Source organism: Streptomyces sp. CB02414, assembly GCF_001905385.1.
Classification (GTDB): domain Bacteria; phylum Actinomycetota; class Actinomycetes; order Streptomycetales; family Streptomycetaceae; genus Streptomyces.
In genome coordinates this window covers 1-57671 of the sequence record NZ_LIPF01000009.1, presented here as the reverse complement: position 1 = coordinate 57671, position 57671 = coordinate 1, and the positions used below count along the sequence as shown (strand labels likewise).

Here is a 57671-nt window from a genome sequence, read left to right as displayed (position 1 = left end):
CTACACCGCCGACTTCCCGGCCGAGCGCTACATGCGCGAGGCCAAGGTGCTGCAGATCGTCGAGGGCACCAACCAGATCCAGCGGATGGTCATCGCCCGTCATCTCGCGGGTCCCGAGGGACGCTGAAGTCACCGGTGACCCGGAAGTCACCGGTGGTGAAGAAGTCCCCGAGCCCGCGCGGGGGCGCCGCGAGCCTCACCCACTCGGGGTCGTCGCGCCCCGGCAGGGTGCGGCCCCGGTCGGCCCAGGTGCGCATCAGCTCACGGTAGATCGGCGGGTCCGGGAGCTGCGGAGCCGGCGGGACCGGACCGGCGGGCACCGGGACGAACACGCGGCGCCGAGGCCCGGTCGCCGAGTACGTGGGGGTCATACCAGGGCAACGCGGCACTGTGCGGACAGGTCACCGGCCCGCGGAATCGAGAGTGAGTTCGCGGGCGTCCGGCACCAATCCGTCCTTGCCGCACCCTGCCGACCTGGGCCGACGCGCCGCCCCCCATGGTTCGGGGGCGGCGCGCCGAACCGCGTCCTAGGCCGCCTCGCGCCGCATCGTCGGCACCCGCATCGGGCGCGAGCCCGGGCCGCCGACGTGGGAGAAGGGCTGGGTCCGCCAGTCGAGGCCGCGCGGGAGCGTCAGCAGCAGCGCGGTGTCCTGCTCGTGGGGCCGGAAGGACTCGTCGGCCGGGCGGGCCTCGGAGGCCCGACGGCCGGTGCCGGCGCAGACCGTGAGCCCGAACGGGTTCCACGGCGAGGCGCACAGCGCGTGCTCCGGCAGCACCCCCTCGTCCGCCAGCAGCGCGATGGGCTGCGCGCAGTCCGGGCAGATCACCCGGTACATCTCGAAGGTGTCGTAGGCCTCGAGTTCCTCGTCGTCGAGGGCGTCGGGTTCGACGCCCTCCGGTACGGGCTCGACGACCGGCTGCTGCCGCTTGGGCGCGGTACGACCAGGGCGCTTAAGACTCTGCATGGGATTCTCCCCCTCGGGCTGGGCCGTGACGGCACTGCGGCCTCGACCACAGCAAGCACTTCCCGTCCCCAATACGGGGTAATCACGAGAACATCACGGAGACCGTACGGAAGGTGTGGCCTTCGTCACATGCCGCTCGCAGGTGCCCGGCACCGGCTCGCTCGTCCGGCCGCAGGCCCACCCCCGCCACATCACGAACCGGGCATGACCCGGACCGCTCGGTATCCGAGGAGATCAACCGCACTGTAGGTTCTTGCGCCATGGAGGAGCTGGATCGACAGATCGTGCAGCTGCTCGTCAAGGACGGGCGGATGAGCTACACGGACCTGGGCAAGGCCACGGGCCTGTCCACGTCAGCCGTGCACCAGCGGGTGCGGCGGCTGGAGCAGCGCGGCGTCATCCGCGGCTATGCCGCGGTCGTCGACCCGGAGGCCGTCGGGCTGCCGATGACCGCGTTCATCTCCGTGAAACCGTTCGACCCCAGCGCACCCGACGACATCGCGGACCGCCTGGCCGGCGTCCCGGAGATCGAGGCCTGCCACAGCGTGGCGGGCGACGAGAACTACATCCTCAAGGTGCGTGTGTCGACCCCGCACGAGCTGGAGGAACTCCTCGCCCGGGTGCGCTCCCTGGCCGGCGTCTCGACCCGGACCACCGTCGTGCTCTCCACGCCGTACGAGGCCCGGCCGCCCCGGGTCTGACGGCGACCGGGTCCGACGGGTGGCGTGCGGGGCGACCTGCGTGCGGTGCGTACCCCGGGAGGGGCGAGACTGGTGTCCATGAGTGAGCCCACCGCCTCGTCCACCACCGCGTCCACGACCGTCCTGCTGCGCCGCGGCGAGGTCCACAGTCCCGCCGACCCCTTCGCGACGGCGATGGTCGTCGAACGCGGCCAGGTCGCCTGGGTCGGCTCCGAGGGCGCCGCAGACGCCTTCGCCGACGGTGTGGACGAGGTGATCGACCTGGACGGCGCCCTGGTCACCCCGGCGTTCACCGACGCACACGTGCACACGACGTCCACCGGCCTCGCCCTCACCGGCCTGGACCTCTCCGGTGCCCCCACCCGCGAGGCCGCCCTCGCCCTCGTACGGGACTTCGCCGCGGCCCGCCCGGCCGACCGGGTGCTCCTCGGCCACGGCTGGGACGCCTCCCGGTGGCCCGACGGGCAGCCCCCGGCCCGCGCCGAGCTGGACGCTGCCACCGGCGGGCGGCCCCTCTACCTCAGCCGCATCGACATCCACTCGGCCGTCGTCACCACCGCCCTGCTCGACCTCGTCCCCGGCGACGTCCCCCGCGCGGACGGCCCGCTCACCGCCGACGCCCACCACGCCGTGCGCGCCGCCGCCCTCGGGGCCCTCGCCCCCGCCCAGCGCACCGGGGCCCAGCGCGCCGCCCTCGCGCACGCCGCCTCCCTCGGCATCGGGACCGTTCACGAGTGCGCGGGCCCGGAGATCTCCTCCGAGGACGACCTCACCGGCCTGCTGCGGCTGGCGGCCGAGGAGGCAGGCCCGCGCGTGATCGGCTACTGGGCCGAACAGGACGTCGACAAGGCATGGGAACTGGGCGCGGTCGGCGCCGCCGGCGACCTCTTCGTCGACGGTGCCCTCGGCTCGCACACCGCCTGCCTGCACCAGCCGTACGCCGACGCCGGCCACACCGGCACCGCCTACCTGGACGCCGGCGCCGTCGCCGCCCACGTCGTCGCCTGCACCGAGGCCGGGCTCCAGGCGGGCTTCCACGCCATCGGCGACGCCGCCGTCGGCGCCGTGGTCCAGGGCGTGCGCGCGGCCGCCGAGAAGCTCGGCCTCGCCCGCGTCCGCGCCGCCCGCCACCGCGTCGAACACGCCGAGATGCTCACCCCCGAGGACATCGCGGCCTTCGCCGAGCTGGGCCTGACCGCGTCCGTCCAGCCCGCCTTCGACGCCCTGTGGGGCGGCGAGGACGGCATGTACGCGCGGCGGCTGGGCGCCGAGCGGGCCCGTGCCCTCAACCCCTACGCGGCCCTGCTGCGCGCCGGCGTGCCGCTCGCCTTCGGCTCCGACAGCCCGGTCACGCCCCTCGACCCGTGGGGCACCGTCCGGGCCGCCGCCTTCCACCGCACGCCCGAGCACCGCGTCTCCGTCCGCGCGGCCTTCACCGCGCACACGCGCGGCGGCTGGCGGGCGATCGGACGCGACGACGCGGGCGCCCTGGTGCCGGGCGCGCCCGCCGACTACGCCGTGTGGCGCACCGGCGAACTCGTCGTCCAGGCCCCCGACGACCGCGTGGCCCGCTGGTCGACCGACCCCCGCTCGGGAACTCCGGGGCTGCCCGACCTGTCCCCGGGCGGTGACCTGCCCGTCTGCCTGCGCACCGTGGTGGGCGGCCGGACGGTGTTCGTACGGCCGGGCGAGTGATCCACACGGCCGACGGGGCGATGATCTTCTCCCGTCCGCGACCTGCGCGTCCTCCGCGCTGACCTGGGGGTTGGCGGGGAAGCCGCAGGTCGAGCGACTGTTGACAGGCGACGGCGGGGGGCCGGTAGGTTCGGCGGAGTCCACCACCGGACGCCCGACCGGGGAATCCTCCGCGCGCGCGTCGCGGCGCCGCTGGGTCAGGGACGGTGTGCCGCACCGGGGCACCGTCACTGGGAGCCAGGCTCAGCGCTCGCGCCGTGACGACGGAACGTTCCGGCCGGTCGGGAGGTGTGACCCGGGTGGGGCCCGGGCGCTCAGTAGACAACGGCCCAGGTCGATCCGCAGCCGGCGGGTCCCGGGTCGGCCCGAAGGGCGCCGGGCCCCCATCCGCCGCGCAAACGGTCCCGAATCGCCTATCCCTACCCCGGTCCCGGGAAAACGACACCCTTTGCGGACGTCCTGTCACGTCCCCGCAGGCCGCGGCCATTATGGTGGTCCTCTGCGTACGGAGATGAAGGGACAGCGGTGAACGACGGCGACGGGACGCCCGCAGCGGCGGGACAGGGGAGGCGGTTCGGTCCCCTGGGCACGGCTTTGGTGATCATTCCGACCTACAACGAGGCGGAGAACATCAAGGCGATCGTCGCGCGCGTGCGTGAAGCGGTCCCCGAGGCGCACGTGCTCGTGGCCGACGACAACAGTCCCGACGGCACCGGCAAGCTCGCCGACGAGCTGGCCGCCGGGGACGACCACGTCCAGGTCCTGCACCGCAAGGGCAAGGAAGGCCTGGGCGCCGCCTACCTCGCGGGCTTCCACTGGGGTCTGGAGCACGGCTACGGCGTGCTGATCGAGATGGACGCCGACGGCTCCCACCAGCCCGAGGAACTGCCCCGTCTGCTCACCGCGCTCAAGGGCGCGGACCTGGTGCTCGGCTCCCGCTGGGTCCCCGGCGGCCGGGTGGTGAACTGGCCCAGGTCCCGCGAGTTCATCTCCCGCGGCGGCAGCATGTACTCGCGCCTCGCACTCGACCTGCCGCTGCGCGACATCACCGGCGGCTACCGCGCCTTCCGCCGCGAGACGCTGGAGGGGCTCGGCCTGGACGAGGTGGCCTCCCAGGGCTACTGCTTCCAGGTCGATCTCGCCCGTCGGGCGATCAAGGCCGGCTACCACGTCGTCGAGGTGCCGATCACGTTCGTCGAGCGCGAACACGGCGACTCCAAGATGAGCCGCGACATCCTCGTCGAGGCGCTCTGGCGGGTCACCACGTGGGGCGTGGGGGAGCGGGTCGGCAAGGTCCTGGGCCGCGACCGGCAGTCCGACCGGGCGGTGGACGCGCCGGCGGGCGACAAGCCGGCACAGGCGACGGACAAGAACGCCTGATCGCCCCCTTATGCCGCGCTGAGCCGGGGCCAGGCACACTGGGAGTATGACGACTGGCGCTCAGACCCCCAGTTCACCCGCCCGGCCCCCGCGCTCCAGGCTGCGCACCTTCCTGCCGCTGGGCATCGCCGCGTGGCTCGTCCTGGAGATCTGGCTGCTGACCGTGGTCGCGGGTGCCTCCAGCGGGTTCGTGGTCTTCCTGCTGCTGGTGGCGGGCGTCGTCCTCGGTTCCGTGGTGATCAAGGCGGCGGGCCGCCGGGCCTTCCGCGATCTCCAGGAGACCGTGCAACAGCAGCAGTCCGGCATCGCGCCCGGGGCCCGCCCGAACAGCGAGGGCAACGGCCTGATGATGCTGGGCGGACTGCTCATCGTCATCCCGGGCCTGGTCTCGGACGCGCTGGGCCTCCTGATGCTGCTGCCCCCGGTCCAGAAGGCCGTGAGCCGCTACGCGGAGCGGACGGTGGAGCGCAAGCTCCGCGAGGCGGGCCCGGGCACCCTGGGCGACGCCTTCCGCCAGGCCCGCATGCACCAGCCGGACGGCAAGGTCGTCCAGGGCGAGGTCATACGGGACGAGCCGGGTGACGCCCCGCAGGACCCCCGCCCCCCGCTGACCCACTGAGCGCTCCGCGCGCCGGCCGCCACGCCGCCGCGGACACACCGAAACCGCGGGTGCCGTACATGAGATCCATGTACGGCACCCGCGGTGTTCGATATGTGTCCCCTACGGTTTCCCGTCAGGAACGGTTGTCACGCACTCTTGCGGCTGTCTCGCGGGTGCACCGCGATGTTCATCGCGCCGGAGCGCAGAACGGCCAGCCGCTCCTCGAGGACCTCTTCGAGTTCCTCGCGGGTGCGCCGCTCCATCAGCATGTCCCAGTGCGTACGCGCGGGCTTGGCCTTCTTCTCCTCAGGGCCGTCGCCGTCCACCAGGAGTGCCTGGGCCCCGCAGACCTTGCACTCCCACTCCGGCGGGATCTCCGCCTCGACCGAGAAGGGCATCTCGAATCGATGCCCCTTCTCGCATGCGTACTCCACGGCCTGGCGCGGGGCCAGGTCGATGCCGCGGTCCGTCTCGTAGCTGGTCACCACGAGGCGCGTGCCGCGAAGAGCTCGCTCACTCATGAATCGTGCCTCCCGGGCTTGTCGCCCACAGGACAGGTGTCGCTGTCGTCGTCATCCGGTCAACGTCCGGGCGGCGGTAAAGATTCCCGTTCCGACTCCCGATCCGGGCCCTGCGTCGCCGTCGCAGCCGCAGCCTTGCAACCAGTGCAGTACCCGCCGACGTCCGGTTTGTCACCTCTGCTGGCAGATGTGACATAGCGATTCGGCACCTTTGACGCGCAGTAACGGTACGCCTGGCAGGCCAAACGCGTACACTACAGCCCTTTCGCGCCGAGTGCTAAATCCTTTCGGGTACCGGATTGCCCGCGTCGCCGATCGCCCGCCGCACCGGCACCCGCGCGAGGAGCACGAAACCGATCACGAAGAACGCCACCAGGGAGATGATCGCGTCGCGATAGCTCCCGGTCAGCTGGTAGGTGAGCCCGAACAGCAGCGGCCCCAGCCAGCTCATCCCGCGGTCGCTCAGCTCGTACGCCGCGAAGTACTCGGCCTCCTTGCCGGGCGGGACCAGGTGGGAGAACAGGGAGCGGGACAGCGCCTGACTGCCGCCCAGGACCAGCCCGATGCCGGCGGCCAGCACAAAGAACCAGGCCGGTGCCCCGGCCGGCAGGAAGTACCCGGCCGCCAGCGTGACCGTCCAGGCGACCAGCGACCCCAGGATCGTCCGCTTGGCCCCGTACCTCCGCGCCAGCCGCCCCAGCGCCAGCGCGCCCGCCACCGCGAGCACCTGGACCAGCAGCACCGCCACGATGAGCGTGGACTGGCCGAGGCCCAGTTCCTCGGAGCCGTACACGGACGCCTGGGAGATCACCGTCTGGATGCCGTCGTTGTAGACCAGGTACGCCAGCAGGAAGGCCAGCGTCAGCGGGTGGCGCCGCATGTCGCGGACGGTCGCGGCGAGCTGCCGGAACCCGGGCAGGGCGGAGCCCTCCCGCGCGGGAGCACGGCGGTCGCGCAGCCGCCGCAGCGGAATGAGCGCGAACGCGCCCCACCACAGCCCGGCGGAGGCCAGACAGATACGGACCGCCTCGCTCTCGGTCAGCCCGAAGGAGTCGTGGCCGGTGTAGAGGACCAGGTTGGCGACCAGGACCAGGGCCCCGGCCGCGTAGCCGAAGGCCCACCCCCGCGAGGAGACCGCGTCGCGCTCCTCGGGCGGGGCGATCTGGGGCAGGTAGGAGTTGTAGAGCATCATCGCCACGGACTGCGCGGCGTTGGCGACGACCAGGAGCAGGCCGCCCAGCAGGTAGCGGTCGCCGTCGAGGAAGAACATCGCGGTCGTGGCCGCCGCGCCGGTGTACGCGGCGCCGGCCAGCAGCGGCTTCTTGCGGCCCGAGCGGTCGGCGGCGGCGCCCACCAGGGGCATCACCAGCACCGCCACGATCACCGACAGGGACACCGAGTAGGCGAAGAACGACCCGGCGCGCACGGGTATGCCCAGCGGGTGCACGTAACCGTCCGCGTCCGCCGCCGCCTCCGCCACCGAGGTCAGATACGGCCCCAGGAACACGGTGACCACGCTCGTCGAGTAGACCGAGCACGCCCAGTCGTAGAAGTACCAGCCGCGCTGTTCGCGCCGCCGGCCGTCGGCGCCGTCGGCCGCGTCCGTCCGCAGGGTGTCGGTGCCCACCCGTGCCCTCGCTTCCCCGTGCCCGCGCCGCCCCCCGGGCCGGGCGGGGTCCTCAGACCCAGACGCCGCGGTCCTCCATGACCTCGCGCAGTGTGTCGATGTGATCGGTCATGATGCCATCCACTCCCAGGTCCAGGAGCCGGTGCATGCGGTCGGGTTCGTTCACCGTCCAGACGTGCACCTGGAGTCCGCGGGCGTGGGCGGCGCGCACGAAGCGGTGGTCCACCACCTGGATGCCCGACTGGACCTCGGGCACCTGAGCGGCCACCGCCGAACTCCGCAGCGCCGCCGGGACGCCCCAGGAGCGCAGCCGCAGGTTGAGGACGCCCCTGGTGCCGTACGAGGTGGCCAGGCGCGGCCCGGCCAGGCGCTGGGCGCGCACCACGCGCGCCTCGGAGAAGGAGCCGACGCAGATCCGGTCCCAGGCGCCCGTCCGCTCGATCAGCTCCAGCAGGGGCAGCAGTGCGGGCTCCGCCTTCACGTCGATGTTCCAGCGCACGTCGGGGAAGGCCTCCAGGAGTTCCTCGAACAGCGGCACCGGCTCCTCGCCCGCCACGCGCGCGTGGCGCACCCTCTCCCACGGCAGGTCGGCGATCCGCCCGGCCCCGTCCGTCACCCGGTCCAGGGTCGCGTCGTGGAAGGCGACGAGCTTTCCGTCCCGCGTGGCGTGGACGTCGGTCTCGATGTACCGGTAGCCCGCCTCGACCGCGCGCCGGAACTGGCGCAGCGTGTTCTCCAGGCCGTCCGCCGCCCCGCCCCGGTGGGCGAAGGCGATCGGACCGGGGTGGTCCAGGTAGGGGTGGCGCGGACGGCGTATCGGGGTGGTCACCGACGCAGTATCGCGCGCCGGGGTTGACCGGCGGCAACCACCGTGCTGCCGTCGGATGCCGCCGGGACGGCGAACACGCGCAGGAACACCTGGGCGAGCGGGCCGATCGACACGGCGTACAGGAGGGTGCCGACGCCGACCGTGCCGCCGAGGGCGAAGCCCGTCACCACCACGGTGATCTCGACGGCCGTGCGCACCAGGCGCACCGACAGCCCCGTACGCCGGTTCAGCCCGGTCATCAGTCCGTCGCGCGGGCCCGGACCGAAGCGCGCGGCGATGTACAGCCCGGTGGCCGCGCCGTTCAGGACGATCCCGGCCACCATCGCGGCGATCCGCAGCGTCCAGCCGTGGGCGTCGGGCACGACGGCCAGCGTCGCGTCCATCGCGGCGCCGATCACCAGCACGTTCGAGACCGTGCCGAGGCCCGGCCGCTGGCGCAGCGGAATCCACAGCAGCAGCACCAACGCGCCCACGATGGTCAGCACGACGCCCATCGACAGGCCCGTGCGCTCGGCGAGGCCCTGGTGCAGCACGTTCCACGGCTCCAGTCCGAGCCCGGACCTGACGAGCAGCGCCGAACTGGCGCCGTACAGCACCAGGCCGCCGTAGAGCTGAGTCAGTCGCCGTGCGAGATGCCGCTGCCCGGATCGCTGCCTGGACAAGAGGTGCCCCCTGTGTGGTGGTAGTGGCCTGCTGCATGACACCCTGTGGCTTGAGAGGCAGGGCCAACCATGGCCAATTCGGGGAAGGTGGACTGATTTCCATGGCGCAGTGGACTTCGGCCGTGGGGGCGGGGCAGCTCGCCCGGCTGCTCGGCTCCCAACAGGACCGCCCCGCCGGGCCCGGCACCCGCCGACCGCCCGCCTACCGGGCGCTCGCCGACGGCATCCGCCTGCTGGTGCTCGAAGGACGCGTACCGGTCGCCGCCCGGCTGCCCGCCGAGCGCGAGCTGGCCCTGGCCCTGACCGTCAGCCGCACCACCGTCGCCGCCGCCTACGAGGCCCTGCGCGCGGAGGGCTTCCTCGAGTCCCGCCGCGGTGCCGGCAGCTGGACGGCGGTACCGGCCGGGAACCCTCTGCCCGCGCGCGGCCTGGAGCCGCTGCCGCCCGAGGCCCTCGGCTCGATGATCGACCTGGGCTGCGCGGCGCTCCCGGCGCCCGAGCCCTGGCTCACCCGCGCGGTGCAGGGAGCCCTGGAGGAACTTCCCCCTTACGCGCACACTCACGGCGACTATCCCGCCGGGCTGCCCGCCCTGCGCGCGATGGTCGCCGAGCGCTACACGGCGCGCGGCATCCCGACCATGCCCGAGCAGATCATGGTGACCACCGGGGCGATGGGCGCGATCGACGCCATCTGCCACCTGTTCGGCGGACGGGGCGAGCGCATCGCCGTCGAGTCGCCCTCGTACGCCAACATCCTCCAGCTGATGCGCGAGGCCGGGGCCCGGCTGGTGCCCGTCGCGATGGCCGAGGGGCTCACCGGCTGGGACGTGGACCGCTGGCGCCAGGTGCTGCGCGACGCCGCGCCCCGCATCGCCTACGTCGTCGCCGACTTCCACAACCCCACCGGCGCGCTCGCCGACGACGACCAGCGGCGCCGGCTGGTGGACGCGGCCCGCTCGGCGGGGACGGTACTCGTGGCCGACGAGACGATGAGCGAGCTGTGGCTGGACGACGACGTCGAGATGCCGCGCCCGGTGTGCGCCTTCGACCCGGCCGGTTCCACGGTCGTCACCGTCGGCTCCGCCAGCAAGGCCTTCTGGGCCGGCATGCGCATCGGCTGGGTCCGCGCCGCGCCCGACGTCATCCGCAGTCTGGTCGCCGCGCGGGCGTACGCCGACCTGGGCACGCCCGTGCTGGAGCAGCTGGGCGTGAACTGGCTCTTCAGCACCGGCGGCTGGGAGCAGGCCGTCCGGGTACGGCGCGAGCAGGCCCGGCAGAACCGGGACGAGCTGGTGGCCGCCGTACGCCGCGAGCTGCCCGACTGGGAATTCGAGGTACCGCGCGGGGGCCTCACCCTGTGGGTGCGGACCGGCGGTCTGTCGGGTTCGCGTCTCGCCGAGGCGGGGGAGCGGGTCGGGGTGCGGGTCCCTTCCGGGCCGCGGTTCGGCGTCGACGGGGCCTTCGAGGGGTACGTCCGGCTGCCGTTCACCGTCGGCGGCGCGGTGGCCGAAGAGGCGGCGGTACGGCTGGCCGCCGCGGCCCGGCTGGTGGAGAACGGGGGTGTCGGGGGCGGCGAGCCGCCGCGGACGTTCGTGGCGTAGCGCATGCAGCACGCGGGGGCCGGGCGAGAGGGCGGGCGGGCGACGGGGAGGCGAGTCCTCCGGTCAGCTCCCGCGCGGCTGTTCCGCACGGGAGGCCGACGCTCCTCGCCGGTGGAGTGTCAGGTGGTCTCCGCCGCGACCGCCTTGGCGGCGACCGTTTCCTTGGGGGCCGGTTCCGCCGCCGCGGCCATCTCCTGCGGCGCCGCCTCCCCGGCCACCGTTGCCGGCTCGGCCTCCACCTCGCGTGACTCCGGCTCCGGCTCGTCCTTCTTCTCGGTGGAGATCTTCCTCTCCAGCTCCAGCTCCAGCTCCGCCTCCGCCTCCACCGGCACCGGGGCCCGTTCCCCGTCCGCCGGTGTCGTGCGCGGCGGAAGCAGGTCCAGTACCGCCCGGCGGTGGGCTTCGCTGGTCGCGTCGTCGTACGGGTCCGGGGTGGCCGGGACCTGGAGGCGGTGCACCGGGCCCATGCCCAGGCGGGCGTACCCACGGCCCGGGGGGACCTGCTCGACGGGGGTGGTGTGCGGGGGAGCCCCGAGCACGGCCGTCAGCTCGTCGGCCGTGGCCGGGCCGAGGACGACACGCGCGCGCGTGTGCTGCCGTACGGCGTCGCTGAGGCCGTCCAGGGCGTCCAGCTGGTCGGCGACGACCACCGTCACGTTCGCGGCACGGCCGTGCCGCAGCGGAACCTGGAGCAGGGACTGCGGGTCCCTGCGGCCTTCCGCGGCGGCCAGGTGGGAGAAGGCGCCGGGCCGGTCCAGGAAGACCCACAGGGGCCGCCTGGTGTCGTCGGGCGGGACTTCGCCCTCCTGCCGGGCCCGGTTGACGGCGATCAGCCGCCGCTCCGTCTCGGCGGCGGCCCACTCCAGACTGGTCAGTGCCCCGGTGAGCCCGCACTCGACGGCCAGCACGCCGTCCCGGCCGACCAGGCAGGCGTACTCGCCGGTGCCGCCGCCGTCGACGATCAGCAGGTCGCCGTGGTGCAGGGCCTGCAGGGCGACCGAGCGCAGCAGCGTGGACGTGCCGGTGCCCGGCTGCCCGAGGACCAGCAGGTGCGGCTCGGTGGAGCGGATGCCGGTGCGCCAGACGACCGGCGGCACGTCCCGCCGCTCCTCGCCGTGGGTGAGCGGGAGGGTGCGCTGGACCCGGGTCGGGTCGGTGAAGCCGAGGACGGTCTCACCGGGCGCCGTCACGAAGCGCTGGGCGGCGAGGTCGGTGGGCAGCGCCGCGAGCACGTCGACGGTGAGGTGGTTGGCCTCCTCGTTCCAGGTGAAGTGGTACTCCCGGCCCCGGCCCGCCTTGGCGGTGAGCAGGTGCTCGATGCGGGCCCGGGCGTCCGCCTCCCCGTCGGTGAAGTACGCGGGATAACGGATCACCAGGTGGGCGAAACGGCCGCCGTCGTCGAAGTCGTACGCCGGGAAGGCCTTCTCCCACGTGCCGCCGTGGGCGTACAGGGGGTCGGGATCCTCGGCGAGGGAGAAGTACGGGACCAGCGCCTCGTACAGCGACCGCAGGCGCTGGGACTGGGATTCGTCCGGGCCCTGTGGTGCCGGCGGGGTGCGGTCCCTGCCCTGCCAGGCTGCCGCCGCCATCAGGACGATGACGGCGAGCAGCGGACCGTACGGCATGAGCGCCACGACCAGGACCACCGAGGCCGCCAGGAACAGCAGCGCACCGCGCCGGTCCTTGGGGGTCTCGGTCCACCTGCGCCGCGCGGCCGCGGCCAGCCGGCGCAGACCGCGGCCGATCGTGATCAGCGGCTGGAGGACGTCGGTGGCGCTGTCGGCCGCCGTCCGGGCCAGCTCCCGGCTCCGGGCGAGCTGTGCGCCGCCGTTGCTCAGAATGCGGGGGAGGGGCCGCCGGGCCACTGCTGCCTCCTGGGAGTGCGTACGTGCGGATGTCGGGCGGGTCGGGGGGACGTCAGAACTTGATGCCGCCGAGGAGGCCCGCCAGGCTCTCGCCGCCCGCCTTGATGCTCGGGGCGATCGCCGTGGACGCGAGGTAGAACCCGAACAGGACCGCGACCAGCGCGTGCGAGGCCTTGAGGCCGTCCTTGCGGAAGAAGATGAAGACGACGATGCCGAGCAGGACCACGCCTGAGATCGAGAGGATCATGTGAGTTCTCCTGGTTCGCGGGGACAGTCACCATGAGTACTTCCAGGCTCACAGGATGTATCCGTACGATAAAAGGTGCAAATGGGGGAAATTCGGCGAAGTTGCCCCGAGTGGGGTAGGTGTGGCTGGGCCGGATGAGCAGTGCTGTTGCGCGCGGCCGGGTCCTTGCCGATCTTTACCCCCCGGCACTTCGGCTCACGTGCCGTGCCAGCCAGTACCCTGGCGATTCACTCGCACGGCCGCACCGCTCGCGGCCGTGCGCACCCGCAGTCCCCCGACGTCCGCACGGTGCGGCGTTCGTAGTGAGAGGTGGTCCGGCCGATGAGTGAAGCCCCCGACCCCGAGGTCGTGGAGCTGGCGACCAAGATCTTCGACCTGGCCCGGCAGGGCCGGACCGAGGAACTGGTCGCTTACGTGGACGCCGGTGTCCCCGCCAATCTGACCAACGACCGCGGCGACTCCCTCGTCATGCTCGCCGCCTACCACGGCCACGCCGACGCGGTGCGCGCCCTGCTGGCGCGTGGCGCCGAGGCCGACCGCGTCAACGACCGGGGTCAGACGCCGCTCGCCGGGGCCGCCTTCAAGGGTGAGACGGAAGTGACCAAGGCGCTCCTGGAGGCCGGCGCGGACCCTTCCGCCGGTACCCCGTCGGCCGTGGACACGGCGCGGATGTTCGCCCGGACGGAGCTCCTGGAGCTGTTCGGCGCCCAGTGACCGGACGCGGGGCCGGACCTGATCCGGGCTCGCTCCGCCCATTCTGACCAGGCGAAACACAAAAAACGGGGGAGGCGGTACCGGGCCGCCGAAATTTCGGTCGCGGCAGATGTGACCGCCGGGCCATCATGACGACGTGGTTCACGGACGTGATGGCTGGGCAGATGTTGCCGCACCGCGCGGGCCGTGACACGGCCCGCAAGGGCCACCGACGAGAGGCAGAGGAACATGGTCTTCAGCAAGCAAGAGACGGCGGGCGTTTCGACGTGTTGGCGCACGGCCAGGTAACGCGTGCTCCCCGGTTGCGTCGACGCTTGATGTGAGGCTGTTTCCCATGTTCGATCCGGTCATAGCGCCCAGCGGTACGCTGCTCGGCCTGCTTCAGCGGGGTCGCGGCGACGGCACGCTGCATGCGCTCACCGCTCCGCGCGCCGAAGCGCTCGCGGCACTGAACCACTGTGTGCTCCACGACCCCCGCCACGACTGGCAGGTCGAGAACCGCTCCCTCTACTACGCCCGCCTGTACCTCGACCTCGGCGGCGAGCTGGACGCCATCGAGGCCCACCTCTTCGACCCCGAGGACGTCCTGGACTCCGACGAGTCACGCACCGGCCTGGCCCTCGCGGTCCTCGGCCACCTCGCCTCGTACGGCAGGCTGGACGCGCTCCAGCTGCTGCGCAGGTACGCCGCCCACGGCGTGAACTGGGCGTGGGCCCTGGACGAGCTGGCGCTGCGCGACGACGACGCCGGCCTGCGGTCCCTCGCCGCGCCCGTCCTCGCCCGCTTCCCCCGTGACGCGGAGGGCGAGGCCGAGCTGGCCGTCGCCGTCCGTGACGCCTTCGAACCACGGCCTTGGCGTCTGTGGGCCGACGATCCGCGCGAATCGATCGCCACGCGGGTGCGCGCCGCCCAGGAGCGCGGCTGTTTCGACCGATGGCAGCGGCAGCTGAACTCCACCGGGCCGCGCCCGGAGTGGAGCGTGCGGGCCGTGTTCGACTGGGCCGACCAGGGCGTGGAGCGCGGCGCCGCGCTCCACGTGCCGGCCGCCCGGTGCCTCGCGGCCGTCGCCGGCCCCGAGGACCGGTCCGAGATCGTCGAGGCCGCCCGGTCCGGCGGCGAGGGCGCCCGCTGCACGGCCCTGCGCTACCTCGCCGACGGCGACGATCCGGACGCCCTCGGCCTGATCGAGGGCGCCATGGCCAACGGTTCGACACCGGTCATGGAGGCAGCGGTGTCCTCCTTCGAGCGCATGCGCGGCCTCGCCGCCGTCGACCGTGCCCGCAGCTGGGTCCACCGGCCCGACGCCCTCGGCGCCGCCGCCGGGCGCGTACTGGCCTGCCGGGGCGGAGCGCAGGACCGCGACCTCGTCCTCGCCGCCCTGCGGGAGGCGATCCGCGGTGAGGGTCCCGACGCGCCGACCTTGTGGACCCTCGTCGACGGCACCGGCCGGCTCGGCATCGCCTGCGCCGCCCCCGTGCTGCGCCACATCTACCGCGAGACCGCCTCCTCCCACCTGCGCGGCCGTGCCGCCCGGGCGCTGGCGGCCACCGATCCCTCCTTCGCCGCCGGCTTCGCCATCGAATGCCTGTGGGACTGCGAGGAGACCACCCGCGAACTCGCCGCCCGCCACGCCGAGACCGGCGACAACCGCGTCGTCGAACGCCTGCGCAGGCTGGCCGCCGATCCGGCCGAGGAGGACGAGGTCCAGACGGCCGTACGCAGCCGCTTCGGCCCGGACGCGCCCGCGATGTGAGCGGGCCGGCGCGGGCTGAGCAGGCGCGGAGGCCTGGACGGTCCGGGAGGACTTGAGCAGGGTGCGGAGACGCGGGCGGTCCGGGAAGGCTGAGCGGGTCCGAGGGCTGGGTGGTCCGACCTGATCCGCCGGACAGGCCCCAGGGGCACGTGCGCCGGCCGAGGAGGTGGCGTTCGTGCCGGCGCTCCAGCCTGTGGGACGGTGCCCGCGGCCGTCCGGTCGCGGGTGGGGCCCGTACGTCCGTGCCGCCGCCGGGGCGTGCCGCGTAGGCGAGGCAGGGCCCCGAATCGCCGGGCGGCAGCCCCGCCGCGTGAACGACGGATGGCCCGCCGGTACGCCGGGCGTGGCCGCGGACTGACCCGCCCGGGTGGGCGGGCAACGCTCATGGGACGTTCCTCGCCCGGAAAGATCGACGTTGACGCGAGCACGTCCAGCCCGGCGACAACACGGGTATGCGTGTCGTCATCGTGACCGAATCCTTTCCCCCCGATGTGAACGGCGTGGCCCACTGCACGCTCCAGACCGCCCGGCACCTCGTCGACCGCGGTCACGACTGCGTGGTCGTCGCTCCGGCCACCGCCCCCGGCAACGACGCGGACACCTCCGCACCGTGCCCCCTCGTCCGGATCCCCTCCCTCCCGCTCCCCGGCTACCCCCAGGTCCGCGTCGCCCTCCCCAGCCGGCGCGTGGCCGCGGCGATCGCCGAACATCGTGCCGACCTCGTCCACCTGGCCAGCCCGTTCGTCCTCGGCGTACGGGGCATGGCCGCCGCCGCCCGCCTCAGCGTCCCCGCGGTGGCCGTCTACCAGACCGACCTGGCCGGCTACGCCCGTACGTACATGGGAGCGGGCGAGGCGGCGGCCTGGCGGCGCATCCGCTCCGTGCACTCCGCCGCCGACCTCACCCTCGCCCCGTCCGGCGCGGCCCTGCGCGACCTGAGGGCGCACGGCGTGCCCCGGGTCAGCCTGTGGCCGCGGGGAGTGGACACCGCCCGCTTCCGGCCCGACCGGCGCGACGAGGCGCTGCGCCGCGAACTCGCCCCGAACGGCGAGCTGCTCGTCGGCTACGTCGGGCGGCTCGCGCCGGAGAAGCAGGTGGAGCTGCTGTCCGGGGTCTGCGGGCTGGACGGCGTACGGGTGGTGGTCGTCGGGGACGGGCCCAGCCGCCCCGGCCTGGAGCAGGCGCTGCCGGGCGCGGTCTTCCTCGGCCGCCGCACCGGCGACGAACTCGCCCGGGTCTTCGCCTCCCTCGACGTCTTCACGCACACCGGTCCCTTCGAGACGTTCTGCCAGACCGTGCAGGAGGCCATGGCGAGCGGCGTTCCCGTCGTCGCGCCCGCCGCGGGCGGCCCCCTGGACCTCGTCGCCCACGGGCGCACCGGTCTGCTGGTGCCGCCGCGCGACGCCGCCGCCGTACGGGACGCGGTGTGGTCGCTGGCCGCCGACCCCGCGCTGCGGGCCGCGTACGGCGCCGCCGGGCGGGCGGCCGTCGAGGGCCGCACCTGGGCGGCCGTCGGCGACCGGCTGATCGGGCACTACACGGACGTCCTCGCCACCCGGAAGGCGGTGCTGGCGGCATGAGCGGCGCACTGCGGATCGTCCGGCTCGCGAACTTCGTCGCCCCGGCGTCCGGCGGCCTGCGCACCGCGCTGCGCGAGCTCGGCAAGGGCTTCCGGGCCGCCGGGCACCACCCCGTCCTCATCGTCCCCGGCGAGCGCGCCGACGACCGGGAGACCGAACAGGGCCGCGTCATCACCCTCCCCGGGCACCTGCTGCCCGGCACCGGCGGCTACCGCGTCCTCACCGACCGGCGGCGGGTGGCCGCGCTGCTGGAGGAACTGGCCCCCGACCGGCTCGAGGTCTCCGACCGCACCACGCTGCGCTGGACCGGCAAGTGGGCCCGGCGGGCCCGGGTCCCCGCCGTGATGGTCTCCCACGAGAGCGCCGACGGTGTGCTGCGCACCTGGGGCCTGCCCGAGCGGACGGCCCGGCGCACCGCCGACGCCCTCAATCTCCGTACGGCGCACACCTACGCGCGCGTGGTGTGCACGACGGAGTTCGCCGAGCGGGAGTTCGTCCGCATCGGGGCCCGTAACGTCGTACGCGCTCCGCTCGGCGTCGACCTGGCCGGACGGCACCCCGCGCTGCGCGATGCGGCGCTGCGCGCCCGGCACGCGCGCGTGGACGAGACCCTGCTGGTGATGTGCTCCCGGCTGTCCGTGGAGAAACGGCCCGGCACGGCGCTCGACGCGCTCGCGGCGCTGCGGCGGCGGGGTGAGCGGGCGGTGCTGGTGGTGGCCGGGGACGGCCCGTTGCGTCCGCGGCTGGAACAGCGGGCGCGGGAGCACAGGCTGCCCGTGACCTTCCTCGGGCACGTCGCCGACCGCGGACTGCTCGGTGCCCTCCAGGCGTCCGCCGACGTGTGCCTGGCGCCCGGACCGGCCGAGACCTTCGGGCTGGCCGCGCTGGAGGCGATGGCCTGCGGTACGCCCGTGGTGGCCAGCGCGTCGTCGGCGCTGCCGGAGGTGATCGGCTCCGCCGGTGCCGTCGCCGCCGGTCACGGGGACGGCTTCGCCGACGCCGTGGCCCTGCTCCTCGGCCGCCGGGAGGGGGCGCGACGGGAGGCGGCACGCGCGCGTGCGGAGTGTTTCGGCTGGGACGCGGCGGTCCGGGCGTTCCTGGCCGCGCACGACGCGGCGCTGCCCGCGCACCCCGCGCTGCCGGAGACCGTGTCATGAGACGCGTCCGGTTCGTGGCCCTCGGAGACTCGCTGACCGAGGGCGTCGGCGACCCGGTCGGGGGCGGGTGGCGCGGATGGGCCGCGCTGCTCGCCGCCGGACTGGCCGAGGAGCCCGCGGAGTTCACCAACCTCGCCGTCAGCGGGGCGCAGACCCTCGACGTGGCCGGGCGGCAGCTGCCCGCCGGCCTCGCCCTGCGGCCCGACGTCGTGTCCGTCGTCGTCGGCGTCAACGACACCCTGCGCCGCACCTTCGACGTCGGCGCGGTCGCGGCCCGGCTGGACACGGTGTACGCCGCGTTCACCGCTCAGGGCGCGCTGCTGCTCACCGCCTGCCTGCCGGACCCCGGCACGATGCTCGGGCTGCCGGGGGCGCTGGCCCGCCCGCTGGGCCGGCGGCAACGTGCGGTCAACGCCGTGGTGCACGCGCTGTCGGACCGGTACGGGGCCGTGCACCTCCACGCGTGCGAGGGCGACTGGACCACGGACCGTGCGATGTGGAGCGCGGACCGGCTGCACCCCGGCGAGCGGGGTCACCGGCAGCTCGCCCGGCGCTTCCACACCCTGCTCGCCGAGCGCGGCGCCGCGACCGGCCCCGCGCCCTCGCCCGACGCCGAGTCCCCCGCCCCCACCAGGTCGGCGAGCCTGTGGTGGCTGGCCACCGCCGGTACCGGCTGGGTGGCCCGGCGCTGCACCGACCTTCTGCCCCAACTGCTGACCCTGGCCGCCGACGAACTGCGCCACCACGCGCGCGGCACGAGCGCCCGCCTCGACCTGCGCACGTCCGCCGCGGTCTCCGCCGCGCTCACGGCCCTGTCGGCGACCGAGCGGCCGGAGGCGGCGTGACGGGGGCGGCGTGAGGGGAAACAACGTCCTGACGGGCGTTCGACCGAGGTCCGCTCTGCGGTGTCTCCCCTCTCCGGCGCCCGTCGGGGGCGTCCGGGACTCAGACCACGCGGTACTGCTCGTCCCGCGCGTCGGTGAGGAACATCTGCCCCGGCGCGTGGGTGAGCGCGAAGGGCGGACGCGAGGCCATGACCGCGGCCTGCGGCGTCACGCCGCACGCCCAGAACACCGGGATGTCGTCCGGCTCGGCGTCCACCGGGTCGCCGAAGTCCGGCCGGTCCAGGCCGGCGATGCCGAGCGCCGACGGATCACCGCAGTGCACCGGGCTGCCGTGCACCGCCGGGAGCAGACCGGTCTCGCGGATCGCCGCGTCCAGGTGCGCGGGCGGCACCGGACGCATGGACACGACCATCGGACCGCGCAGCCGCCCGGCCGGCCGGCACTGCCGGGTGGTGACGAACATCGGCACGTTGCGGCCCTGCTCGACGTGGCGGACGGGAACGCCCGCCGAGAGCAGCGCCCACTCGAAGGTGAAGCTGCAGCCGATCAGGAAAGTCACCAGGTCGTCGCGCCAGTGCGCCCGTACGTGCGTCGGCTCGTCCACCAGTTCGCCGTCCCGCCACACCCGGTAGCGCGGCAGATCGGTGCGCAGGTCCGCGCCTTGGGCGAGCGTGGTGGTCCATGCCCCGGCGTCCGTGACGTCGAGCACGGGGCAGGGCCGCGGGTTGCGGGCGCAGAAGAGCAGCATGTCGTACGCCCAGTCGGCGGGCACCGAGATCAGGTTGGCCTGGGTGTGGCCGGCCGCGACCCCGGCAGTGGGGCCGGTCAGCCCTTCCCGGAAGCGTGCGCGGGCCGTTCTCGGGCTCCACGCGCGCGCGTGCTCGTCGACGAGGACGACCGGCCGGTCCTCGGCCACGGGGTGCGGGGAGGAGTACGTCACGACAGTTCCCTTCCGCGTGTCTCCGGCAGGCCCAGAAGGGCCAGCGCCGCGATGCCGTAGCCGATGGCGCCGAAGACCAGCGCGCCGCCCACACCCCAGCTGTCGGCCAGGAAGCCGACTGTGGTCGGGAAGACGGCGCCCACGGCGCGCCCGGTGTTGTACGTGAAACCCTGGCCCGCGCCCCGCACCGCCGTCGGGTACAGCTCGCTCAGGTACGAGCCGAAGCCGCTGAAGATCGCCGACATGCAGAAGCCGAGCGGGAAACCGAGTATCAGGAGCAGGGTGTTGGCGCCGCTCGGGATGTTCGCGTACGTCAGGATGCAGACCGCCGACAGCAGGGCGAAGAGCCAGATGTTGCGCCTGCGGCCCAGCCGGTCGGTGAGGTAACCACCGGTCAGGTAGCCGATGAAGGCGCCCGAGATCAGGAACGTCAGGTAGCCGCCGGTGCCGACGACCGACAGGTCGCGTTCGTCCTTGAGGTACGTCGGCACCCAGGTGGCGAGCGTGTAGTAGCCGCCCTGGACGCCGGTGGAGAGCAGGCTCGCGAAGAGCGTCACGCGCAGCAGGCCCGGCGTGCCCGCGGTGCCCCGCCTGAAGATCGCCGCGAACGAGCCCTTCCCCGCGCCCTGCTCACGGACCTCGGTGGCCCTGGGCGCGTCGTGCACGCTGCGCCGCACCCAGACCACGAGCAGCGCGGGCAGCGCGCCCGTCCAGAACATCACGCGCCAGGCCAGGTCGTCTCCGGCCAGCGAGAAGACCAGCGTGTAGACGACCACCGCGAGCGCCCAGCCCACGGCCCAGGAACTCTGGATCGCGCCGAGCGTGCGCCCCCGGTGCTTGGCGCTCGCGTACTCGGCGACCAGGATCGCCCCGACCGCCCACTCGCCGCCGAAGCCGAGGCCCTGGAGGGCGCGGAAGACCAGCAGCGTCTCGTAGTTGGGCGCGAACCCGCAGGCCACCGTGAACACCGCGTAGGTGATCACGGTGAGCAGCAGGGCCTTGACCCGGCCGACGCGGTCCGCCAGGACGCCCGCGAGGGCACCGCCGACGGCGGAGACGACCAGTGTGACGGTCGTGAGCAGCCCCGTCTGACCGCTGTCCAGGCCGAAGTAGGCGGACAGCGCGACCATGGTGAGCGGCAGCGTGAAGTAGTCGTACGAGTCGAGGGCGTAACCGCCGAACGCGCCGCCGAAGGCACGTCGGCCCCGCGGTCCCAGGGCGCGCAGCCAGCCGAACGGGCCGTCGTCGGAGGGGCTTTGACCAGGTCCGGAACCGGCTTCGGCGGACACGGCCGGCGGGGGAGGGGGGGATGTGCTCATGGGCACCTCGCAGGGGGAGGGCGGGCGATCGGGCGCTGGGCACTTCACGGCACCGTAGGGGATCGTTCAACGATCCCTCAATACCCCTGTTGTTTCGTCCTGGCATCTGCGATTGAATTCCGGGCATGGCAGAGCAGTTGACGGGACTGGCGGACGACCGCGCCCTCCTCGGGCGGACCAGCACCGCGGAGCGGGTCTCGGACATCCTCCGGAGCCGGATCGCCGACGGCTACTTCCCGCCCGGCACCCGCTTGTCGGAGGACAGCATCGGCGGTGCGCTCGGGGTCTCCCGCAACACCCTGCGCGAGTCGTTCCGGCTGCTCACGCACGAACGCCTGCTCGTCCACGAGCTGAACCGGGGCGTCTTCGTCCGGGTCCTGACCGTGGAGGACGTCGAGGACATCTACCGCACCCGGGCCCTCGTCGAGTGCGCCGTCGTCCGCGGCCTGGGAGATCCGCCGTACGCCCTGGACGGACTGGCCGAGGCGGTCGAGGACGGGCGCCGCTCGGCCCGCGAAGGTGACTGGAAAGGGGTGGGTACGGCCAACATCCACTTCCACCGGGAACTGGTGGCCCTCGCCGGCAGCGAACGCACCGACGAGCTGATGCGCAGCGTCTTCGCCGAACTGCGCCTCGCCTTCCACGTTGTGGACGACCCGCGGCGCCTGCACGAGCCCTACATCGCGCGCAACGCGGAGCTCCTCGACACCCTGCGGACCGGCGAACGCGAGCAGGCCGCGCGACTGCTCGCCGTCTACCTCGACAACTCGCTGGAGCGGGTCGTGGAGGTCTACCTGCGGCGGGTCGGGGACGAGGGCTAGCTGCCGGGGCGGGCGCGCCGGGCCGCCTGTCGCGTCGGGGCGCATCTGTGCCGTTTGGGTCGTTGTCAGACCGAGGACCTAGTCTGTGCACCGTGACTTCGCCTGCATCGACGGACAGCGTTCCGCCCCAGCTCAGCGCGGGGCCGCGCCCCGCACCGGGCCCGGCCGCCGACGAGGGACTGGCGCGGCGGCTGCGCGCGCTCGCCTGCACGGCGCCGCTGCACGACCTCGACGCGCGCAAGGCCAACCTCGCGGGCGAGTACTCGGTGTACGGCATGGCGGAGGTCGCCCTGGCCGCCATCGACCTGGTCACGCTCAACATGGACTTCGACACGGGCGCCGACCACGACCAGATCGTGGCCCGGCTGATCCCGCGCGTCACCGCCCAGGCCCCGGCGCGGCCCGCCGCCGAGCACGAGCGGGTGGCCCGCTGGGTCCTGGAGAACCTGATCAACGTCGGCAGCGTCGACCGCGGCTTCCGCGCGGTGTACGGCACCTTCGGCCCGGACGGCACCTACGTCCGCCGCGACTACGACTTCAAGCTCCTGGAAGAGGTCCCCGGCCCGGGCGGCACCGTCTACCTGCGCACCACCGACGAGGCGGTCAACGTCCTCGTCGGCGCCCTGGACACCGACGTCACCAGCGCCCAGATCGCCGCCGAGGTCAAGCTGGAGGTGCTGATCAGCCGCGGCCGGCTCGCCGACGCCCAGCTCGCCGCCGAACAGGCCCGGTACCGGACCGTGCAGTACTCGGAAACCCTGCGCAAGGCCCTGGACGCCACCCGGCGCAACGTCCGCGCGGTGGACTGGCTCACCGCCGTCCCCGACATGATCGCCGAGGCCCTGGACCACGTCGCCGACCGGTACCGCCACGAGAACGCCATCCTCACCAACATCCGCAAGGCCCGCGACGAGTCCGAGGACCCCGAGCACAAGCGCCGCGCCGCCGAGCTCGTCGACATCGTCAAGGACTGCATCCGCCGCCACACCCAGCTCCAGTCCCGTCTCCTGGAGGCAGGCCCGCTCTTCCGCGCCGAGCAGGACCGGCAGGCCTTCGGCACCCCCCTGACGACCTCGGGCCTGGACCTGTACGGCCACCTCGTGGCCCCCGTCCTGCCGCTGCCCCTGGAGCAGGCGCTCCGCGCCACGGACGCCTTCTTCGCCCGCGGCACCGGTCTGCGCACCCCCGTCTCCGTCCGGGTCGGCGACCTCGTCGACATACTGCTGACCCCGCCCGTGGAGCGGGAGCACCTGGGCGCCGAGATGCCGGAACCCGACCTGATCGCCACCCCGGACGACAGCCGCTTCAGCGAGGAGCAGCTCGCCGCCGCCATGGAGCTCCTCGACCTGCCGCACGACGCACCGCGCCGGCTGTCCGGACTGCTGGCCGACGCCCGCGCCCAGGATCCCGAACTCCCCTACCTCGTCGCCCTGCTGGCCGTCCACGCCGCCAGCCCGCCGGTCGGCACCGCCTACCGGCAGGGCGAGCCCAAGCTGCTGTTCGCCGTGGACGACGGCACCGAGCTGGACGACCCGGAGTTCGGCGGCGCCGACCTCGTCGTCGGCACGGCGCTGCTGGACGCGGCCGGAATGGCCGCCGACCGCACGGAGGCGGCATGAGCACACGCCGCCGGCCCTGCCCCGGGCCCCCAGAGCACCACCACCAGCACAGCCGGCACCAGCACAACGAGGAGAACCGACCGTGACCGAGCACGTCGACCGGAGCGAACCGGAAGCGGGCCCCGCGCAGGCCACCGCGGCCGTCACGCCCGCCGACGCCGCCGACGCGGCGCGGCTCGTCGCCTTCGGCCTCCAGCCCAAGCTGCTCCCCGCCCGCGACCAGGAGTACGCCGACCTGCTGCGCCGCTACCGCGAGGACCCGCCCTTCGCCCGCCTCGCCGACGCCGTGGCCGCGGGCCTCGGGCTCGTCGTCCTGGAGGTGTCCCCGCGCGCGGGGATGGCCGTCACCGCCGCCGAGGACTCGGTGTTCGCCGTCCGCATGGGCGACTACGCGCGTCGCGCCGCCACCGACTCCGGCGACCGCTTCCTGCACGGCCTCGCCCACCTCGCCGTCGCCGCCATGGCCTTCCCCCGTCCCGAGGACCTCGCCGACGACGGCTACATCGGCCGCGTCACGGTCAACGGAGTGGACGCCTTCGTCCGCCAGGCCTGCCGTCGCCTGGAGGAACGCGCGGAGGAACAGGGCGAGAACACCGACCCGGCCACCGACGCCCCCGGCCTGGAGGCCGCCTGGCGGATCTGGGCCAGACGCAGTTCGACCGGCGCCACCAAGGACGCCCGCAGACTCCCCGGCTCCACCACCGGCATCGTCGGCAAGGCCGCCGCCTTCCTCACCGAGTCCGGCTTCCTCCAGCGCACCGGTGACGACAACGGCGGCACGTACCGCACCACCGCCCGCTACCAGCTCCAGGTACGTGACATGGCGGGCAGCGCCGCCATGGCCGAACTGCTGGAGCTCGGCATCGTCCCCGTCACCGACGGCACGGCGACGCTGCTGCCCGCCGACGAGACGGACGACCTGGAACTGGTGGCCGACGCCGGCCTGCCCTTCCACGGCTCCTGACCACCCGCCCGCTCACCGCCCGCGCCTCACCTCCCCGACTACCCGAAGACTTACGAGAGTCCGCCATGTACGAGCTGTCCCGGGTCCGCCTCTACTCGATCGGACCCGCCGGTGCGCGCTACGCCGACACCGTGCTTGACCTGCGCGGGGTGGGCGAGCCCGTGCCCGACCCCGCCCCCACGCAGGCGGAGTTCTTCGAGGAGGAGCCGGTCGGCCCGCCGCGCCGGCCCGCGCCCGCCGGCGTGCTGTTCCTGGAGAACGGCGGCGGCAAGTCCGTGCTGCTCAAGCTGATCTTCTCGGTGATGCTGCCGGGCCACCGCAACACCCTGGGCGGCGCCAGCTCCGGCGTACTGCGCAAGTTCCTGCTCGCCGACGACTGCGGACACGTGGCGCTGGAGTGGCAGCACGTGCAGACCGGCGAGTGCGTCGTCGTCGGCAAGGTCAGCGAGTGGCGCGGGCGCCAGGTCTCCAACGACCCGAGGAAGTTCGCCGAGGCCTGGTACTCCTTCCGGCCCGGCCCCGGACTGACCCTGGACAACCTGCCCGTCGCCGAGGCCACCGCCGTCCGCCCGCCCGTCGAGGGCGTCTCCGGTGCCCAGGGGCGCCGGCGCACCATGAAGGGCTTCCGGGACGCCGTCACCGAGGCCTCGAAGGCCTACCCGCACCTGGAGGTGCACTGGGAGGAGATCCACGACCGCTGGATCGAGCACCTCGGCGACCTCGGCCTGGACCCCGAACTCTTCCGCTACCAGCGCGAGATGAACGCCGACGAGGGCGAGGCCGCCGGCCTCTTCGCGGTCAAGAAGGACTCCGACTTCACCGACCTCCTGCTGCGCGCCGTCACCGACACCCGCGACACCGACGGACTCGCCGACCTGGTCGGCGGCTTCGGCAACAAGCTGGGCCGCCGCGCCGAACTGATCGCCGAACGCGACTTCACCGCCGGGTCCGTCGACCTCCTCGGCCGGATCGTCGAGGCCACCGACGCCCGCGCCCGCGCCCGCGACATCCACACCGCCGCCGAACGCCGGACCAGGACCCTCGCCCGCCGGCTCGCCGCGCGCGGCGCCCGGGAGCGCGTCCGGGCCGGCGACCTCGCCCAGCGGGTGACCGCCGCCGCCTACTCCGTCACGCACGCCGAATCCGCCCGGGACCGCAGCGCCCTCGTCGCCGCCGAACTCGCCTACCGGCATGCCTCGCTGGCCCTGACCGCCGCCGAGAAGTCCGCCGCCGCGCAGAAGCGTGAACTCGCCGACGCCCGCACCCTGCACTCCGCCTGGCAGGCCGCCGAAGCCGTCCTGCGCCACCGCGCCGCGGCCGACCGCGTCGCCCGCGTGTCCGCCGCCATCCAGGAGGCCGAGCGGGACGCGGCCCCCGCGCTCGCCGCCCGCTCCGAGGCCGCCGTCGACCTCGTCCGCGCTCTGCACGCGGCGGCCGGCAAGGCCGAGCACCACGCCAACGAGGAGGAGGAGCGCTCCGCCGCCCTCCAGGAAGTCAGCGACGCCGCCCACCGGGACTCCACCGCCGCCGCCACCGAGGCCCAGCGGGCCCGCAGCGAGGCCGGGCACCTGCGCCAGCGCCTCACCGAGGTCGAGCAGGAGACCGCCGAGGCGGTCCGGGCCGGCTGGCTCGACGACAGCGCACCCGACGCCGACCCCGCGCGGGCCGCCCTCGCGGCCAGCGACGCCGAGAAGACGACCGTCGAGGCCTGGGACACCGCCCGGGAGGCGGCACGCCGGGCCACCGAGCACGCACGCGAGGCCGCCGCCGCCGAGAGCCGTGCCGAACTGACGGCGGCCCGCGCGGCCGACGCGGCCACCGCGGCCGGGAACGCCCACGAGACCGAGCGTCGCACCGCCGAGTCGCTGGCGGCCGAGGAACGCCTCGCCGACCTGCTGGGCCTGGCCGCCGGCTCCCGCCCCGGCATCCCGCAGCCCCGCCAGGACACGGACGGCGGCGATCCGGCCACCGCACACCACACGGCCGACGGGGCACTGACCGCCGAAGAGCTCGACCGCTTCGCCGACGAACTGCGTGAACTGCTCGACGACACCGTCTCCGCCGCCGAACGCCAGCTGTTCGACCTGCGCACCGCCGCCGCCGACGACTCCCGCATCCTCGGCGCCCTCGGCGACGGCGGACTGCTGCCGCCCGGCCCCGACGTGCTGGCCACCGTGGAGTTCCTGGGCGAGCACGGCATCCCCGCCCTGCCCGGCTGGCGCTACCTCGCCCAGGCCGTCGACCCCGCCGACCACGCGCGCGTGCTGGCCGCCCGGCCCGAGCTGGTCGACGGCGTGATCATCACCGATCCCGACTCGCACACCCGCGCCCGCGAGGTCCTCGGCGACGCGGCCCTGCTGCCGCGCTCCGCCGTCGCCGTCGGCACGGCCGCCGCCCTGCTCGCGCCCACCCCGGCCCCCGACTCCGGCACCGGCACCGGCGATGTATTCCTCGTACCGCCGAACCCCGCCATGCACGACGAGCACGCCGCCGACGAGGAGCGGCAGGCGCTGCGCGCGCGGGCGACGGAGCGGGACGACGAGATCCGCACCCTCGCCGCGCGGCTCGGCAAGGACCGGGAGCTGGCGGCCCGGCTCGCGTCCTGGCGCACCGGCTGCCCCGCCGGACGCCTCGCCGAGCTGGCCCGCACCGCCGAGGAGGCGCAGGCCTTCGCCGAGGAGGCCGAGGCCGAGCTGACCGAGGCGCGCACCGCGCGGGCCGAGGCGGAGGAGAGCGCCGCCGAGGCCGTACGGGTGCGCGACGAACGGCAGGAGGCCGCGCAGAAGGCCCGGCGCGCCGCCGACGCCCTCGCCGGACTCGCCTTCCGGCTGCGTGAGCGCGCCGGCTGGCAGGCCAGGCTCCGCGAGCTGGCCGACGAGGGCACCGAGGCCGAGGCCCGCGCGCAGGCCTGCCTGGAACGGGCCCGCGCCGCCGACGAGGACCGCCGCGCCGCCCAGCGGGCCGCCGACGACGCCCGCCGCACCGCCCGCGCGCTGCGCGCCGAGCGCGCCGAGATCGCCGGCGCCCCCGACGACGTACCGGAGGAGGCACCCGAGGACGGCCCGGACACGCCGAGGGCGAAGGCGAGCCTGCCCGACCTCCGCGAGGCCTACCGGGCCGCCTCCCAGGTGTACGAGAAGGTCGGCGTCGGCGCCGACCTGCGCGCCGAGCAGGCCCGCGCGGAGAGCGACGAGAGCGCCGCCCGCGCCGAACTGGACCGGCTCAGCAACAAGGTCCGCACCCGGGCCGCCCAGCTGCTGGAGTCGCCCGACGGCTCCGACGGACCCTCCCGGCAGGCCGCCGCCGCCCGCGCCGAGGAGCTGGTCCAGCTCCTGGAGACGCGGATGTCGCACGCGAGCGAGCAGCTCGGCCGGCTGCGCGGCGAGGCCGAACGCCACGCACCCGAGGACGGCGACGCCCACACCGAACTCCCCGAGGAGCTCCTGCCGCGCGACGCTGAACACGCCCAGACGCTGCTGCGCACCGCGACCGCCGAACTCGCCTCCCGCACCGAGGCGCTGTCCCAGGCCCGCGAGGCCCACGCCGGACTGCTCGACGCCCACCGGGCCGCCGAGGACGCGGCCGGCGGCTTCGACGAGGTCGCCGCCCTGCTCCGCGACCTGCTGCGCGAGCACGCCGAAGACGAGCAGGAGGAACCCGAGCCCTACCCGGACACCATGGAGCAGGCCCGCGGCTCGGCCGCCGAGGCCCGCCGTTCCCTGCGCGGCTGCGCCGCCGACCTGTCCGCCGCCGAGGCCGCCGTACGCGAGGCGAGCGACATCCTCGTCCGGCACGCCAACTCCACCCGGTACGAGCAGGTCCGCACCCCCGCCCGCCAGCAGATCCGCGAACTGCCCGCCTCCGCGCTGCCCGAGCACGCGGCCAAGTGGGCCGAGGCCTTCGCGCCCCGCCTCCGCGTCCTCACCGACGAGCTGGCGCAGCTCGAACGCAACCGCGACTCGATCGTGGACCGGCTGCGCGGCCTGGTCGAGTCGGCCCTCGCCACCCTCCGTTCCGCCCAGCGGCTGTCCCGGCTGCCCGAAGGCCTCGGCGAGTGGTCCGGGCAGGAGTTCCTGCGCATCCGCTTCGAGGAACCCGACCAGGCGACGCTCACCGAGCGGCTCGGCGAGGTCGTCGACGAGGCCACCCGCGCCGCCGTCAGGAAGAACTCCGACCTGCGCCGCGACGGCATGTCCCTGCTGCTGCGCGGTGTCGCCGCAGCCCTCCAGCCCAAGGGCGTCGCCGTCGAGATCCTCAAGCCCGACGCCGTACTGCGCGCCGAGCGCGTCCCCGTCGGCCAGATGGGCGACGTCTTCTCCGGCGGCCAGCTGCTCACCGCGGCCATCGCCCTGTACTGCACGATGGCCGCGCTCCGCAGCAACGACAGGGGCCGGGACCGGCACCGGCACGCCGGCACCCTGTTCCTCGACAACCCCATCGGCCGCGCCAACGCCACCTACCTGCTGGAGCTCCAGCGGGCCGTCTCCGACGCGCTCGGCGTCCAGCTCCTGTACACCACCGGCCTCTTCGACACGACCGCGCTGGCAGAGTTCCCGCTGGTCATCCGGCTGCGCAACGACGCCGACCTCAGGGCGGGCCTGAAGTACATCAGCGTGGAGGAGCACCTGAGGCCGGGCCTGCCCCAGCCGGCCCCGGCCGGTGACGGCGAGGCCGAGACGGTGCACAGCGAGATCACGGCGACCCGCATGTACAAGCGTCCCGCACAGTCACCGGCCTAGGCCGGCGGCTGCCCGCCGAGCCGGCCGAGCAGCCACTCGTGGAAGAGTCCGATGTGGTGCTCGGTCGGCACCAGCACCCCGCCCGCGCGGTAGGCCCGGGACGACATCGCCGGCTGGGTCCGCTCGCAGGCGGCGAAGTCCTGGACGTTGACCCGGTGGAACAGCTCGACCGACTTCGACAGGTCGGCCCCGGACGCCACGACCTCCGGCGCGTACAGCCAGTCGCACTCGACCACCGTGCGGTCCTCGGCCATCGGGAACATGCGGTGCAGGATCACATGGTCCGGCACGAGGTTCACGAAGACCGTCGGCCGCACGGTGACGGCGTAGTAGCGCCGGTCCTGGCCGTCCGACACCTCGGGCAGCCTGCCGAAGCCCTCGCTGCCGTCGACCGTGAAGCCCCGCACCCCCTCGCCGAACTCGGCACCGTGGCCCACGTAGTACTGGGCCGCGTAACCGTCGGCGAACTCGGGCAGCACGTCGGTGAGTTCCGGGTGGATGGTCGCGCAGTGGTAGCACTCCATGAAGTTCTCGACGATCAGCTTCCAGTTGGCCCGTACGTCGTACGTCACCCGCCGGCCCAGTGCCAGCCGCTCCGTCCCGTACCGCTCGATCGCGGCCGGGTCGCCGAGCCGTTCGACGGCCGCGCCCCGCACCGTCTCCTCGAAGGAAGGCGGCTCGTCGGCCAGGCACACCCAGGCGTAGCCGAGCCATTCGCGCAGGGCGACCTCGACCAGGCCGTACGCGGAACGGTCGACGTCCGGCATCTTCGTGAGGTTGGGCGCGGCCACCAGCCGGCCGTCGAGGTCGTACGTCCACGCGTGGTAGGGGCACTGGAGGGTGCGCCGCACCTCGCCGGACTCCTCCAGGCACAGCCGGGCGCCACGGTGGCGGCAGATGTTGAGGAAGGCGCGCAGCCCTCCGGTGCGAGTACGCGTGACGATCACGTTCTCGCGGCCGACCTGCACGGTGCGGAAGGCGCCGGGCCGCTCGAGGTCGGCGCCGCGCACCGCGCAGACCCACATCGTCTCGAAGACGTGCCGCTGCTCCTGACGGAAGACCTCCGGGTCGGTGTAGTAGCGGCCCGGAAGCGTCGAGATGAGGCTGGGGGAGAGGGGAGTCGTCGTCACGTGCGTACTCCTCGGAGGGGATCGAAGAGGCCGATGGGGTGCGCGGTGGTGCCCGTAAGGGCCAGGTCGGCCAGGATCTCGCCGACCACGGGCACGAACTTGAAGCCGTGTCCGGAGAAACCGCAGGCGACGGTGACCGATCCGGGGTGCGCGGGGTGCCGGGCGATGACGAAGTGTTCGTCGGCGGTGGTGGTGTACATGCAGGTCGCGGCCTTGAGGAAGGTCCCGGGCAGGTCCGGGACGCGGGTGGACATGTGGTCCGCCATCGCCTCGACCTCGTGGTCGTGCACGGTGCGGTCGATGGTCTCCGGCGTGGTGGCGTTTCCGTTGCGGAAGAAGGCGACCTTGGCGCCTTGCCCGGGGCCGTCGATGGCCGGGAACCCGTAGACCTGGACGCCGGCCGCGTCCTCCCAGACGTAGATGGGCTGGCGCCCGGGGCGGAAGGGGCGGACGCCGTTCCTCGGCTGGAACCAGTACATGACCTGGCGTTCGACCGTGAACGGCACCTCCAGGTCGGCCAGCAGCCGGGGCGCCCAGGCCCCCGGGCACATCACCAGCTGCGCGGCTGTGTAGGTGTTGTCGGCGGTGTGCACCCGCACGCCGTCCCGGTACGGCTCCCAGCGCGTCATCGGTTCGTCGAAGTGCAGGTCGGCGCCCTGCCGGGTGGCGAGCTGGAGGTGGGCGGCGACCGTGTTCTCCGGGCGCAGCAGGCCCGCCTTGGCCTCGTACAGGGCGACCTCGTCGTCCGCCGGAGCGAGGGTGGGGAAGCGGTGGCGGATCTCCCGGGCGTCCAGCATCTCGTGCGGCAGGTCCCACTCACGGGCCGAGCGCAGCGAGCCGGAGACGGTCCAGGAGTCGGGCCGCCCGACCATCACGCCGCCGCACAGGAGGGCGATGTCCCGGCCAGTGTCCCGCTCCAGCTCCTCGTACAGCTCGTAGGCACGCAGGAGCAGCGGCACGTAGGCGGGGTCCTCGAAGTACGACTGCCGGGTGATCCGGGAACCGCCGTGGCTGGAGCCGCGGTTGTGCACCGGGCCGAACTTCTCCAGTCCCAGCACGCGGGCGCCCCGCGCGGACAGGTGGTGCGCGGCGGCGCTGCCCATGCCGCCGAGGCCGATGACGATCACGTCGTAGGTGGGGGACAACGGACGGCCCTCCTAGCGTTCTGGTGCCCGGGATTTCCCGGTGTCCTGGATGGCTAGCGGCGGATGCGGGTCATCCGCGGGTCGAAGAGCGGTTCGTCGGCGACCGTGGCGGGCACCTTCTCGCCGAAGTACTCGATGTGCACACCGGTACCGGTGGCCAGGCCGGCCGGCAGCCAGGCGTAGGCGACGCAGCGGCCGAGGGTGTAGCCGTACGCGGCGCTGGTCACGTGACCGACGGGCACGCCGTCGACGTGCACGGGCTCCTTACCGAGGACCACGGCCGCCGGATCGTCGAGGAGGAGGGGCGTGAGACGCCGGACGGGCTCCCCCTTGAGCTCCAGCGCCGCCTTGCCGGTGAAGTCGGGCTTGTCGCGGCGGACCGCGAAACCGACACCCGCCTCGTACGGGGTGTGCTCGTCGGTCATGTCGGTGCCCCAGGCCCGGTACCCCTTCTCCAGGCGCAGGGAGTTGAAGGCGGACCGCCCGGCCGCGATCACTCCGAGGTCCCGGCCGGCCTCCCACAGCGTGTCCCAGAGCCGGAGCCCGAGGTCGGCCGTGGTGTACAGCTCCCAGCCCAGTTCGCCGACGTAGCTCAGGCGCAGGGCCGTGACCGGGACGTGGCCGACGTACGTCTGCCTGGCGCGGAAGTAGCCGAACGCCTCGTGCGAGAAGTCGTCCGGGGTGAGCGGCTGGACGAGGTCGCGGGCGAGCGGCCCCCAGACGCCGACGCAGCAGGTGCCGGAGGTGACGTCCCTGATGTGGACGTCGGCGGGCGCGTGCCGGAGCAGGTGGTCGAGGTCGGCCGGGGAGTTGGCGCCGACCTGGAAGCGGTCGGGCGCGAGGCGGGCGACGGTGAGGTCGGAGCGGATGCCTCCGGTCTCGTCCAGGAGGAGGGTGTAGGTGACCGCTCCCGGCTTCTTGCGGAGGTTGTTGGTGGTCGTGCGGTCGAGGAAGTCCAGGGCTCCGGGGCCGGTCACCTCCAGGCGGCGCAGCGGGGTCATGTCGTACAGCGCGACCCTCTCGCGGGTGGCCAGTGCCTCGGCCGCCGCGACGGGGGACCAGTGCCGGGCCGACCAGGCGTCGCGGGCGGGGAGCCGCAGGCCCTCGGCGAGACCGGCGTTGGCCTCGTACCAGTGCGGGCGCTCCCAGCCGCCGCCCTCCAGGAAGTGGGCGCCGAGCTGCTGCTGCCGGGCGTGGAAGGGGCTCACTCGCAGCGGCCGCGGCCGGTCCATCGGCTGGAGCGGGTGGACGACGTCGTACACCTCGACGAACTGCTGTGAGCCGCGTTCACGGACGTATGCCGGTGAACGCTGTGCTTCCTCGAAGCGCGTGAGGTCGCACTCGTGCACGTCGATCCCGGGCCGTCCGCTCACCATCCACTCGGCGACGGCCTTGGCGACGCCGGCCGAGTGGGTCACCCAGACGGCCTCGGCCAGCCAGAAGCCGCGCAGCGTGCGGGATTCACCGAGGACGGGCATGCCGTCCGGGGTGAAGGAGAAGACGCCGTTGAAGCCCGACTCGATCCCGGTCCCGCGCAGTGCGGGCATCAGCCTGCGGCAGTCCTCCCAGCTCGGCGCCCAGTCCTCGGAGGTGAAGGGGTAGGACGAGGGCATGTCCATGTTCCGGGAGCGGGCCTCGTCGTAGGCGGGGACGGCGAACGGGTCGACGGGCAGCGGCCGGTGGGCGTAGGAGCCGATGCCGATCCGGTCGTGGTGCTCGCGGAAGTACAGGTCGCGGTCCTGGTGGCGGAGGATCGGCCTCGAAGCCTCCGCCGCGGCCCCGCTCAGCTCCGGCAGCGGACCGGTCCTCGCGTACTGGTGGGCGAGGGGTTGCAAGGGGACGTCGACCCCGGCCATGCGGCCGACGACCGGCCCCCAGAAACCGGCCGCGGAGACGACGTGGTCGGCGGGGAAGGTGCCCCGGTCGGTGACCACGCCGGTGACCCTGCCGTCCTGCCGTTCGATGCCGGTGACCGTGTGCCGGTCCAGGAAGCGGGCGCCCCGCGCGGTGGCGCGGTCCAGTTGGGCGCGGGAGGCGTGCAGGGCGTGGGCCAGGCCGTCCCCGGGGGTGTGGAAGCCGCCGAGGACCACCGACTCGTCGAGGAGGGGCCAGAGTTCCTTGCAGCGGGCGGGGCCGACCACCTCGCCCGTCACGCCCCAGGCGGCGGCGTACCCGGCGCGCCGGTGCAGGTCCGCCAGGCGCTGCGGGGTGGTGGCCAGTTCCAGGCCGCCGACCTGCCGGAAGCACGGCTCGCCGTCCGCTTCCAGGGACGTGAACTTCTCGACGGTGTACTGGGCGAACGCGGTGAGGGTCTTGGAGGGGCTGGTCCGGAAGACCAGGCCGGGGGCGTGGGACGTCGAGCCGCCGGGGGCGGGCAGGGGGCCCTGGTCGAGGACGGTGACGTCGGTCCAGCCGCGGGCGGTCAGCTCGTCGGCGAGCGAGCAGCCGACGATGCCGGCGCCGATGACCACCACACGGGGAACGGACCGGGGGCCGCGGGAGCTCGACCCGGGGCTGTGGGCGCTCACAGGACCACCACCGAGCGCAGCACCTCGCCGCGGTGCATCTTGGCGAACGCCTCCTCCACCCCGTCCAGCGAGGTGGTCTCCGAGACGAAGGCGCCGAGGTCCAGCTGCCCGTGCAGGTACTGGTCGACGAGGAACGGGAAGTCGCGGCTCGGCAGGCAGTCGCCGTACCAGGACGACTTGACGGCGCCGCCCCGGGAGAACACGTCGATGAGCGGCAGCTCGACCGCGGTGCCCGGTGCGGGCACGCCGACCTGGACCAGTACGCCGGCGTGGTCGCGCATGTAGAAGGCCTGGCGGAACGTCTCCGGGTGCCCCACGGCGTCGATCGCGAGGTCCACGCCGTGGCCGTCGGTGAGGGCGCGGACCGCCTCGACGGGGTCGGTGCCGCGCGAGTTGACGGTATGGGTGGCGCCGAACCGTTCGGCCCGGTCCAGTTTCCCCCCGTCGACGTCGATGGCGATGATCTTCATGGCGCCGTTCAGGGCGGCGCCCGCGATGGCCGCGTTCCCGACGCCGCCGCAGCCGATGACGGCGACCGAGTCGCCGCGGCCGACGCCGCCGGTGTGGACCGCGGCTCCGTAACCCGCCATCACACCGCAGCCGATCAGGCCGGCCGCCTCGGGCCGGGCCGCCGGGTCGACCTTCACCGCCTGGCCCGCCGCGACCAGCGTCTTGGCGGCGAAGGCGCCGATGCCGAGGGCGGCGGTCAGCGGGGTGCCGTCGAGGAGCGTCATCGGCCGGGCGGCGTTGCGGGAGTCGAAGCAGTACCAGGGGCGGCCACGGCGGCAGGAGCGGCACGCGCCGCAGGGGGCGCGCCAGGCGAGGACGACGTAGTCGCCCGGCTTCAGGTCGGTGACGCCCTCCCCGACCGCCTCGACCGTGCCGGCCGCCTCATGGCCCAGCAGGAACGGGAAGCCGTCCGTGATCGCGCCCTCCCGGTAGTGCAGGTCCGTGTGGCAGACCCCGCAGGCCTGTACGGCGACGAGGACCTCGCCGGGGCCCGGGTCCGGGACGACGATCGTCCGCACCTCGACCGGTGCGCCCTTCTCGACAGCGACTACGGCACGGACCTCGTGTGTCACGACAAGCTCCTCAGCTGTTGCGCAGTGCACGATGGGTTGCGCTATGAGGAACATAGTGGGAAGGCCGGAGAGTGGCCGTCAAGAGGTGCGGGACAACGCCCGGGAGAACCCCCTCGGCGCCGTGCCGCGCCACGCGGGCGCGTGCCCGGTCAGCCGCCGTAGCCCATACGGCGGGACAGCTCCACCCCCGCCGCCAGGGTCCGCTCGGCCAGGTCCGCGAGCCGCTCCGGAGTCAGCCGGTACACCGGGCCCGAGACGCTGATCGAGGCGATCACCTTGCCGTCGTGGGAGCGCACGGGAGCCGCCACGGCGGCGAGCCCGATCTCCAGCTCCTCCTGCGTGATCGCGTAGCCCTGGTCCGCCACGGTCGCCAGCTCGCCGCGCAGCACCGCCGCGCCGGTGACGGTGTGCTCGGTGAACCGGTGCAGGGGGCGGGCCAGCAGGCCTTCGCGCAGGGTGGTCGGCAGGTGGGCCAGCAGTACCTTGCCGCTGGCGGTGGCGTGCAGCGGGGTGCGTCTGCCGAGCCAGTTCTGCGCCGTCACCGAGGCGGTGCCGCGGGCCTGCATGATGTTGACCGCCGCGTCGTCGTCGAGCACCGCGATGTTCGACGTCTCACCCAGTTCGTCGGCGAGTTCGCGGCAGACCGGAACGCCCTCCTGCGAGATGTCCAGCCGCACCGCCGCGGCCCCGGCGAGCCGCAGCACTCCCGCCCCCAGGTAGTACTTGCCGCGCTCCTTCTCCTGGGCGACCAGGCCGCGGTTCTCCAGGACGCCGAGCAGGCGGAAGGCGGTGGACTTGTGCACGTCCAGCTCGTCGGCGATCTCGGTGACGCCGGCCTCGCCGTGCCGGGCGAGGATCTCAAGGACGCTCACGGCGCGGTCCACCGACTGCACACCGCTCGCCGCGCCTCTGCCGGCCTGCTTGTTCTCCACGCGGTCCTCACCATGGTCGGGCTGCTTGTGCGTGCGGGGCATGGCTCGACTCCCACCACCTGACGGCCCTTTCGGGCCGCGTCCGCGGGAAGCCCTTGACGCCAAGGGCGCCCGCCCGGATTCTGTTGCGTATAGCGCTCTCCAGTGCGCCATGTGAAACATCATGTTACCGAAGCGTCCGGATCGCGGAAGGGTACGCGTGCCGCCCCCTCCCCACCACGCGGTCCGTACCGAGAGGGGAGCCCATGATTCCCGTCTGCCGTCTCGAAGACCTCCCCAAGGGTGAGTCCGTCCGCGTCGCGACCAGTCCGCCGATCGCCGTCTTCCACACCGACGACGGCGACCTCTACGCCGTCGACGACACGTGCAGCCACCAGGACGCCTCCCTCTCCGAGGGCTGGCTGGAAGGGTGCCTGGTCGAGTGCCCGCTGCACGCCGCTTCCTTCGATCTCCGCACCGGCCTGCCGACCTGCCTCCCGGCCCGCTGGCCCGTCCGCACCCACGGCGTCGTCGTCGAGGACGGTGTGGTCCACGTCCGTCTCGCCGCGCAGGAGGGCAGCGCCGCATGAGGACCGTCGCCGTCGTCGGCGCCTCCCTGTCCGGCCTCTACGCCGCCCGCGAACTGCGGGCCCAGGGCTTCGACGGCCGCCTGGTGATCGTCGGCGACGAACCCCACCGCCCCTACGACCGGCCTCCCCTCTCCAAGGGCTTCCTCACCGGCCGCACCGGCGAGGAGCAACTGGCGCTCACCGACAGTGAGGAGACCGCCGCTCTGGACGCGGAGTGGTTGCTCGGCGTGCGCGCCCGCGGCCTGGACGCCCGCGGTCGTACGGTGCTGCTCGACGACGGCCGCACCGTGTCCGCCGACGGTGTCGTCGTCGCCACCGGCGCGTCGGCCCGGCGCCCCCCGGTCCGCGACCTCGCCGGCCTCCACACCCTGCGGACCCTGGACGACGCCCGCGGCCTGCGCGCGGAGCTCACCCGCGGCCCTCGCCGGGTCGTCGTCGTGGGCGGCGGCTTCATCGGCGCGGAGACCGCCTCCTCGTGCGCCGCCCTCGGGCACACCGTCACCGTCGTCGAAGCCGCCCCGCTGCCACTCGTGCCCCAACTCGGCGCCGCCATGGCCGCCGTGTGCGCCGGGCTGCACCGCCGCGCCGGTACGGAACTGGTGACCGGCGCGACCGTCACCGCGCTGCGCGGTACGGCCGCTGTCACCGGCGTGGCGCTCTCCGACGGCCGCACCCTCCCCGCGGACGTGGTGGTCTTCGGCATCGGCGCCGCGCCCAACACCGCCTGGCTGGCCGGTTCGCCGCTGGTACGGAACGACGGAGTCCTGTGCGACGACGGCTGCGTCACGTCCCTGGCGCAGGTGGTCGCCGTCGGCGACGTGGCCCGCGTCGGCGGCACACGCGCGGAGCACTGGACCTCCGCCACCGGGCAGCCCCGCGTCGCCGTGACCAACCTGCTCGCCGGGCGGACCGTGCGGAGCGCCGTAGAGGAGCCGTACTTCTGGTCCGACCAGTACGGCGCCCGCATCCAGTTCACCGGCCGGCGCCGGCACGGGGACAGCGTCCGCATCACCGAGGGCGGGATCGCCGACGGCGTTCCGGGCCCGGACGGATTCCTCGCCCGCTACGAACGGGACGGACGGACGACCGCGGTGCTCGCGGTGGACAGGCCGCGCTCCTTCACGCGGGCCCGACGCGAACTCGCCCGAGAGGCCGGACTGGTCCGATCCGCTCAGTCGTGAACGGAGCCCTCCCCGGGCCCGGCCGGCTCAGGGGTGCGACAACTGCCCCGCGCCGCCCCGCCTGCGTATCCGCTCCTGTGCCCGCTCCGCGGACCGGGCCTGTCGCCTCGCCCGCCGCCGCTCGCGCCGCATCGCCCGCGCGGTGCTGCTCGGCACGGAGACCACGCCGTGCCGCTGGTTCCAGACCTGCCGGGTCACCCACACGTCCAGCACGCCCCACGTGGCCACCACCGTGCCCGCCACGCTGCCGAGCACCATGGGGAACGCCAGCCAGGACCCGGCCAACGTGCACAGGAAAGCCACCATCGCCATGATCAGCGTTACGGCTACGACCAGCACCGCCCGCACGGCCGCTGTACGCACTGGATCCGGCAGCCGGCGCCGCCGGGCGGGCTCCTCCGTCCACAACGGCCGGTAGGCCGGCCGCTCTTCACGCTCTGCGTGCCGGTCCGCCCGAGTCCGCCGCTCGGGCCCCGGTGCGTCCGGTTCCGCCGGGACCGGTCCCGCCGACGGAATGTCGCGATCCGGCGCCTCGCGCACCGAGCGGGCCGTCGACCCGGCCGCACCACCGTCCTCGGGCGCCTTGCGCCGCTCCGCCGTGCCCATCACCATGTCACTCCCCACCGCCTGCAGACCGCTCGCCCGTGTCCGAGGACACGGCTCCCCTCTGGCTGCCCGGCTTGCGCTGCTTTACGCCGCCCGGGGGCGGGATGCGGCTCCTGTGGCCGATTCCGCCTCCATTTCCCGTAGTGAAGGACGAACGACGGCCGCTCAAGATTCCCGGGAAGCCCGCCCGGCCGAAAAAATCCGGCCAACCCACCCGCTCTCAGGGCGGGGCGCCGCACCCCGCCCGGCGTCGGATCCCGGTGGGCAATCTCCCGCAATGGCCGGACAACTGGCCATCACCGTACGGCGGTGCGGAGGTTCGGATTCCGGACAGGTCTTCGAGTTACCTGTGTGTCAGTAGTAGGCTCGCGCCGTTTGTTGACGCACATGTGTACCCCCTGCCGGTGGGGGACGAGCTGGGGGAGGCCATGCGCTTTCGCGGGAAGTCGATCCGCCGGAAGATCGTGGCGCTGCTTCTCGTGCCGCTGGTCTCCCTGACCGCGATCTGGGGCTTCGCAACGGTGCTCACGGGACGCGAGGCGAGCCGCCTGTTCGACGTCACCACCGTCGTCGAGGAGATCGGCTACCCGGTCGAGGACACCATCCGCGTCCTCCAGCAGGAGCGCCGCCAGACCCTCGTCCACCTCGCCGACCCGCGCGCCTCCGACGGCCTGGCCGCCCTGGAGCGCAGCCGCACCGCCACCGACGAGGCCGTCGCCGAGATCCGCCGGGGCGCCGCGGACGCCGACGTCCGCGACGCGATGGGCCGGGCCGAACAGGAGCGGCTCACCGCCGTACTGGACGCCTTCGACGGCATCGGCTCGCTGCGCCGCAGCGTCGAGGACGGCACCGTCGACCGGGCTCAGGCCCTCGGCCTCTACAACCGGCTCGTCGACCCCTGCCACGAGCTGCTCGCCAACCTCCACGTCGTGGACGACGTGAACCTGGACAAGCAGTACCGCGCACTCGTCAACGTCTCCCGCGCGCGCGAGCTGCTCTCCCGCGAGGACGCCCTCCTCGGCTCCGCCCTGGTCACCGGCCGGCTCACCCGCGCCGAGGCCCGTGACGTCTCCGACCTCGTCGCCCAGCGGACGATGATGTACGACATCAACCTCCCGCTGCTGCCCGCCGCCGAACGCGGCCGTTACCAGCGCTTCTGGAAGAACGCCGCCTCCGCCCCCCTGCGGACCGCCGAGCAGGCGGCCGTCTCCACCGAGGCCGGAATGCCCCGCGGCGTCACCGCCCAGAGCTGGGACACCGCCGCGGGCAGCGTCCTCGACGAACTGGGCGACCTCGACGACCACGCCGCCGACCGCTACCAGGACCGCGTCGACCCGGTCGCGACGAACACCATCGCCAAGGTGGTCGTCGCCGGCGCCCTCGGCCTGATCGCCCTGCTGTTCTCCCTCTTCCTGTCCGTGCGCGTCGGCCGTTCCCTCATCCGCGACCTCAGGCAGCTGCGCCTGGAGGCCCACGAGGCGTCCGGCGTCCGCCTGCCCAGCGTGATGCGCCGCCTCTCGGCGGGCGAGGAGGTGGACGTCGAGACCGAGGTGCCGCGCCTGGAGTACGACAAGAACGAGATCGGCGAGGTCGGCCAGGCCCTCAACACCCTCCAGCGCGCCGCCGTGGAGGCCGCCGTCAAGCAGGCCGAACTCCGTGCCGGCGTCTCCGAGGTCTTCGTCAACCTCGCCCGGCGCAGCCAGGTGCTGCTGCACAAGCAGCTCACCCTGCTGGACACCATGGAGCGCCGCACCGAGGACACCGAGGAACTCGCCGACCTCTTCCGCCTGGACCACCTGACCACCCGCATGCGCCGGCACGCCGAGGGCCTGGTCATCCTCTCCGGCGCCGCCCCCTCCCGGCAGTGGCGCAAGCCGGTCCAGCTCATGGACGTGGTGCGGGCCGCCGTCGCCGAGGTCGAGGACTACGAGCGCATCGAGGTCCGCCGGCTGCCCCGCGTCGCCGTCACCGGCCCGGCCGTCGCCGACCTCACCCACCTGGTGGCCGAACTCCTGGAGAACGCCACGGTGTTCTCCCCACCGCACACCGCCGTACAGGTCCTGGGCGAGCGCGTCGCCAACGGCTTCACCCTGGAGATCCACGACCGGGGCCTCGGCATGGCGGGCGACGCCCTCCTCGACGCCAACCTCCGGCTCGCCGAGACACCGGAGTTCGAGCTGTCCGACACCGACCGCCTCGGCCTGTTCGTCGTCAGCCGGCTCGCCCAGCGGCAGAACGTCCGGGTGTCCCTGCAGCCTTCCCCGTACGGCGGCACCACGGCCGTCGTCTTCGTCCCCGACGCGCTCCTGACGGACGACGCCCCGGACACCAACGGCGTCGGCTTCCGTCTCGACCGCCCCCAGCACGTGACGGAGAAGAAGCGGGAGGAGAGCCGCCGTTCCGCCTTGGCCCACGTTCCCGCACGCCTGCCGGGACGGCCGTCCCCGTTGCTGGACGGGCCGGTGGAACTGGAGGCGCCCGTCGACCTGGACGCCCTCGACGACCTGGCGGGCGGGCTCGGCGACCAGGACAGCGAACGGGGCGGCCTGTTCCGCCCGCGCCGCTCCCTCGTCACCGCGGACGACGACGACCCGTCGGCTGCCCGCCGCTCGGACGGGCGCCGCCAGGACCGGAACGACGACGCAGCGTCACCCGGGGGCGAGGAGGCGGCGAGCGGGCCGGTCGCGCCGCCCCGCCGCCGGACCCCGAAACTGGTCAGCTCGCACGGGCGGCCGGTCCCCGAACGGGCCGGCCCGGACGACGTGGACGAGACGCCCACGAAGGACTCGGCCCGGAGGGAAGCCCGGACGACGCCGCGGGAACGACCGGACGAGCCCCCCGCGCTCCCGGCCCGTCGCCGGCGCGAGAACCGCGCCGAGGACCGTACCGCCGGCCGCGACGGCGGCCGGGGCATCACCGGCACCGACCGCGCGGAGACCGACGCGCTGCCGTCCCTGCCGGCCCGCCGCCGCGGCGCGTCTCCCATGCCACGGGGCTCTTCGGCCCACGACGGCGAGCACCGCGCCCGGGGCACCGCCCCCGAGCCCGGCGCCCCGGGCACACCGCCCGCCGCCGGACCCGGGACGGGCGCCCTGCCCCGGCGCGTACGGCAGGCCAACCTCGCCCCCCAGCTCAGGCAGAGCGCCGAAAGACCGGCCGAGGACCGCCCCGACCCCGCCGACCGGGACGCCGAGGAGGTACGCAGCCGTATGGCCTCGCTCCAGCGCGGCTGGCAGCGCGGCCGCCGGGAGAACGCCGCCGGGGACGACGTCCCCGGCGGCACAGCACCACAAGCACCACGAGGAACGACTAAGGGGGACGGTCGATGACCGCACCGAAGGCGACCGGCCAGACCACCACCAAGTCCGGCGAGCTCAACTGGCTCCTCGACGACCTGGTGGACCGTGTCGCGAGCATCCGCAAAGCCGTCGTCCTGTCCGGCGACGGACTGGCGACCGGGGCCTCCAAGGACCTGACCAGGGAGGACAGTGAGCACCTGGCGGCCGTGGCGTCCGGCTTCCACAGCCTCGCCAAGGGAGTGGGCCGCCACTTCGAGGCGGGCAGCGTCCGGCAGACGGTCGTCGAACTCGACGACGCCTTCCTGTTCGTCACCGCGGCCGGCGACGGCAGCTGCCTCGCCGTCCTCTCGGACGCCGACTCCGACGTCGGCCAGGTCGCCTACGAGATGACCCTCCTCGTGAAGCGGGTCGGCGCGCACCTGGGCACCGCCCCGCGCACCGATCTGCCCTCGGGTGGGTAAGCAGGATGACATGAGCGCAGACGGTCAGGGAAGCAACCACTGGTTCGACGACGAGGCCGGCCCCGTCGTCCGTCCGTACGCCATGACGCGCGGCCGCACCTCCAGTGCGGGCCAGCACCGCCTCGACCTGATCGCGGTGGTCGTCACGGAACCCCACGCGGACGACCCGGAGGCGGATGTCACGCTCGCCCCGGAGCACGTGGACATCGTCGGACTGTGCCGGCACACGCCCCTGTCGGTCGCCGAACTCGCCGCCGAACTGGACCTGCCCGTCGGGGTCGTACGGGTCCTGGTCGGTGACCTCGTGGACAGCGAACTGGTCCACGTGAACCGGCCCGTGCCCCCGGCCGAACTGCCGGACGAGGGCATCCTGCGCGACGTGATCAACGGCCTGAGGGCACTGTGAAGGGGCACGGGAGCGCCGCGAACCGGCCCGGGGACACGGCAAGCGGCACGTTAAGGAGAAGAGATCGATGATCTTCGGGCGTTCTCAGCGCGGCAAGCCGCCGGTCGAGCCCGTCACGCTCAAGATCCTGGTGGCCGGCGGCTTCGGCGTCGGCAAGACCACCCTCGTCGGCGCGGTCAGCGAGATACGGCCGCTGCGCACCGAGGAACTGCTCACCGAGGCCGGACGGCCCGTCGACGACGTCAGCGGGGTGGAGGCCAAGCACACCACCACCGTCGCCATGGACTTCGGCCGGATCACCCTGCGCGAGGACCTGGTCCTGTACCTCTTCGGCACGCCTGGCCAGGAGCGGTTCTGGTTCATGTGGGACGAGCTCTCCGAGGGCGCGCTCGGCGCCGTCGTCTTGGCCGACACCCGCCGCCTGGAGGACTGCTTCGCCGCCGTCGACTACTTCGAACGCCGCTCCATCCCGTTCCTGGTCGGCGTCAACTGCTTCGAGGGATCGGCCCGCTACCCGGCCGAGACCGTCCGCCAGGCCCTGGACCTCGACCCGGACGTGCCACTGGTGATGTGCGACGCACGCGACCGGGAGTCGGTCAAGGAGGTCCTCATCGGAGTGGTCCAGCACGCCATGGCCCAGGCCGCGGACCGCCGCCGGGCCGTCACGACCTGACGGCCCCGGAGCATCGGGGCACGGAGACGTTCCGCACGCGCGCGTGCCCCGAGCCCCGGCTAGCCCTCGCCGTCGCCGTCCTCCATCCACCCGAAGCTCTTCTCCACCGCCTTGCGCCAGTTCCGGTACTCCCGGTCCCGCACCGACGCCTCCATGGCGGGCGCCCACTCGGCGTCCGGACGCCAGTGCGCCTTGAGCTCGTCGAGGCCATTCCACACACCGGTGGCCAGCCCGGCCGCGTACGCGGCGCCCAGGCAGGTCGTCTCGGAGACCCGGGGCCTGATCACCGGCACGCCCAGGACGTCCGCCTGGTGCTGCATCAGCAGACCGTTCCCCGTCATGCCGCCGTCGACCTTCAGGGTCGTGATGCGCACTCCGGAGTCCTGGTACATGGCGTCCACGACCTCGCGCGTCTGCCAGCTCGTGGCCTCCAGCACCGCCCGCGCGAGGTGCGCCTTGGTGACGTACCGGGTGAGCCCGGTGACGACCCCGCGCGCGTCCGAGCGCCAGTAGGGGGCGAACAGTCCGGAGAAGGCGGGCACGATGTACGCGCCGCCGTTGTCCGCCACGCTCGCCGCGAGGGGCTCGATCTCGTCGGCGTCGCGGATGATGCCCAGCTGGTCGCGGAACCACTGCACCAGGGCCCCCGTGACGGCGATCGACCCCTCCAGACAGTAGACGGGCGGCTCGTCTCCGATCTTGTAGCCCATCGTGGTCAGCAGCCCGCTCTTCGACGGCACCGGCCGCTCACCGGTGTTGAGCAGCAGGAAGCTGCCCGTGCCGTAGGTGTTCTTCGCCGTACCCACGTCGTAGCAGGCCTGGCCGAACACGGCCGCCTGCTGGTCGCCCAGGGCGGAGGCCACGGGGACGCCGGCGAGCTGCCCGACGGCGGTGCCGTACACCTCGGCGGAGGACCTGATCTCCGGGAGCACGGCCTCGGGGATGTTCATGGCCGACAGGATGGCCGGGTCCCACTCCAGGGTCCGGAGGTTCATCAGCATGGTGCGCCCGGCGTTGGTCACGTCCGTGACGTGGCGGCCGCCGTCGGTGCCGCCGGTGAGGTTCCAGATCAGCCAGGAGTCGATGGTGCCGAAGGCGATCTCGCCCCGCTCGGCGCGGGCCCTGAGCCCGGGCACGTTGTCGAGCAGCCAGGCCGCCTTCGGTCCGGAGAAGTAACTGGCCAGCGGCAGCCCGGTCTGCTCGCGGAAACGGTCCTGCCCGTCCGTGCCGCCCAGCCGGCGGCACAGCCCGGAGGTGCGCGTGTCCTGCCACACGATGGCGTTGTGCACGGGCTTGCCGGTCGCGCGGTCCCAGAGCACGGTGGTCTCGCGCTGGTTGGTGATGCCCAGCGCGCTGAGCTGGCCGGCGCGGAGTCCGGCCTTGGCGAGCGCTCCCGCGACCACCGCCTGCACCTTGGACCAGATCTCGGTGGCGTCGTGCTCCACCCAGCCGGGCTTGGGGAAGATCTGACGGTGCTCGCGCTGGTCCACGGCGACGATCGTGCCGTCCCGGTCGAAGACGATGCAGCGGCTCGAGGTGGTGCCCTGGTCGATTGCGGCGACGTACTTGGCGGAGTGGTCCGTCATGGCTACCCCTTGGGCTTGGCCGGTGATGGAGGAGTGCTGCGGCGGCGGCCGGTCAGAAGGCCGCGTTGTAGATCAGCCCGGCGAGCGCTCCGCCGATCAGCGGGCCTGCCACCGGGATCCACGCGTAACTCCAGTCGGAAGTGCCCTTGTTCGGGATCGGCAGGAACGAGTGCACGATGCGCGGGCCGAGGTCGCGCGTCGGGTTGATGGCGTAGCCGGTCGGCCCGCCGAGGGAGAGACCGATGCCGACGACGAGCAGGGCGACGATCAGCACCAGCGTCCCGGACTCGCCGAGCCCCTCCGTCAGTCCGAAGGCGAGGATCGGCAGGACGAGCCCCACGGTCGCGATGATCTCCGTCATCAGGTTGGCGACCGGGTTCCGGATCTCCGGGACGGTCGAGAAGATGCCGAGCGTCGGCACCGGTTCGTCCGCCGTTCCCTCGGTGGTGCCGGTCTTGCGCACGTTGGCCTGGAACTGCGCGAAGTACGTGAGGTAGCACAGCACGGCGCCCAGCATCGCGCCGACGAACTGCCCCAGCACGTACACCCAGACCTTGCCCCACTCACCGGTGTCGACGGCGATCCCGAGCGTGACGGCCGGGTTGAGGTGTCCGCCCGAGAGCGGGGCCGCGGTGTACGCGCCGGCCAGCACGCCGAACCCCCAGCCGAACGCGATCACCACCCATCCCGCCGCGCGGGCCTTGCTGTACCTGAGGGTCACGGCGGCGCAGACACCCGCGCCGAACAGGATGAGGATCGCCGTGCCGATGATCTCGCCGACGAAGATGTCTCCGTTGCTCATGACGGCTCCTAGGCCCCGGCCGGGACGACCGGTCCCGGTCCGCACGTGCGGGTGCGCTTTCCCATGGCGTCCTGCCCCGAGGGGGCGTGAGTGACGAGCGTGCCGTAACAGCCGAACCGGCCGTGGGGGAGTGGACCTCGAAGCACAGGAGGACCCGCGCGACGCAGTGCCGGAATACGCCGAGATGTACGGCGATGTCGACTGACACCGGAAGTGTTCACCGGCACCCGCGGAGCGTCAAGGTGGCCGACCGCAACGGTTCGCGAGCCGTGCCGCGGCCGTCCCGGGCCGGTTCCGGTCGGAGGGCGCGGTGCCGCTCAGCCGGCCTGTGCCGCTGCCTCCGGGGGGGGGCGTTGTGGGCGGGATTCCCGGTGGCGGGGATGTCCGTGAGCGGGTTCGTGTCGCCGGCCTGGGTGTTCCGGGCCGACTTCCGTCGGAGGGGGAGCGGCTCCTCAGTCGGTCTGCCCGCTGCCCCGGGGCTGTCCCGCGTGGATTCGCGCCGGCGGGAAATCGTCCGTGAGCGGGTCTCGGTCGCAGTTCCAGGAGTCGGTCCCCCCGGACGGCCTCCCCGCCGCCGGGGAGGCCGTCCGTCAGCCCGTCTGCGCCGCTGTCCGGTTCGAGCCGCGCCGGACCTCGTGCCCCGGCGTTCCCGCCCGGCCCAGCACCCAACTCGCCCCGCCCAACGCCTTCGCGGCCTCCTTCAGCGGGGCCAGACAGGCCGCCGCCTGCCGATGGTCCAGGACGCTCCCGGGCAGACACAGGACGGTCGCCAGGGACAGCGTCACGGACCGCCCGCCGGCCGACCACGGCACGTCCAGCACGGACGCGGCCAGCGGATCCAGTTCCTCCGGATCGGTGAGCACCAGGAAGTCGTCGCCACCGATGTGCCCCACGTCGGTGGCCCCCGACGCCGACCGCAGCAGCGCCCGGCCGACGGCCCGGATCAGCTCGTCGCCCGCCGCGAACCCGGCCCCGTCGTTCACCTGCTTGAAGCGGTCCACATCGAGCCAGCTCAGCGCGAAAGCCCGCCCCTCCGCGATCCGCCGGTCCACCTCACCCGTGATCGCGTCCGAGCCGGGCAGCCGGGTCAGCGGATTCAGCCCGGCCGCCTCCTCCACCCGGCTCTCGGCCAGCGCCCGTACGAGATCCGCGAGCCGCACGACGCCCACGCACCGTCCGTTCGCGTCGACCACGGCGACGTCGTCCGAGGTACGGCCCCGGCCGCCGACCGCCACGACGTCCAGCACCTCCCAGGCCGTCGCGTCGACGCCCACCGTCCGCGGCACGTCGCCGAGCTTGGCCGCGGGCCGGTCGGCGTACAGGGCATGCCCGTAGCGCCCCGACATCGACAGCAGGAAACGGGACCGGTGCACCGACCGCACCGGGACTCCGTTCCGGTCCACGAGCAGCACCCCGGACACGTCCGGCGACCCGGTCAGCAGCGCCCGTACCCGCCCCGCCGACGCCGTCGCGGGCAGCAGCGCGGCCGGCCGCACGAACTGCCGCACCGACGGACCTGAACGCCGTGCCGGCGGGACGCCGGGGGAGCCGGGCGGAACGTACACGTCCGCCGCCGGCAGCCGCGCCGGCGGCGCGAACAGTTCCCCCTGCGCCCACTGCGCGCCGGCCGACCGCGCGGCGGCGTACTGCGCCTCCGTCTCCACGCCCTCGACGGACAGCAGCGCCCCCAGTCCGTCGCACAGCACCCGCATCGCCCGCACCGCCGCGGGCCGCGCCAGCAAGGAGGCATCGAGCTTCACCAGCTCCGGCGCCAGGTCCGCCAGCAGCCGCAGCGGCGCGTCGCCGTCACCCACCCCGTCCGCACAGATCCGGAATCCCTGGCCCCGCACCGTGGACACCGCCTCCAGCAGCGCCCGCCGCGGCACGTGCGCGTACGGCGGGCAGACGTCCAGCGTGACCTCCCAGGGCATCCGTCCCGCCTCACGCACGGCGTCGTACAGGGGCTGGAGACCACCGAGGTCGGCCAGCGTGCCCGCGAACACGTTGACGTGCAGGGGCAGCAAGGTCTCCTTGCGCACCGCCGCGCGGAACGCGGACACCGCCAGCCGTGCGTCGAGTTCGGAGTCGCGGCGGGCCTCGGCCAGGATGTCGCCGCTCTCCGGGCGGGCGAGTATCTCCAGCGCCGCGACCCCGCCGGTCGTCAGGTTGACCACCGGTTGGAAGGCGAAGCGGAGACTGTCCGTCCAGGAGCGCACGGGAGCAGGATGGCGTCTCCCGCACCCGACCGGGCCCAGTTCATGAGACGTTCACGCATGATTCCGAATCGCTCACAGAGCGTACGCGGCGGGGGTGCCGCCGGTCCGCCCACTTCCCCCGCGCCGCTCCCGCCTGATAGATGCAGGGAACATGACACGTATCCCCACCGCGTTCCGTGGACTGGTCACCGCCCTCGCCGCTCTGGTCGCCGTGACCGCCGCCCCCGCCACCGCCCAGGCGAAGCCCGAACCCAGGGCGCCCGAGGACTTCGTGTCCCTGAGGAGCGTCGACCCCACGATCATCCAGGAGATGCGCTACGTCACCCGGCACAACTTCGTCGGCGAACCGATCGACGGCTACCGGCAGCGCCTGTGCATCCTCACCCGCCCCGCCGCCGAAGCCCTGCACCGGGCCCAGACCCGCCTGCTGCGTCAGGGCTACTCCCTCAAGGTGTACGACTGCTACCGGCCGCAGCGCGCCGTCGACCACTTCGTGCGCTGGGCCGAGGACCTCGACGACCAGCGGATGAAGGCCGAGTTCTACCCGGAGGTCGACAAAACCCGCCTGTTCGCCGACGGCTACATCGCCGAGAAGTCCGGCCACAGCCGCGGCTCGACCGTCGACCTCACCCTCGTCAAGGTCCCGGCCAGGCCGACGCGGCCCTACCACCCCGGACAGCCCCTGGTGCCCTGCTTCGCTCCCCAGGAGGAGCGCTTCCCCGACAACTCCGTCGACATGGGCACCGGTTACGACTGCTTCGACACCCGTTCCCACACCCTCGACCCCCGCATCCAGGGCAACCAGCGAGCCAACCGGCTGCTGCTGAAGAACACCCTGGAGAACGTCGGCCTGGTGAACCTCCCCGAGGAGTGGTGGCACTTCACGTACAAACCCGAGCCGTACACGGACACATACTTCGACTTCCCGGTCTCCGCCAAGTCCCTCGCCGGCCGCCGCTGAGCCGCCTGCCGGAGCCGCCCGCCGAGCCATTGGATACAGTCCGCCGCGTGTCCGAAAATCAATCCTCCGTTCCCGACTCCGCGCCCGGCTCCCACTGTTCGAGCTGCGGATCGCCCTACGGAGAGGGCGTCTCCGGCTGGCCCCGCACCTGCCCGGCGTGCGGCACCGCGGCCTACCGCAACCCGCTGCCGGTCGCGGTCGCCCTCCAGCCCGTCTACGACACCCAGGGCACCGCCCTGGTCGTCATCACCCGAACCGTGTCCCCCGCGCGCGGGGGCGTGGCACTGCCCGGCGGCTACGTCGACGACCGGGAGGACTGGCGGCAGGCCGTCGTCCGCGAACTCAAGGAGGAGACGGGCATCGACGCCGCGAGCCGCGACGTACGCCTGATCGACGCCATGAGCTCGCCCGACGGCCACCTGCTGCTCTTCGGACTCCTGCCGGAACGGCCGGCCGAGAGCCTCCCGCCCTCCGCCGCCACGAGCGAGACCGAGGGCTGGCACCTGCTGCGCAGGGCGGAGGAGCTCGCCTTCCCGCTCCACACCCGGGCCGTACGGGCCTGGTTCGAGGGCCGCTACGTCTGAGCTGCCGCTACATCTGGGTGGCCGCTGTCCGACTCGCCGCTACCCCGGGCCCGAGCACTCCGCGAGCCCGCGGACGCGGACCGGGCGGGACGGCTCGCACACGCCGTCCTCGCCCTCCCGCTCCACCACCACCCGCCGACCATCCCAACGCGAGCCGTACCGCTCGATCTCCGGTTCCTCCCAGCCGTCGCCCGCGTCCGGTACGACCAGTCCGCCGCCGGTCCGCCCCCGCGCGGGCGCCCACACCTCCAGCACCGTGCCACCGCCCTCCCCGCGCACCGGAATCACGGCACCCGCGCGGGCGAACACCGGGATCCGCGCCACGGGGGCGTCCACCAGAACCTGCGCGGGCCCCTCGTACGCCCGCTCCGTCGCCGTGTCGTACCAGCGGCCCCGAGGCAGCCGCACCGCACGCCGCTCCGCCCCCGGGTCCAGCACCGGCGCGACCAGCAGGCAGTCGCCCAGCAGGAAGGCGTCCTCGCAGTCCCGCAGGGCCCGCTCCTCCGGAGCCGACCACCACAGGGGACGCACATAGGGAGCGCCCGTACGCCGGGCCAGGTGCGCCAGCGTCACGAAGTACGGCAGCAGTCGCCGCCGTCCGTCGAGCACCACGCGCGCGTGCTCCAGCACCTCGGCACCGAAGCCCCACGGCTCACCCCGCGTGCGGAACAACGGCAGATGAGCCGCCAACTGCAGCCACCGCAGATACAACTCCGGCGAAGCGCTCCCGTCCGCCCCGCCCACGTCCGGCCCCGCGTAGGGCACCCCGCACAGCCCGAGCCCCGTCACCACCGCCAGCGAGGCCCGCAGCCCGGGCCAGCCCGCACCCGCGCCCCCGGTCCACACACCGCCGTACCGCTGCATGCCGGCCCACCCGGAACGGGACAGGACGAACGGCCGCTCCCCGGGTGTCAGAGCCCGCAGCCCCTCGAACCCGGCGCGGGCCATGCACAACGCGTACACGTTGTGGGCCTCCCGGTGGTCGCCGTCCCGGCCCTCCAGCGAGTGCCGCGCCGACAGCGGCAGCGTCGGCTCCCCGAACGCGGCGAACGACGTGGGCTCGTCCAGGTCGTGCCAGAACCCGGCGAAACCCCGCCCGAGCCGCTCCTCGTACCACCCGCCCCACCACTCGCGCACCCGCGCGCGCGTGAAGTCGGGAAACACGACCTCCCCGGGCCGCGCCACGCCGCGCACGGGGGACCCGGAGGCGTCCCGCACGAACACGTCCTCTCCCGTCCCGCCGTCGTACAGGGCGTTGCCGGGCACGGCCGGGACCGTGGGATCGACGACCGACACCAGCCGGACACCGTCCCGGCGCAGTTCCTCCGCGAGAACGGGCAGCTTGGGGAACCGCCTGTCGTCCACGGTGAACACCTGCCGGCCGTCGAGATGCCCGGCGCCCAGGTGCACGGCGTCCAGCGGCAGGTCACGCTCCTGGAAACCGGCGACGACCCGCCGCACCTCCTGCTCGTCACCGGAACCCGACCGCGCATGCTGGTGACCGAGCGCCCACACGGGCGGCAGCGCGGGTGCCCCGGTGAGCGAGGCCCAGGCGAGCAGCACCCGCGCGGGGGTGCCCACCGCCACCCAGCACCGCAACGGACCCCCCTCCATCCGCAGCACGCTCCGCCCCGGCCGGTCGTGCCCCGACCCCGCCCCCTCCTCGCCCTCCCGCAACGCCACCGTGCCGTCCCACGAACTGTCGTGGAACACCAGGTGCGTCCCCGCGTCCGCCACCACCAGCTGCACCGGCATCGCGACCGACGACCGGTCCTCACCAGGCGCGAAGCCCGGTTCCCGGCTGCCGTTCCACAACCGGTACGTGTTCTCCCGCAGCCGGGGACCCGCGGACCGCCCGCCCAGCCCGAAGAACCGGGCGTCCGCCGCCACCTCCGACCGCAGCGTCCAGCGCGCCGGACCGCCGCCGGCCGGCTCCCACCAGCGCGGCGGCGCCTCCCGGCGCAACACCACACCCCCGGGCGTACGCACCTCGACCGCCCCGTGCCGGGAGACGGCCACCGTCGCCCGCTCGGCCACCACCCGCCAGCCGCCGCCCTTGTCCGGCTCCAGCACCGCTCGCGGGTCCGGCTCCGGGCAACGGCCCGCCAACGCGTACGACGGCTCCGGCCCGGCCCCGTCCCACCCCCAGAACACCGCCCCGTTCACGGCGACGAGGACGCGCAGCTCCGAGCGGGCGAACCGGACCGTCCCGCCCCCGGGCCCGGGCTCGACCTCCCGCATCGCCCCCGGCACCCGGGCACGCTCCGCACTCCGCGGCGGCAGCCCCGCGGCGTCCGCCCGCCGCCTGCGCCACGCCGCCCGCACGGTACGCAACCCCTGCGCAGCCCCCGCGGAACCGACCGCTTTCATCGAACGCACCAGGTCACGACCGTCCATGCTGCTCACCCTGCCACCGACCGGCACCCGCGCGGGACGCGTTCAACTGCCGTTCACCCGTGATGCCACCACATCTTCATGACGCCGACTATGTGGGGCGCGCCCTGGTGCGGAAGTCGATCACATGGCATCGTCCCTGTCAGCCGCGTCACGCGCACACCCCAGCCCGTGCGCGGAGGACGCACACGACGCGCACAGTCCGGGAGCCGCCCATGTCGACCCTGAACCCCCAGCCGCTCTGGCAGCCGGATCCGCAACGCATCGCGCGAGCCCGGATCACCGCGTTCCAGGCCTGGGCAGCCGAACACCACGGCGCGCCCGCCGAAGGCGGCTACGCGGCCCTGCACCGCTGGTCCGTCGACGAGCCCGACACGTTCTGGAAGGCGGTCACGGACTGGTTCGACGTACGCTTCACGACCCCCTACGCGCGCGTACTGGGCGACCGCACCATGCCCGGCGCCCAGTGGTTCCCCGGCGCCACGCTCAACTACGCCGAGCACGCCCTGCGCGCGGCGGCCACCCGCGCGGACGAACCGGCCCTCCTGTACGTCGACGAGACCCACGAACCCAGCCCCGTCACCTGGGCCGAACTGCGCCGCCAGGTCGGCTCGCTCGCCGCCGAACTGCGCGCCCTGGGCGTACGCCCGGGCGACCGCGTCAGCGGGTACCTCCCCAACATCCCCCAGGCCGTGGTCGCCCTCCTCGCCACCGCCGCCGTGGGCGGCGTCTGGACCTCCTGCGCCCCCGACTTCGGCGCCCGCAGCGTCCTGGACCGCTTCCAGCAGGTCGAGCCCGTCGTCCTGTTCACCGTCGACGGCTACCGCTACGGCGGCAAGGAACACGACCGCCGCGAAACGGTCGCCGAACTCCGCCGCGAACTGCCCACCCTCCGCGCGGTGGTCCACATCCCGCTCCTCGGCAGCGAGGCCCCCGAAGGCGTGCTGGAGTGGGAAACGCTGACGGCCGCGGACACGGAACCGGTCTTCGAAGAGCTGCCCTTCGACCACCCCCTGTGGGTGCTCTACTCCTCCGGCACCACCGGCCTGCCCAAGGCCATCGTCCAGTCACAGGGCGGCATTCTCGTCGAGCACCTCAAGCAGCTCGGCCTGCACTGCGACCTCGGCCCCGAGGACCGCTTCTTCTGGTACACCTCGACCGGCTGGATGATGTGGAACTTCCTCGTCTCCGGCCTCCTCACCGGCACCACGATCGTCCTCTACGACGGCAGCCCCGGCTTCCCGGACACCGGCGCCCAGTGGCGCATCGCCGAACGCACCGGCGCCACCCTCTTCGGCACCTCCGCCGCCTACGTCATGGCCTGCCGCAAGGCCGGCGTCCACCCCGCCCGCGACCACGACCTCTCCAAGGTCCAGTGCGTCGCCACGACCGGCTCCCCCCTCCCGCCCGACGGCTTCCGCTGGCTGCACGACGAGTTCGCCGCGAGCGGCGCCGACCTGTGGATCGCCTCCGTCAGCGGCGGCACGGACGTCTGCTCCTGCTTCGCGGGCGCCGTCCCCACCCTCCCGGTGTACATCGGCGAACTCCAGGCTCCCGGCCTCGGCACCGACCTGCAGTCCTGGGACCCCAGCGGTAAACCCCTGACCGACGAGGTCGGCGAACTCGTCGTCACCAACCCCATGCCCTCGATGCCGATCCGCTTCTGGAACGACCCCGACGGCAGCCGCTACCGCGACAGCTACTTCGACACCTACCCCGGCGTGTGGCGGCACGGGGACTGGATCACCGTCACCTCACGGGGATCGGTCGTCATCCACGGCCGCTCCGACTCCACCCTGAACCGGCAGGGTGTCCGCATGGGCTCGGCCGACATCTACGAAGCCGTCGAGCGGCTGCCCGAGATCAGGGAATCCCTCGTCATCGGCGTCGAACAGCCCGACGGCGGCTACTGGATGCCCTTGTTCGTGCACCTCGCCCCCGGCGCCGCCCTCGACGAGGCCCTGCTGACCCGCATCAAGCAGACCATCCGCGAACAGCTCTCCCCGCGTCACGTCCCCGACGAAGTCATCGAGGTGCCCGGCATCCCGCACACCCTGACCGGCAAGCGCATCGAGGTCCCGGTCAAGCGCCTCCTCCAGGGCACCCCGCTGGACAAGGCGGTCAACCCCGGCTCCATCGACAACCTCGACCTGCTCCACTTCTACGAGGAACTCGCCCGCAAACGCACCTGAACAGGCACTTCGCGAGCCGGCCAGGCATCCGACGGCCGGCTCGCGACGCCTGCCCCGACGCCGTTGTCAGTGCCGCCGGTTACTGTGAGTGAGCATTGATCGACTGCGCACAGGGGGAAAGATGGCGCACACCGACCAGACCACGCGACGCGTCCTGCGCCGGGAAATCGCCGGCACCATCGGACTGCTCACCGACGAGCACGACTTCCGCGCCATGCGGCGCTACCGAAGTTTCACGTTCGACGACCACGCCGCATATCTCCACCAGGTGGAAGCCCTGCTCAAAACACGCGCGGCACAAGGCACCCACACCACGATCGCCCTCTTCGACCCCGAGGAGTACGCCGAGTACTGCACGGCGGCGGGCCTCGACCCAGACGCCCCCGCCAGCCGCAGCCGGTTCACCGCCGAACTGGCGGCCGGCGGCCCCACCGTCCCCTACGACGGCCGGCCACTCGCCGACCTCCTCCCCGCCCTCGTCGACGAAGCGGTCCGCCAAGCCACCCGGGAGTACGCCGCCACCCTCCTCGCCCGCCTCGGCAGCTGCGCGACCTGCGGCGAGGACCTGGGCAGGGCCGCCTACACCCGCGCATCGCGGCTCCTCCTGCGCGTCCTCGAAACCGCCCCGCCGGGCAGCCGCCACCTTGTCTGCAGCGTCTCCGGCTCCCCGGAAACCCTCGTCTCCGTACTCCACGCCGACGACGAACTCGACGGCACTCCGCACGTCGACGAGGCCGAAGCCGTGGAATTCACCGGCGTCCTCGCCCTCGGCCTGGCCACCCACAGCCCCGGCGGACTCGTCATGCGCGTCAGCACCCCGGGCGGCCCCGACCGCATCCACGGCTGGCGCCTGCGCGGATACGGCCTCGAACCCCTCACCGCCGGAGAGGTCTTCGACGCCTACTGCACCGACATCGAGTCCGGCGACCTCATCTCCCCGGAATCCAACGTCGACTACTGCGCACCACCCGACCTCGGAAACGACCACATGCCACCGGGACACCACCACTGAACGCGCGCGGGGCGCCCCACCCGAAGATGGAGCGCCCCGCACCGCGGCCAAGCAGACGGCCTCGCCCGGCCCTACTCGCCGGACAGCACCCCCTGAGCGGCGCTGCGCGCCTCCTCGGCGCTCTCCGCCGCCCGGGCGGCCGCCGCCGCACGCTCACACTGAGCGAGCGTGAACTTCGCCAGCGTCGCCCGCACAAACGGCAGCGACGCGGCGCCCATGGAAAGAGAGGTGACGCCCAGACCCGTCAGCACACACGCCAGCAGCGGATCCGACGCCGCCTCACCGCAGACACCGCAGCTCTTGCCCTCGGCCTTCGCCGCCTCCGCCGACAGCGCGACCAGGTCGAGCAGCGCCGGCTGCCACGGGTCCTGCAGCCGGGACACCGCGCCCACCTGGCGGTCGGCCGCGAAGGTGTACTGCGCGAGGTCGTTCGTCCCCAGCGACAGGAACTCGACTTCCTGCAGCACCGAGCGTGCCCGCAGCGCGGCCGACGGGATCTCCACCATCGCGCCGAACTTCGCCCGCAGCCCCGCCTCGCGGCACGCGTCCGCGAACGCCTTGGCATCGGCCCGGTCCGCCACCATCGGGGCCATGACCTCGAGGTAGACCGGCAGGCCCTCCGCCGCCTTCGCCAGCGCGGTGAGCTGCGTGCGCAGCACCTCCGGGTGGTCCAGCAGCGTCCGCAGCCCGCGCACACCCAGCGCGGGGTTCGGCTCGTCGCCCGGCGTCAGGAAGTCCAGCGGCTTGTCCGCTCCGGCGTCCAGCACCCGCACGACCACCCGGCCCTCCGGGAAGGCCTCCAGCACCTGCCGGTACGCGGTGACCTGCTTCTCCTCGGACGGCGCGTTCTTGCTGTCGTCGAGGAAGAGGAACTCGGTACGGAAGAGACCCACACCCTCCGCACCGGCCTCGACCGCGGCGGGCACGTCGGCGGGGCCGCCGATGTTCGCGAGCAGCGGCACCTTGTGACCGTCCGAGGTCGCGCCCGGCCCCGTCGATGCGGCCAGCGCGGCCTTGCGCTCGGCCGCCTCAGCCTCCATCCGCGCCTTCTTCTCCGCGCTGGGGTTCACGAAGAGCTCGCCGGTGCTGCCGTCCACGGCGACGACCGTGCCCTCGGGAAGCTCCCCGGCACCGGGCAACGCCACCACGGCGGGCACCCCGAGCGCCCGCGCGAGAATCGCGCTGTGGCTGGTCGGTCCACCCTCCTCGGTGACGAAACCGAGCACCAGCGTCGGGTCGAGCAGGGCCGTGTCCGCCGGCGCGAGGTCGCGCGCGATGAGGACGTAGGGCTCGTCGCTGTCCGGCACGCCCGGCATCGGCACCCCGAGCAGACGCGCGACGATACGGTTCCGCACGTCGTCGAGATCCGCCACACGACCCGCCAGGTACTCACCGGCACCGGCCAGCAGGGCGCGATAAGCGGCGAAGGCGTCGTACGCCGCCCGCTCGGCCGTGCTGCCGACCGCGATCCGCCGCTCTACGTCCGCCATCAATTCGGGGTCCTGGGCCATCATGGCCTGCGCCTCGAGCACCGCCTGGGCTTCGCCCCCCGCCAGGTTGCCGCGCGCCATCAGATCGGCGGCCACCGCCTCCACGGCCTTGCGGGCGCGCCCCTGCTCACGCTCGGCGTCCTCGGCCGGAATCTGCTTCGCCGGCGGCTCGAGCACCGCCGTCCCCATGTGCCGAACCTCGCCGATCGCCACGCCGTGGCTCACACCGACGCCTCGCAGCGTTGTCTCCATCTCACCCGTCCCGATAGTGCGGCGGGTCCCGCCGCCGCGGTGGTTGTCCTACCAGCCGTCCTGCGACGGCGCCGGCGTCACTTCCAGAGGAAGAGACTCTCGCCGGCCTTCACCTCGCCGTCCTCACGGAGCTCGGTGAGGGCCTCGGCGGTCGCTTCGAGGGCCACGATCGGGCAGACCGGCGACTTGCCCGCGGCCTCGACGGCGGCCGGGTCCCAGCGCACCACGCCCTGCCCGCGCACGACGGTGTCCCCCTTGTTCACCAGCAGCTCGAAGCCCTCCCCATTGAGCTGCACGGTGTCGATACCGAGGTGGGTGAGAACGCCGTGCCCGCTCTCGTCGACCACGACGAAGGCGTGCGGGTGCAGAGAGACGATGACCCCATCCACGGGGGCCACTGCCTCACCGGCCTCCCGGACGGGGTCGATGGCGGTACCCGGGCCGACCATGGCCCCGGAGAAGACGGGATCGGGCACGGCGGCCAGTCCGATGGCACGTCCTGCGAGTGGGGACGAGACGGTGGTCATGGGAAGCCTCCCAGGGGCGGGGATGTATATGGGCCGTCACTGCCTGTCCCGGACGGCGCACTGTGCAGCAGGGTATGTCATAGGAAGTACCGGTTCCGCATGAGTGTTCCGATTAGAGGTCTAGACCACACTCCCCCCGGATTTGCACCCGTTCCGCGGCCCCGTGTAGAGTCGTAACTCCTGCCTGGGGCTGAGCGACGCGAAGCAAGCGTCCTCGCAACGGCAGCATCCAACTTGTCAGATCCTATCGCTGGATCGCCTTCTGCATGCCCGCAGGACGGTGGTCAGAAGCACCGGGAAAGCCTGATAGTGTTGGAAACACCGAAGGGAAGCGCCCGGAGGAAAGCCCGAGAGGGTGAGTACAAAGGAAGCGACCGTTCCTTGAGAACTCAACAGCGTGCCAAAAGTCAACGCCAGATATGTTGATACCCCGTTACCAGCCATCAGGCTGGTACGAGGTTCCTTTGAAAAAACACAGCGAGGACGCTGTGAACGGTC

47 protein-coding genes (1 of these 47 running past the window's edge) are annotated in these 57671 nt (G+C 73.5%); 25 read left to right on the top strand and 22 right to left on the bottom strand.

Going from position 1 to position 57671, the window contains the following annotated elements; translation table 11 throughout:
- On the top strand, positions 1-127 hold the 3' end of the coding sequence (locus AMK11_RS27410) for an acyl-CoA dehydrogenase family protein (RefSeq protein ID WP_073730760.1). Its footprint begins 1046 nt before the window's first position; the window shows 127 of its 1173 coding nt (coding positions 1047-1173); the start codon falls outside the window, past its left edge; its stop codon occupies positions 125-127.
- Here the strand turns inward: AMK11_RS27410 and AMK11_RS27405 are convergent.
- Both AMK11_RS27405 and AMK11_RS27400 read right to left on the bottom strand, forming a co-directional pair.
- A complete protein-coding gene (locus tag AMK11_RS27405; RefSeq protein WP_073730759.1) occupies positions 90-371 on the bottom strand; it encodes a hypothetical protein in 282 nt (93 codons plus the stop codon). The two genes, AMK11_RS27410 and AMK11_RS27405, sit on opposite strands and share 38 nt — an antisense overlap.
- Before the next feature lie 156 nt (positions 372-527).
- Positions 528-965: a hypothetical protein gene (locus AMK11_RS27400; RefSeq protein WP_073730758.1), complete on the bottom strand. Its 438-nt coding sequence runs from the start codon at positions 963-965 to the stop codon at positions 528-530.
- Between the two features lie 260 nt (positions 966-1225).
- Between AMK11_RS27400 and AMK11_RS27395 the strand changes: the two genes are divergently transcribed.
- From AMK11_RS27395 to fxsA, 4 genes are all read left to right on the top strand, one after another.
- Entirely contained in the window at positions 1226-1666 is a 441-nt protein-coding gene (locus AMK11_RS27395; protein WP_019325021.1) for an Lrp/AsnC family transcriptional regulator, read from the top strand.
- 78 nt (positions 1667-1744) lie between these two features.
- Positions 1745-3361 (top strand): amidohydrolase, encoded by a 1617-nt coding sequence (locus AMK11_RS27390; protein ID WP_073730757.1) that lies wholly within the window; start codon positions 1745-1747, stop codon positions 3359-3361.
- 525 nt (positions 3362-3886) lie between these two features.
- On the top strand, positions 3887-4741 hold the full coding sequence (locus AMK11_RS27385) for a polyprenol monophosphomannose synthase (RefSeq protein ID WP_073730756.1): 855 nt from the start codon (positions 3887-3889) through the stop codon (positions 4739-4741).
- Between the two features lie 46 nt (positions 4742-4787).
- A complete protein-coding gene (gene fxsA, locus AMK11_RS27380; RefSeq protein WP_073730755.1) occupies positions 4788-5360 on the top strand; it encodes an FxsA family membrane protein in 573 nt (190 codons plus the stop codon).
- A gap of 128 nt (positions 5361-5488) precedes the next feature.
- Here fxsA and AMK11_RS27375 read toward each other — a convergent pair whose 3' ends face one another.
- The 4 genes from AMK11_RS27375 to yczE all read right to left on the bottom strand — a co-directional run bounded on the left by AMK11_RS27375 (position 5489) and on the right by yczE (position 8981).
- Positions 5489-5863, bottom strand: coding sequence for an RNA polymerase-binding protein RbpA (locus AMK11_RS27375; RefSeq protein WP_003977404.1), 375 nt, complete (start codon positions 5861-5863; stop codon positions 5489-5491).
- Positions 5864-6140: 277 nt separating this feature from the next.
- Positions 6141-7490, bottom strand: a complete 1350-nt coding sequence (locus AMK11_RS27370) for an MFS transporter (RefSeq protein WP_073730754.1) — start codon at positions 7488-7490, stop codon at positions 6141-6143.
- 52 nt (positions 7491-7542) lie between these two features.
- Positions 7543-8319 (bottom strand): glycerophosphodiester phosphodiesterase, encoded by a 777-nt coding sequence (locus AMK11_RS27365; RefSeq protein WP_073730753.1) that lies wholly within the window; start codon positions 8317-8319, stop codon positions 7543-7545.
- Positions 8316-8981: a membrane protein YczE gene (gene yczE / locus AMK11_RS27360; protein WP_073730752.1), complete on the bottom strand. Its 666-nt coding sequence runs from the start codon at positions 8979-8981 to the stop codon at positions 8316-8318. The genes AMK11_RS27365 and yczE overlap by 4 nt, the downstream gene beginning before the upstream one ends.
- Positions 8982-9082: 101 nt before the next feature.
- On the opposite strand from yczE, the gene AMK11_RS27355 reads away from it, so the two are divergent.
- Positions 9083-10582 (top strand): SCO1417 family MocR-like transcription factor, encoded by a 1500-nt coding sequence (locus tag AMK11_RS27355; RefSeq protein WP_073730751.1) that lies wholly within the window; start codon positions 9083-9085, stop codon positions 10580-10582.
- 119 nt (positions 10583-10701) lie between these two features.
- Here the strand turns inward: AMK11_RS27355 and AMK11_RS27350 are convergent, their stop codons facing one another.
- Together AMK11_RS27350 and AMK11_RS27345 are read right to left on the bottom strand one after the other, a co-directional pair.
- The gene (locus AMK11_RS27350) at positions 10702-12447 is read right to left on the bottom strand and encodes a hypothetical protein (protein ID WP_073730750.1); all 1746 of its coding nucleotides are present in this window, start codon (positions 12445-12447) and stop codon (positions 10702-10704) included.
- Between the two features lie 52 nt (positions 12448-12499).
- Positions 12500-12694, bottom strand: coding sequence for a hypothetical protein (locus AMK11_RS27345; RefSeq protein ID WP_003977410.1), 195 nt, complete (start codon positions 12692-12694; stop codon positions 12500-12502).
- Positions 12695-13015: 321 nt separating this feature from the next.
- Here AMK11_RS27345 and AMK11_RS27340 point away from each other — a divergent pair, with 321 nt between their 5' ends.
- The 5 genes from AMK11_RS27340 to AMK11_RS27315 all read left to right on the top strand — a co-directional run bounded on the left by AMK11_RS27340 (position 13016) and on the right by AMK11_RS27315 (position 18743).
- Positions 13016-13408 (top strand): ankyrin repeat domain-containing protein, encoded by a 393-nt coding sequence (locus tag AMK11_RS27340; protein ID WP_073730749.1) that lies wholly within the window; start codon positions 13016-13018, stop codon positions 13406-13408.
- 334 nt (positions 13409-13742) lie between these two features.
- The gene (locus AMK11_RS27330; RefSeq protein WP_073730748.1) at positions 13743-15161 is read left to right on the top strand and encodes a hypothetical protein; all 1419 of its coding nucleotides are present in this window, start codon (positions 13743-13745) and stop codon (positions 15159-15161) included.
- 452 nt (positions 15162-15613) lie between these two features.
- Complete coding sequence (locus AMK11_RS27325; protein ID WP_073730747.1) at positions 15614-16741, top strand: glycosyltransferase family 4 protein; 1128 nt, start codon at positions 15614-15616, stop codon at positions 16739-16741.
- On the top strand, positions 16738-17898 hold the full coding sequence (locus tag AMK11_RS27320) for a glycosyltransferase (protein ID WP_073730746.1): 1161 nt from the start codon (positions 16738-16740) through the stop codon (positions 17896-17898). The genes AMK11_RS27325 and AMK11_RS27320 overlap by 4 nt, the downstream gene beginning before the upstream one ends.
- Positions 17895-18743: an SGNH/GDSL hydrolase family protein gene (locus AMK11_RS27315; RefSeq protein ID WP_073730745.1), complete on the top strand. Its 849-nt coding sequence runs from the start codon at positions 17895-17897 to the stop codon at positions 18741-18743. Before AMK11_RS27320 ends, AMK11_RS27315 begins: the two co-directional genes overlap by 4 nt.
- Before the next feature lie 100 nt (positions 18744-18843).
- Here AMK11_RS27315 and AMK11_RS27310 read toward each other — a convergent pair whose 3' ends face one another.
- Together AMK11_RS27310 and AMK11_RS27305 are read right to left on the bottom strand one after the other, a co-directional pair.
- Positions 18844-19683, bottom strand: a complete 840-nt coding sequence (locus AMK11_RS27310) for a putative hydro-lyase (protein ID WP_241847099.1) — start codon at positions 19681-19683, stop codon at positions 18844-18846.
- Complete coding sequence (locus AMK11_RS27305; protein ID WP_073730744.1) at positions 19680-21002, bottom strand: MFS transporter; 1323 nt, start codon at positions 21000-21002, stop codon at positions 19680-19682. The genes AMK11_RS27310 and AMK11_RS27305 overlap by 4 nt, the downstream gene beginning before the upstream one ends.
- A gap of 125 nt (positions 21003-21127) precedes the next feature.
- Between AMK11_RS27305 and AMK11_RS27300 the strand changes: the two genes are divergently transcribed.
- From AMK11_RS27300 to AMK11_RS27285, 4 genes are all read left to right on the top strand, one after another.
- Complete coding sequence (locus AMK11_RS27300; protein ID WP_073730743.1) at positions 21128-21823, top strand: GntR family transcriptional regulator; 696 nt, start codon at positions 21128-21130, stop codon at positions 21821-21823.
- Between the two features lie 92 nt (positions 21824-21915).
- Complete coding sequence (locus tag AMK11_RS27295; protein ID WP_073730742.1) at positions 21916-23442, top strand: hypothetical protein; 1527 nt, start codon at positions 21916-21918, stop codon at positions 23440-23442.
- An 82-nt stretch (positions 23443-23524) separates the two neighbouring features.
- Positions 23525-24406: a hypothetical protein gene (locus AMK11_RS27290; RefSeq protein ID WP_073730741.1), complete on the top strand. Its 882-nt coding sequence runs from the start codon at positions 23525-23527 to the stop codon at positions 24404-24406.
- A 65-nt stretch (positions 24407-24471) separates the two neighbouring features.
- Positions 24472-29145 carry a hypothetical protein gene (locus AMK11_RS27285; RefSeq protein ID WP_073730740.1) on the top strand — a complete coding sequence of 1558 codons (4674 nt, stop codon included), beginning with the start codon at positions 24472-24474 and terminating at the stop codon, positions 29143-29145.
- Here AMK11_RS27285 and AMK11_RS27280 read toward each other — a convergent pair.
- The 5 genes from AMK11_RS27280 to AMK11_RS27260 form a co-directional block, all read right to left on the bottom strand.
- Entirely contained in the window at positions 29142-30275 is a 1134-nt protein-coding gene (locus tag AMK11_RS27280) for an aromatic ring-hydroxylating oxygenase subunit alpha (RefSeq protein ID WP_073730739.1), read from the bottom strand. The two genes, AMK11_RS27285 and AMK11_RS27280, sit on opposite strands and share 4 nt — an antisense overlap.
- Entirely contained in the window at positions 30272-31420 is a 1149-nt protein-coding gene (gene solA / locus AMK11_RS27275) for an N-methyl-L-tryptophan oxidase (protein WP_073730738.1), read from the bottom strand. The genes AMK11_RS27280 and solA overlap by 4 nt, the downstream gene beginning before the upstream one ends.
- 53 nt (positions 31421-31473) lie before the next feature.
- The gene (locus AMK11_RS27270; RefSeq protein ID WP_241847098.1) at positions 31474-33894 is read right to left on the bottom strand and encodes a GcvT family protein; all 2421 of its coding nucleotides are present in this window, start codon (positions 33892-33894) and stop codon (positions 31474-31476) included.
- Between the two features lie 50 nt (positions 33895-33944).
- On the bottom strand, positions 33945-35030 hold the full coding sequence (locus AMK11_RS27265) for an S-(hydroxymethyl)mycothiol dehydrogenase (protein WP_073730736.1): 1086 nt from the start codon (positions 35028-35030) through the stop codon (positions 33945-33947).
- A gap of 149 nt (positions 35031-35179) precedes the next feature.
- Entirely contained in the window at positions 35180-36004 is an 825-nt protein-coding gene (locus AMK11_RS27260; protein WP_241847097.1) for an IclR family transcriptional regulator, read from the bottom strand.
- 203 nt (positions 36005-36207) lie between these two features.
- Here AMK11_RS27260 and AMK11_RS27255 point away from each other — a divergent pair, with 203 nt between their 5' ends.
- Together AMK11_RS27255 and AMK11_RS27250 are read left to right on the top strand one after the other, a co-directional pair.
- Positions 36208-36531 carry a bifunctional 3-phenylpropionate/cinnamic acid dioxygenase ferredoxin subunit gene (locus tag AMK11_RS27255; RefSeq protein ID WP_073730735.1) on the top strand — a complete coding sequence of 108 codons (324 nt, stop codon included), beginning with the start codon at positions 36208-36210 and terminating at the stop codon, positions 36529-36531.
- Entirely contained in the window at positions 36528-37712 is a 1185-nt protein-coding gene (locus tag AMK11_RS27250) for an NAD(P)/FAD-dependent oxidoreductase (protein WP_073730734.1), read from the top strand. Before AMK11_RS27255 ends, AMK11_RS27250 begins: the two co-directional genes overlap by 4 nt.
- A gap of 27 nt (positions 37713-37739) precedes the next feature.
- Here AMK11_RS27250 and AMK11_RS27245 read toward each other — a convergent pair whose 3' ends face one another.
- Entirely contained in the window at positions 37740-38324 is a 585-nt protein-coding gene (locus tag AMK11_RS27245) for a hypothetical protein (protein WP_073730733.1), read from the bottom strand.
- A gap of 422 nt (positions 38325-38746) precedes the next feature.
- Here AMK11_RS27245 and AMK11_RS27240 point away from each other — a divergent pair, with 422 nt between their 5' ends.
- The 4 genes from AMK11_RS27240 to AMK11_RS27225 all read left to right on the top strand — a co-directional run bounded on the left by AMK11_RS27240 (position 38747) and on the right by AMK11_RS27225 (position 43157).
- Positions 38747-41647, top strand: coding sequence for a sensor histidine kinase (locus AMK11_RS27240; RefSeq protein WP_073731066.1), 2901 nt, complete (start codon positions 38747-38749; stop codon positions 41645-41647).
- Positions 41644-42078 (top strand): roadblock/LC7 domain-containing protein, encoded by a 435-nt coding sequence (locus AMK11_RS27235; RefSeq protein WP_073730732.1) that lies wholly within the window; start codon positions 41644-41646, stop codon positions 42076-42078. Before AMK11_RS27240 ends, AMK11_RS27235 begins: the two co-directional genes overlap by 4 nt.
- Positions 42079-42088: 10 nt before the next feature.
- Positions 42089-42484, top strand: coding sequence for a DUF742 domain-containing protein (locus AMK11_RS27230; RefSeq protein WP_073730731.1), 396 nt, complete (start codon positions 42089-42091; stop codon positions 42482-42484).
- A gap of 67 nt (positions 42485-42551) precedes the next feature.
- Positions 42552-43157, top strand: a complete 606-nt coding sequence (locus AMK11_RS27225; RefSeq protein ID WP_073730730.1) for a GTP-binding protein — start codon at positions 42552-42554, stop codon at positions 43155-43157.
- Between the two features lie 59 nt (positions 43158-43216).
- Here the strand turns inward: AMK11_RS27225 and glpK are convergent, their stop codons facing one another.
- From glpK to AMK11_RS27210, 3 genes are all read right to left on the bottom strand, one after another.
- Positions 43217-44743 (bottom strand): glycerol kinase GlpK, encoded by a 1527-nt coding sequence (gene glpK, locus AMK11_RS27220; protein WP_073730729.1) that lies wholly within the window; start codon positions 44741-44743, stop codon positions 43217-43219.
- A gap of 52 nt (positions 44744-44795) precedes the next feature.
- Positions 44796-45545 carry an MIP/aquaporin family protein gene (locus tag AMK11_RS27215; RefSeq protein WP_073730728.1) on the bottom strand — a complete coding sequence of 250 codons (750 nt, stop codon included), beginning with the start codon at positions 45543-45545 and terminating at the stop codon, positions 44796-44798.
- Between the two features lie 590 nt (positions 45546-46135).
- Entirely contained in the window at positions 46136-47761 is a 1626-nt protein-coding gene (locus AMK11_RS27210; RefSeq protein WP_073730727.1) for a GGDEF domain-containing protein, read from the bottom strand.
- Positions 47762-47912: 151 nt separating this feature from the next.
- Between AMK11_RS27210 and AMK11_RS27205 the strand changes: the two genes are divergently transcribed.
- Positions 47913-48722, top strand: coding sequence for a M15 family metallopeptidase (locus AMK11_RS27205; protein ID WP_073730726.1), 810 nt, complete (start codon positions 47913-47915; stop codon positions 48720-48722).
- Positions 48723-48769: 47 nt separating this feature from the next.
- A complete protein-coding gene (locus tag AMK11_RS27200) occupies positions 48770-49306 on the top strand; it encodes an NUDIX domain-containing protein (protein ID WP_073730725.1) in 537 nt (178 codons plus the stop codon).
- Between the two features lie 39 nt (positions 49307-49345).
- Here the strand turns inward: AMK11_RS27200 and AMK11_RS27195 are convergent, their stop codons facing one another.
- A complete protein-coding gene (locus AMK11_RS27195) occupies positions 49346-51703 on the bottom strand; it encodes a glycoside hydrolase family 31 protein (RefSeq protein ID WP_073730724.1) in 2358 nt (785 codons plus the stop codon).
- Between the two features lie 212 nt (positions 51704-51915).
- On the opposite strand from AMK11_RS27195, the gene AMK11_RS27190 reads away from it, so the two are divergent.
- Positions 51916-53892, top strand: a complete 1977-nt coding sequence (locus tag AMK11_RS27190) for an acetoacetate--CoA ligase (RefSeq protein WP_073730723.1) — start codon at positions 51916-51918, stop codon at positions 53890-53892.
- A 121-nt stretch (positions 53893-54013) separates the two neighbouring features.
- Positions 54014-54904: a hypothetical protein gene (locus tag AMK11_RS27185; RefSeq protein WP_073730722.1), complete on the top strand. Its 891-nt coding sequence runs from the start codon at positions 54014-54016 to the stop codon at positions 54902-54904.
- Positions 54905-54975: 71 nt separating this feature from the next.
- On the opposite strand, the gene ptsP is transcribed toward AMK11_RS27185, so the two are convergent.
- Together ptsP and AMK11_RS27175 are read right to left on the bottom strand one after the other, a co-directional pair.
- The gene (gene ptsP / locus AMK11_RS27180) at positions 54976-56646 is read right to left on the bottom strand and encodes a phosphoenolpyruvate--protein phosphotransferase (RefSeq protein ID WP_073730721.1); all 1671 of its coding nucleotides are present in this window, start codon (positions 56644-56646) and stop codon (positions 54976-54978) included.
- A 77-nt stretch (positions 56647-56723) separates the two neighbouring features.
- A complete protein-coding gene (locus AMK11_RS27175; protein WP_073730720.1) occupies positions 56724-57173 on the bottom strand; it encodes a PTS sugar transporter subunit IIA in 450 nt (149 codons plus the stop codon).
- Positions 57174-57671 lie beyond the last annotated feature (498 nt).

Bases quoted from the DNA above. Each gene is read 5' to 3' on its own strand.
- AMK11_RS27195 (WP_073730724.1), bottom strand. From the start codon at position 51,703: ATGGACGGTCGTGACCTGGTGCGTTCGATGAAAGCGGTCGGTTCCGCG.
- fxsA (WP_073730755.1), top strand. From the start codon at position 4,788: ATGACGACTGGCGCTCAGACCCCCAGTTCACCCGCCCGGCCCCCGCGC.
- AMK11_RS27235 (WP_073730732.1), top strand. From the start codon at position 41,644: ATGACCGCACCGAAGGCGACCGGCCAGACCACCACCAAGTCCGGCGAG.
- AMK11_RS27305 (WP_073730744.1), bottom strand. From the start codon at position 21,002: ATGAGCACATCCCCCCCTCCCCCGCCGGCCGTGTCCGCCGAAGCCGGT.
- AMK11_RS27260 (WP_241847097.1), bottom strand. From the start codon at position 36,004: ATGCCCCGCACGCACAAGCAGCCCGACCATGGTGAGGACCGCGTGGAG.
- AMK11_RS27230 (WP_073730731.1), top strand. From the start codon at position 42,089: ATGAGCGCAGACGGTCAGGGAAGCAACCACTGGTTCGACGACGAGGCC.
- AMK11_RS27390 (WP_073730757.1), top strand. From the start codon at position 1,745: ATGAGTGAGCCCACCGCCTCGTCCACCACCGCGTCCACGACCGTCCTG.
- AMK11_RS27175 (WP_073730720.1), bottom strand. From the start codon at position 57,173: ATGACCACCGTCTCGTCCCCACTCGCAGGACGTGCCATCGGACTGGCC.
- AMK11_RS27185 (WP_073730722.1), top strand. From the start codon at position 54,014: ATGGCGCACACCGACCAGACCACGCGACGCGTCCTGCGCCGGGAAATC.
- AMK11_RS27320 (WP_073730746.1), top strand. From the start codon at position 16,738: ATGAGCGGCGCACTGCGGATCGTCCGGCTCGCGAACTTCGTCGCCCCG.
- AMK11_RS27345 (WP_003977410.1), bottom strand. From the start codon at position 12,694: ATGATCCTCTCGATCTCAGGCGTGGTCCTGCTCGGCATCGTCGTCTTC.
- AMK11_RS27325 (WP_073730747.1), top strand. From the start codon at position 15,614: ATGCGTGTCGTCATCGTGACCGAATCCTTTCCCCCCGATGTGAACGGC.
- AMK11_RS27240 (WP_073731066.1), top strand. From the start codon at position 38,747: ATGCGCTTTCGCGGGAAGTCGATCCGCCGGAAGATCGTGGCGCTGCTT.
- AMK11_RS27250 (WP_073730734.1), top strand. From the start codon at position 36,528: ATGAGGACCGTCGCCGTCGTCGGCGCCTCCCTGTCCGGCCTCTACGCC.
- AMK11_RS27375 (WP_003977404.1), bottom strand. From the start codon at position 5,863: ATGAGTGAGCGAGCTCTTCGCGGCACGCGCCTCGTGGTGACCAGCTAC.
- AMK11_RS27395 (WP_019325021.1), top strand. From the start codon at position 1,226: ATGGAGGAGCTGGATCGACAGATCGTGCAGCTGCTCGTCAAGGACGGG.
- glpK (WP_073730729.1), bottom strand. From the start codon at position 44,743: ATGACGGACCACTCCGCCAAGTACGTCGCCGCAATCGACCAGGGCACC.
- AMK11_RS27330 (WP_073730748.1), top strand. From the start codon at position 13,743: ATGTTCGATCCGGTCATAGCGCCCAGCGGTACGCTGCTCGGCCTGCTT.
- AMK11_RS27315 (WP_073730745.1), top strand. From the start codon at position 17,895: ATGAGACGCGTCCGGTTCGTGGCCCTCGGAGACTCGCTGACCGAGGGC.
- ptsP (WP_073730721.1), bottom strand. From the start codon at position 56,646: ATGGAGACAACGCTGCGAGGCGTCGGTGTGAGCCACGGCGTGGCGATC.
- AMK11_RS27400 (WP_073730758.1), bottom strand. From the start codon at position 965: ATGCAGAGTCTTAAGCGCCCTGGTCGTACCGCGCCCAAGCGGCAGCAG.
- AMK11_RS27205 (WP_073730726.1), top strand. From the start codon at position 47,913: ATGACACGTATCCCCACCGCGTTCCGTGGACTGGTCACCGCCCTCGCC.
- AMK11_RS27355 (WP_073730751.1), top strand. From the start codon at position 9,083: ATGGCGCAGTGGACTTCGGCCGTGGGGGCGGGGCAGCTCGCCCGGCTG.
- AMK11_RS27255 (WP_073730735.1), top strand. From the start codon at position 36,208: ATGATTCCCGTCTGCCGTCTCGAAGACCTCCCCAAGGGTGAGTCCGTC.
- AMK11_RS27405 (WP_073730759.1), bottom strand. From the start codon at position 371: ATGACCCCCACGTACTCGGCGACCGGGCCTCGGCGCCGCGTGTTCGTC.
- AMK11_RS27285 (WP_073730740.1), top strand. From the start codon at position 24,472: ATGTACGAGCTGTCCCGGGTCCGCCTCTACTCGATCGGACCCGCCGGT.
- AMK11_RS27300 (WP_073730743.1), top strand. From the start codon at position 21,128: ATGGCAGAGCAGTTGACGGGACTGGCGGACGACCGCGCCCTCCTCGGG.
- AMK11_RS27245 (WP_073730733.1), bottom strand. From the start codon at position 38,324: ATGGTGATGGGCACGGCGGAGCGGCGCAAGGCGCCCGAGGACGGTGGT.
- AMK11_RS27225 (WP_073730730.1), top strand. From the start codon at position 42,552: ATGATCTTCGGGCGTTCTCAGCGCGGCAAGCCGCCGGTCGAGCCCGTC.
- AMK11_RS27215 (WP_073730728.1), bottom strand. From the start codon at position 45,545: ATGAGCAACGGAGACATCTTCGTCGGCGAGATCATCGGCACGGCGATC.
- AMK11_RS27190 (WP_073730723.1), top strand. From the start codon at position 51,916: ATGTCGACCCTGAACCCCCAGCCGCTCTGGCAGCCGGATCCGCAACGC.
- AMK11_RS27340 (WP_073730749.1), top strand. From the start codon at position 13,016: ATGAGTGAAGCCCCCGACCCCGAGGTCGTGGAGCTGGCGACCAAGATC.